Annotated in this window: 65 protein-coding genes and 1 tRNA gene (2 of these 66 cut by a window edge); 25 read left to right on the top strand and 41 right to left on the bottom strand. The window is 66.2% G+C overall.

Going from position 1 to position 53791, the window contains the following annotated elements:
* From AL072_RS09550 to AL072_RS09485, 15 genes are all read right to left on the bottom strand, one after another.
* Positions 1-470 carry the 5' portion of a DNA-methyltransferase gene (locus AL072_RS09550; protein WP_045580526.1) on the bottom strand. The gene continues 322 nt to the left of window position 1, outside the view, so the window shows 470 of its 792 coding nt (coding positions 1-470); the start codon lies at positions 468-470; its stop codon lies beyond the left edge, outside the window.
* A 73-nt stretch (positions 471-543) separates the two neighbouring features.
* A complete protein-coding gene (locus tag AL072_RS09545; protein ID WP_045580527.1) occupies positions 544-1059 on the bottom strand; it encodes a host-nuclease inhibitor Gam family protein in 516 nt (171 codons plus the stop codon).
* Between the two features lies 1 nt (position 1060).
* Positions 1061-2059 carry a tyrosine-type recombinase/integrase gene (locus AL072_RS09540; RefSeq protein WP_052709888.1) on the bottom strand — a complete coding sequence of 333 codons (999 nt, stop codon included), beginning with the start codon at positions 2057-2059 and terminating at the stop codon, positions 1061-1063.
* Positions 2056-2238 (bottom strand): hypothetical protein, encoded by a 183-nt coding sequence (locus tag AL072_RS09535; RefSeq protein ID WP_045580528.1) that lies wholly within the window; start codon positions 2236-2238, stop codon positions 2056-2058. The genes AL072_RS09540 and AL072_RS09535 overlap by 4 nt, the downstream gene beginning before the upstream one ends.
* 12 nt (positions 2239-2250) lie before the next feature.
* Positions 2251-2505, bottom strand: coding sequence for a hypothetical protein (locus AL072_RS09530; protein WP_045580529.1), 255 nt, complete (start codon positions 2503-2505; stop codon positions 2251-2253).
* A gap of 102 nt (positions 2506-2607) precedes the next feature.
* Positions 2608-3375 (bottom strand): hypothetical protein, encoded by a 768-nt coding sequence (locus tag AL072_RS09525; RefSeq protein WP_045580530.1) that lies wholly within the window; start codon positions 3373-3375, stop codon positions 2608-2610.
* Between the two features lie 15 nt (positions 3376-3390).
* Positions 3391-3669, bottom strand: a complete 279-nt coding sequence (locus AL072_RS09520) for a hypothetical protein (RefSeq protein ID WP_045580531.1) — start codon at positions 3667-3669, stop codon at positions 3391-3393.
* A gap of 141 nt (positions 3670-3810) precedes the next feature.
* Positions 3811-4062 carry a helix-turn-helix domain-containing protein gene (locus AL072_RS09515; RefSeq protein WP_045580532.1) on the bottom strand — a complete coding sequence of 84 codons (252 nt, stop codon included), beginning with the start codon at positions 4060-4062 and terminating at the stop codon, positions 3811-3813.
* A 110-nt stretch (positions 4063-4172) separates the two neighbouring features.
* Entirely contained in the window at positions 4173-8951 is a 4779-nt protein-coding gene (locus AL072_RS09510) for a beta strand repeat-containing protein (RefSeq protein WP_158511053.1), read from the bottom strand.
* Positions 8952-9111: 160 nt separating this feature from the next.
* Positions 9112-9822, bottom strand: coding sequence for a DUF3102 domain-containing protein (locus tag AL072_RS09505; RefSeq protein ID WP_052709890.1), 711 nt, complete (start codon positions 9820-9822; stop codon positions 9112-9114).
* 4 nt (positions 9823-9826) lie between these two features.
* The gene (locus AL072_RS09500; RefSeq protein WP_045580533.1) at positions 9827-10447 is read right to left on the bottom strand and encodes a nucleotide-binding protein; all 621 of its coding nucleotides are present in this window, start codon (positions 10445-10447) and stop codon (positions 9827-9829) included.
* Positions 10444-11262, bottom strand: a complete 819-nt coding sequence (locus tag AL072_RS09495) for a Rha family transcriptional regulator (RefSeq protein WP_045580534.1) — start codon at positions 11260-11262, stop codon at positions 10444-10446. Before AL072_RS09495 ends, AL072_RS09500 begins: the two co-directional genes overlap by 4 nt.
* A gap of 389 nt (positions 11263-11651) precedes the next feature.
* Entirely contained in the window at positions 11652-12647 is a 996-nt protein-coding gene (locus tag AL072_RS33330; RefSeq protein WP_082108811.1) for a DUF4062 domain-containing protein, read from the bottom strand.
* Positions 12648-12700: 53 nt separating this feature from the next.
* The gene (locus tag AL072_RS09490) at positions 12701-13204 is read right to left on the bottom strand and encodes a hypothetical protein (protein WP_245636797.1); all 504 of its coding nucleotides are present in this window, start codon (positions 13202-13204) and stop codon (positions 12701-12703) included.
* A 59-nt stretch (positions 13205-13263) separates the two neighbouring features.
* On the bottom strand, positions 13264-14307 hold the full coding sequence (locus AL072_RS09485) for a hypothetical protein (RefSeq protein WP_045580536.1): 1044 nt from the start codon (positions 14305-14307) through the stop codon (positions 13264-13266).
* Between the two features lie 150 nt (positions 14308-14457).
* On the opposite strand from AL072_RS09485, the gene AL072_RS33325 reads away from it, so the two are divergent.
* A complete protein-coding gene (locus AL072_RS33325) occupies positions 14458-14580 on the top strand; it encodes a type II toxin-antitoxin system RelE/ParE family toxin (protein WP_082108956.1) in 123 nt (40 codons plus the stop codon).
* Positions 14581-14604: 24 nt separating this feature from the next.
* A complete protein-coding gene (locus AL072_RS09480) occupies positions 14605-14892 on the top strand; it encodes a HigA family addiction module antitoxin (RefSeq protein WP_045580537.1) in 288 nt (95 codons plus the stop codon).
* A 14-nt stretch (positions 14893-14906) separates the two neighbouring features.
* On the opposite strand, the gene AL072_RS34900 is transcribed toward AL072_RS09480, so the two are convergent.
* Entirely contained in the window at positions 14907-15077 is a 171-nt protein-coding gene (locus AL072_RS34900) for a hypothetical protein (protein ID WP_158511052.1), read from the bottom strand.
* A 147-nt stretch (positions 15078-15224) separates the two neighbouring features.
* On the opposite strand from AL072_RS34900, the gene AL072_RS34235 reads away from it, so the two are divergent.
* Together AL072_RS34235 and AL072_RS34895 are read left to right on the top strand one after the other, a co-directional pair.
* Positions 15225-15788, top strand: coding sequence for a hypothetical protein (locus tag AL072_RS34235; protein WP_144428184.1), 564 nt, complete (start codon positions 15225-15227; stop codon positions 15786-15788).
* A 42-nt stretch (positions 15789-15830) separates the two neighbouring features.
* Positions 15831-16115, top strand: coding sequence for a hypothetical protein (locus tag AL072_RS34895; RefSeq protein WP_152646953.1), 285 nt, complete (start codon positions 15831-15833; stop codon positions 16113-16115).
* A 14-nt stretch (positions 16116-16129) separates the two neighbouring features.
* Here AL072_RS34895 and AL072_RS34890 read toward each other — a convergent pair whose 3' ends face one another.
* The 4 genes from AL072_RS34890 to AL072_RS09465 form a co-directional block, all read right to left on the bottom strand.
* A complete protein-coding gene (locus AL072_RS34890) occupies positions 16130-16297 on the bottom strand; it encodes a hypothetical protein (RefSeq protein ID WP_158511051.1) in 168 nt (55 codons plus the stop codon).
* Positions 16297-16575 (bottom strand): hypothetical protein, encoded by a 279-nt coding sequence (locus AL072_RS09475; protein WP_045580538.1) that lies wholly within the window; start codon positions 16573-16575, stop codon positions 16297-16299. Before AL072_RS09475 ends, AL072_RS34890 begins: the two co-directional genes overlap by 1 nt.
* A 3-nt stretch (positions 16576-16578) precedes the next feature.
* Positions 16579-17628 carry a hypothetical protein gene (locus tag AL072_RS09470; RefSeq protein WP_045580539.1) on the bottom strand — a complete coding sequence of 350 codons (1050 nt, stop codon included), beginning with the start codon at positions 17626-17628 and terminating at the stop codon, positions 16579-16581.
* 662 nt (positions 17629-18290) lie between these two features.
* Entirely contained in the window at positions 18291-18536 is a 246-nt protein-coding gene (locus AL072_RS09465; RefSeq protein WP_045580540.1) for a hypothetical protein, read from the bottom strand.
* 96 nt (positions 18537-18632) lie between these two features.
* On the opposite strand from AL072_RS09465, the gene AL072_RS09460 reads away from it, so the two are divergent.
* Entirely contained in the window at positions 18633-18893 is a 261-nt protein-coding gene (locus AL072_RS09460; protein ID WP_045580541.1) for a BrnA antitoxin family protein, read from the top strand.
* 268 nt (positions 18894-19161) lie between these two features.
* Here the strand turns inward: AL072_RS09460 and AL072_RS09455 are convergent, their stop codons facing one another.
* Positions 19162-19428, bottom strand: a complete 267-nt coding sequence (locus AL072_RS09455; RefSeq protein WP_082108957.1) for a hypothetical protein — start codon at positions 19426-19428, stop codon at positions 19162-19164.
* Positions 19429-19488: 60 nt separating this feature from the next.
* Between AL072_RS09455 and AL072_RS09450 the strand changes: the two genes are divergently transcribed.
* The 5 genes from AL072_RS09450 to AL072_RS36260 all read left to right on the top strand — a co-directional run bounded on the left by AL072_RS09450 (position 19489) and on the right by AL072_RS36260 (position 23099).
* On the top strand, positions 19489-19902 hold the full coding sequence (locus AL072_RS09450; protein WP_245636636.1) for a hypothetical protein: 414 nt from the start codon (positions 19489-19491) through the stop codon (positions 19900-19902).
* 631 nt (positions 19903-20533) lie between these two features.
* The gene (locus tag AL072_RS09445; RefSeq protein WP_045580544.1) at positions 20534-20920 is read left to right on the top strand and encodes a ribbon-helix-helix domain-containing protein; all 387 of its coding nucleotides are present in this window, start codon (positions 20534-20536) and stop codon (positions 20918-20920) included.
* A 171-nt stretch (positions 20921-21091) separates the two neighbouring features.
* Complete coding sequence (locus AL072_RS34885; RefSeq protein WP_158511050.1) at positions 21092-21415, top strand: hypothetical protein; 324 nt, start codon at positions 21092-21094, stop codon at positions 21413-21415.
* Positions 21412-21777, top strand: a complete 366-nt coding sequence (locus tag AL072_RS34880; protein ID WP_045580546.1) for a helix-turn-helix domain-containing protein — start codon at positions 21412-21414, stop codon at positions 21775-21777. The genes AL072_RS34885 and AL072_RS34880 overlap by 4 nt, the downstream gene beginning before the upstream one ends.
* Positions 21774-23099, top strand: coding sequence for a tyrosine-type recombinase/integrase (locus tag AL072_RS36260; protein WP_082108958.1), 1326 nt, complete (start codon positions 21774-21776; stop codon positions 23097-23099). Before AL072_RS34880 ends, AL072_RS36260 begins: the two co-directional genes overlap by 4 nt.
* On the opposite strand, the gene AL072_RS09425 is transcribed toward AL072_RS36260, so the two are convergent.
* From AL072_RS09425 to AL072_RS09390, 8 genes are all read right to left on the bottom strand, one after another.
* Positions 23050-23126: transfer RNA gene (locus AL072_RS09425), tRNA-Pro, on the bottom strand. The two genes, AL072_RS36260 and AL072_RS09425, sit on opposite strands and share 50 nt — an antisense overlap.
* A 93-nt stretch (positions 23127-23219) precedes the next feature.
* Entirely contained in the window at positions 23220-23669 is a 450-nt protein-coding gene (locus AL072_RS09420) for a MerR family transcriptional regulator (RefSeq protein WP_045580548.1), read from the bottom strand.
* 106 nt (positions 23670-23775) lie between these two features.
* Complete coding sequence (locus AL072_RS09415; protein ID WP_045580549.1) at positions 23776-24108, bottom strand: integration host factor subunit alpha; 333 nt, start codon at positions 24106-24108, stop codon at positions 23776-23778.
* Between the two features lie 150 nt (positions 24109-24258).
* Positions 24259-25230 (bottom strand): beta-ketoacyl-ACP synthase III, encoded by a 972-nt coding sequence (locus AL072_RS09410; RefSeq protein ID WP_045580550.1) that lies wholly within the window; start codon positions 25228-25230, stop codon positions 24259-24261.
* Between the two features lie 2 nt (positions 25231-25232).
* Positions 25233-26285: a phosphate acyltransferase PlsX gene (gene plsX / locus AL072_RS09405; protein WP_045580551.1), complete on the bottom strand. Its 1053-nt coding sequence runs from the start codon at positions 26283-26285 to the stop codon at positions 25233-25235.
* 82 nt (positions 26286-26367) lie between these two features.
* Positions 26368-26556 (bottom strand): 50S ribosomal protein L32, encoded by a 189-nt coding sequence (rpmF, locus tag AL072_RS09400; protein WP_012973646.1) that lies wholly within the window; start codon positions 26554-26556, stop codon positions 26368-26370.
* A 177-nt stretch (positions 26557-26733) separates the two neighbouring features.
* Entirely contained in the window at positions 26734-27309 is a 576-nt protein-coding gene (locus AL072_RS09395) for a YceD family protein (protein ID WP_045580552.1), read from the bottom strand.
* Between the two features lie 154 nt (positions 27310-27463).
* Positions 27464-28051, bottom strand: coding sequence for a ubiquinol-cytochrome C chaperone family protein (locus tag AL072_RS09390; protein WP_245636635.1), 588 nt, complete (start codon positions 28049-28051; stop codon positions 27464-27466).
* A 133-nt stretch (positions 28052-28184) separates the two neighbouring features.
* Between AL072_RS09390 and AL072_RS09385 the strand changes: the two genes are divergently transcribed.
* From AL072_RS09385 to AL072_RS09345, 9 genes are all read left to right on the top strand, one after another.
* Positions 28185-28667, top strand: coding sequence for an outer membrane protein assembly factor BamE (locus AL072_RS09385; protein WP_045580553.1), 483 nt, complete (start codon positions 28185-28187; stop codon positions 28665-28667).
* 44 nt (positions 28668-28711) lie between these two features.
* Positions 28712-29815, top strand: a complete 1104-nt coding sequence (ribD, locus tag AL072_RS09380; RefSeq protein WP_045582355.1) for a bifunctional diaminohydroxyphosphoribosylaminopyrimidine deaminase/5-amino-6-(5-phosphoribosylamino)uracil reductase RibD — start codon at positions 28712-28714, stop codon at positions 29813-29815.
* Between the two features lie 91 nt (positions 29816-29906).
* Complete coding sequence (locus AL072_RS09375) at positions 29907-30494, top strand: riboflavin synthase (RefSeq protein ID WP_045580554.1); 588 nt, start codon at positions 29907-29909, stop codon at positions 30492-30494.
* Complete coding sequence (gene ribB, locus AL072_RS09370; RefSeq protein ID WP_045580555.1) at positions 30491-31630, top strand: 3,4-dihydroxy-2-butanone-4-phosphate synthase; 1140 nt, start codon at positions 30491-30493, stop codon at positions 31628-31630. The genes AL072_RS09375 and ribB overlap by 4 nt, the downstream gene beginning before the upstream one ends.
* 30 nt (positions 31631-31660) lie before the next feature.
* Positions 31661-32125, top strand: coding sequence for a 6,7-dimethyl-8-ribityllumazine synthase (locus tag AL072_RS09365; RefSeq protein ID WP_045580556.1), 465 nt, complete (start codon positions 31661-31663; stop codon positions 32123-32125).
* A 36-nt stretch (positions 32126-32161) separates the two neighbouring features.
* Positions 32162-32749: a transcription antitermination factor NusB gene (gene nusB / locus AL072_RS09360; protein ID WP_045580557.1), complete on the top strand. Its 588-nt coding sequence runs from the start codon at positions 32162-32164 to the stop codon at positions 32747-32749.
* A gap of 49 nt (positions 32750-32798) precedes the next feature.
* Positions 32799-33806 (top strand): thiamine-phosphate kinase, encoded by a 1008-nt coding sequence (thiL, locus tag AL072_RS09355; RefSeq protein WP_045580558.1) that lies wholly within the window; start codon positions 32799-32801, stop codon positions 33804-33806.
* Between the two features lie 101 nt (positions 33807-33907).
* Positions 33908-34363: a hypothetical protein gene (locus AL072_RS09350; RefSeq protein ID WP_045580559.1), complete on the top strand. Its 456-nt coding sequence runs from the start codon at positions 33908-33910 to the stop codon at positions 34361-34363.
* A gap of 244 nt (positions 34364-34607) precedes the next feature.
* The gene (locus AL072_RS09345) at positions 34608-36710 is read left to right on the top strand and encodes a sodium-translocating pyrophosphatase (protein WP_045580560.1); all 2103 of its coding nucleotides are present in this window, start codon (positions 34608-34610) and stop codon (positions 36708-36710) included.
* Between the two features lie 168 nt (positions 36711-36878).
* Here AL072_RS09345 and nrdR read toward each other — a convergent pair whose 3' ends face one another.
* The 3 genes from nrdR to rpiB all read right to left on the bottom strand — a co-directional run bounded on the left by nrdR (position 36879) and on the right by rpiB (position 39282).
* Positions 36879-37346, bottom strand: coding sequence for a transcriptional regulator NrdR (nrdR, locus tag AL072_RS09340; protein ID WP_045580561.1), 468 nt, complete (start codon positions 37344-37346; stop codon positions 36879-36881).
* Between the two features lie 34 nt (positions 37347-37380).
* Complete coding sequence (gene glyA / locus AL072_RS09335) at positions 37381-38682, bottom strand: serine hydroxymethyltransferase (RefSeq protein WP_045582356.1); 1302 nt, start codon at positions 38680-38682, stop codon at positions 37381-37383.
* Positions 38683-38844: 162 nt separating this feature from the next.
* Positions 38845-39282: a ribose 5-phosphate isomerase B gene (gene rpiB, locus AL072_RS09330; RefSeq protein WP_045580562.1), complete on the bottom strand. Its 438-nt coding sequence runs from the start codon at positions 39280-39282 to the stop codon at positions 38845-38847.
* A 575-nt stretch (positions 39283-39857) separates the two neighbouring features.
* Between rpiB and AL072_RS09325 the strand changes: the two genes are divergently transcribed.
* Positions 39858-40301, top strand: a complete 444-nt coding sequence (locus AL072_RS09325; RefSeq protein WP_045580563.1) for a Ros/MucR family transcriptional regulator — start codon at positions 39858-39860, stop codon at positions 40299-40301.
* A 164-nt stretch (positions 40302-40465) separates the two neighbouring features.
* Here AL072_RS09325 and AL072_RS09320 read toward each other — a convergent pair whose 3' ends face one another.
* Both AL072_RS09320 and AL072_RS09315 read right to left on the bottom strand, forming a co-directional pair.
* Positions 40466-40906: a hypothetical protein gene (locus AL072_RS09320; protein ID WP_045580564.1), complete on the bottom strand. Its 441-nt coding sequence runs from the start codon at positions 40904-40906 to the stop codon at positions 40466-40468.
* Positions 40907-41299: 393 nt separating this feature from the next.
* Positions 41300-41515 (bottom strand): DUF6898 family protein, encoded by a 216-nt coding sequence (locus tag AL072_RS09315; RefSeq protein WP_045580565.1) that lies wholly within the window; start codon positions 41513-41515, stop codon positions 41300-41302.
* A 135-nt stretch (positions 41516-41650) separates the two neighbouring features.
* Between AL072_RS09315 and AL072_RS09310 the strand changes: the two genes are divergently transcribed.
* From AL072_RS09310 to AL072_RS09290, 5 genes are all read left to right on the top strand, one after another.
* Positions 41651-42163 carry a YciE/YciF ferroxidase family protein gene (locus tag AL072_RS09310; protein WP_045580566.1) on the top strand — a complete coding sequence of 171 codons (513 nt, stop codon included), beginning with the start codon at positions 41651-41653 and terminating at the stop codon, positions 42161-42163.
* Between the two features lie 115 nt (positions 42164-42278).
* Positions 42279-42704 (top strand): hypothetical protein, encoded by a 426-nt coding sequence (locus AL072_RS09305; protein WP_045580567.1) that lies wholly within the window; start codon positions 42279-42281, stop codon positions 42702-42704.
* A 23-nt stretch (positions 42705-42727) separates the two neighbouring features.
* The gene (locus AL072_RS09300; protein ID WP_045580568.1) at positions 42728-43138 is read left to right on the top strand and encodes a hypothetical protein; all 411 of its coding nucleotides are present in this window, start codon (positions 42728-42730) and stop codon (positions 43136-43138) included.
* A 153-nt stretch (positions 43139-43291) separates the two neighbouring features.
* Positions 43292-43753 carry a GNAT family N-acetyltransferase gene (locus tag AL072_RS09295; RefSeq protein ID WP_045580569.1) on the top strand — a complete coding sequence of 154 codons (462 nt, stop codon included), beginning with the start codon at positions 43292-43294 and terminating at the stop codon, positions 43751-43753.
* 322 nt (positions 43754-44075) lie between these two features.
* On the top strand, positions 44076-45761 hold the full coding sequence (locus AL072_RS09290) for a methyl-accepting chemotaxis protein (protein WP_045582357.1): 1686 nt from the start codon (positions 44076-44078) through the stop codon (positions 45759-45761).
* A gap of 63 nt (positions 45762-45824) precedes the next feature.
* On the opposite strand, the gene AL072_RS09285 is transcribed toward AL072_RS09290, so the two are convergent.
* From AL072_RS09285 to AL072_RS09255, 7 genes are all read right to left on the bottom strand, one after another.
* Entirely contained in the window at positions 45825-46646 is an 822-nt protein-coding gene (locus AL072_RS09285; protein WP_045580570.1) for a universal stress protein, read from the bottom strand.
* A 188-nt stretch (positions 46647-46834) separates the two neighbouring features.
* Positions 46835-47947: a hydrogenase formation protein HypD gene (gene hypD, locus AL072_RS09280; protein ID WP_045580571.1), complete on the bottom strand. Its 1113-nt coding sequence runs from the start codon at positions 47945-47947 to the stop codon at positions 46835-46837.
* Positions 47948-48074: 127 nt separating this feature from the next.
* On the bottom strand, positions 48075-49304 hold the full coding sequence (locus AL072_RS09275) for an HD domain-containing phosphohydrolase (RefSeq protein WP_245636634.1): 1230 nt from the start codon (positions 49302-49304) through the stop codon (positions 48075-48077).
* A gap of 129 nt (positions 49305-49433) precedes the next feature.
* A complete protein-coding gene (locus AL072_RS09270; RefSeq protein WP_045580573.1) occupies positions 49434-50660 on the bottom strand; it encodes an SLC13 family permease in 1227 nt (408 codons plus the stop codon).
* Between the two features lie 25 nt (positions 50661-50685).
* Positions 50686-51510, bottom strand: a complete 825-nt coding sequence (locus tag AL072_RS09265) for an MBL fold metallo-hydrolase (protein ID WP_045580574.1) — start codon at positions 51508-51510, stop codon at positions 50686-50688.
* A 159-nt stretch (positions 51511-51669) separates the two neighbouring features.
* Positions 51670-53061, bottom strand: a complete 1392-nt coding sequence (locus tag AL072_RS09260; protein WP_045580575.1) for a methyl-accepting chemotaxis protein — start codon at positions 53059-53061, stop codon at positions 51670-51672.
* A gap of 261 nt (positions 53062-53322) precedes the next feature.
* A protein-coding gene (locus tag AL072_RS09255) for a cation diffusion facilitator family transporter (RefSeq protein WP_045580576.1) crosses the window boundary here: on the bottom strand, positions 53323-53791 show its 3' portion. It continues 443 nt past the right edge of the window; 469 of the gene's 912 nt are visible here — the last part of the coding sequence; its start codon lies off the right edge, out of view — the gene reads right to left on this strand; its stop codon occupies positions 53323-53325.

Here is a 53791-nt window from a genome sequence, read left to right as displayed (position 1 = left end):
CGGAAGTGCGTCCCCATGCCGAAATGGGTCTTGTCCCACACCAGCAGCCCGATGCGCTTGAGGTCGGCGCTTTCCATCGCATCCGCCGCATGGCCGTTGAGGAACAGCGCGGCCTCGCCGCCATCGATGGCGTCGGCCAGATGGTCGCCCATGCGCCAGTCGATGAAGGCCAGCACATGGCCGCCCGGCTTCAGCACCCGCTGCCACTCGATGGCGCAGGCGCGCAGCAGGTGGAGGAAGCCGCGCGTGCTCAGGCTGTCGGAGCCGAACCAGCGGCCGCCGTCGCCCTTGGTCGACCGCGTCATGGTCTTGTTGTAGGCGGTGCGGCCGGCCTCGCGGGTGGCGCCGCTGGAATAGGGAACGTCGGTCAGCACCAGGCTGACCGAGCCGTCGGGCAGCTCCCGCATCCGCTCGATGCAGTCGCCCAGCATCAGCGTCGCGGCGCCGATCGTCACGGAATGGGAAGTCATCGCGAAACCCTTGGAGTTCAGCCGTTTTTCAGGGGGAAGCTTGCGATAATGCGGGTTTTCGCAAGCTCAAGGCTCAGGCCGCCGCGACCGTCAGCGGCTTCACATAGAAGGCATCGTCGCCGCCCTCGATGGTGACGCCGTCGATGGTCGCCGCCACCTTCGGCTCCGCCAGCAGCGCGGCCTGATCGACCTCGTTCTTGGTCCGGATGAAGCGCCGCAGCTTGCGATCCGCCTCCAGCAGCGTCAGCAGCGCGCCGGCATCGGCCACCACCAGCTTGGGCGGCGCCTTCTTCAGCCCCATCGTGCCGGTGGCCAGCGCCACCGACTTCTTGCCCCCGGTCAGCAGGCTGGCCCGGTTGGCCTCGAAATAGCCGCGCAGCAGCTCGGTATCGGCGGAGACCTTCGCCCGCAGCGGCGCGGCGGCCTCCTCATAGGCGAGTTTCGCCTGCGCCACCGCCACCTCCGCCGCCGCCTTCAGCCGGCCGAGCTGCACCTGCGCAACGCCGATCCGCCCGACCACAGCCGCGGCCTGGTCAGCGGTGCGTACCCTGGTCGGTGCCGGCCTGCGGGCCGGGACGGTCTCGTCCATCTCAATCCTCCGTTATCAGCGCCGCCATCTGGCCCGCCAGATCGGCGCGGTTGTCGTCATAGGTCTGCAGCACCCGCACGTCCCGGTGCCGCGAGAAGCGTTGCACCGCCCGGATGTTGCCGTTGCTGGCGTCCAGCGCCGCGGTGATCGCCGAGTGCCGCAGCCCGTGCGGCCGGGTGGCGAGCCCCACCCCGGCGCCCAGCTCGCGCACGATCTGGTAGACCGCCGCCCCGGTGAGCCGCCCCTCGCCGCGCCCGGCGGCATCGAGGCGATGGAACAGCGGCCCCGGCTCCTTGCCGCGCACCAAAATCCACGCATCGAGCGCCGCCCGGGTCGCCGCCGGCAGCGTGACCCGCTCGCGCTGGGTCCGCCCCTTGCCCAGCACCGCGACGGTGCCGCGCCGGCTGTCGTAATGGTCGAGGTCGAGCGACACCGCCTCGCCGCGGCGCAGGGCCACGTCGTGCAGCAGCCGGACGATGGCGGTGTCGCGCAGCCCCTTGGCGTCGGTGCGCCCCTTGGCCTGCGCCACCATCGCCCGCACGCCGTCCCGCCCCGGCCCCCGGGTGTCGCGGTAGGCGACGGCGTCGACATTCTCGATGTCCAGCCCCCAGGTGACGAGCCCCAGCGTGTTGCCCAGCTTCACCACCGACCGCAGCGCCGCCAGCCGGCGGTTGACGGTCGCCGGCTGAAGCTCCCGCCGCAGCATGTCGTTCCGGTAGCCCAGCGCCAGCGCGTTGGCCTGCCCATGCGCCACCGCCAGCAGCATCCGCACCGCCTGTTCGGCGGTGGCGGCAAAGGGGCCGAGCCCGTCCTGCCGCGCCACGAAGGCGCGGAAATCCTCATGGTCGCGCCGGTAGGCCCGCACCGTGTTGGCCGAGCGCCCGGCATAGAAGGCGTCCAGCAGATGTTCCTGGATACGGTCCAGCCGCAGCGCCGGGGCGTGGCGGGCGTCGCTGACGTCCTGTCCGGCCGCATCGCCCGGCAGGACGGGGAGCGTCATCCGTCCAGCGCGTCGCGCAGCTCGGCGACGGTCAGCTCCTCCGGCAGCTCGCGCAGCGTCGCCGCCACCTGCTGGCGGAAGCACTCGACCGCGCCGTCCGACGGCCACGCCGCCGCCGGCCGGTCGCCATGGGAAAGGCCGGCGCCAGCGGCCAGCGCTTCACGGATCAGCTCGTCCATCCGGATATCCTGTCAGGGCTGCCGCGCGACCGCCCGCGCATCGGCGGAGCGGCCGGCGGCATGGTCGCGCAGCCTGTCGAAGAGGGGGGCGCAGTCCTCCACCAGCCCGATCAGCCAGGGCGCCCCGATCCAGCCCTGTTCGGTCCGGATCTCGATCGCCTCGATGTCGGCGCGGAAGGGTCCGGCCCGGTAGAGGATGCGCGCGTCGAACCGACGATCCACCGGGCCGAGCCGAAGCCGCAGCACCCCGTCCCATTCGGTCCGCATCGCCGCCCCCGGACAGCACAAGGCCCGCCGCGGCAGCTGCCGGGCGGGCCTTCGATCACACGCAGTTCGTCCCGCTCACCCTGTCAAGGAATTGACCGTCCGTCAAGGACTATATTCCCATGGCGCGGCCAGTGCGGCAAAGCCGGTGAGCACATGATCGCGCAAGCCCCGGCCGCCGATCCACCCCAGCAGCGCCGCCATGCCGGCATGCCAGCCGGCGTAATCGGTGTTGGCCTCGACGATCTCGGCGTCGCTGTGCGCCGGTTCCAACGGGCACCATTTCACCTGTACCTGCCGGCGCCCGTCGCCGAAGGTCCGGAAATGGAAGCCGCGCTCCTCCTCGACGACCCGCCGTTGCCCGCGGGCGTCGAACAGCGACTGGCCGCCCAGCAGATAGCGCTTGGCCAGTTCCGACCGGGTCGGCACGACCTCCCACCGCTCGGCCAGCACATGCCGGTAGCGGCCGCGCGCCTCGCTCGGCCGCTTCACCGCCACCATCGGCGGCACCAGCGGCAGCCAGTCCGGCCGGGTGCCGGCACGTCCATGGAGTTGGACGAGGCGCCGCTGCCAGGGATCCAGCCAGCCCAGCGCGTTGACGACGGCCTCGGCATCGGGATGGACCTTGACGGCAATGCCGCGCACCGGCCCGCCGCCGTCGACCCGGTCGCCGGTTTCGTTGCGGCGCAGCAGCGCGGCCACGCCGTCGCCGCTCACGCCCTGCGGCTGCCATCCGCGGTCGTTGGCCGCCGCCTCGATGTCGAACAGCCCGGACTGGGCGCGGTCGGCCTGCTGGTCCCGCAGCGCCCAGGTGACGAGGCGTTCCAGGTCGAGCCGCCGGCGGGTGTCGCAGCGAGCGAGGGCGAGGGCCATGTCCGCGCCTCCGTCTCAGGCCGCGGCCTGTTGGGACAGCCCCGGCCCCAGCAGCAGCGCCACCCCGGCCACCAGCGTATCGAGCGCTTCCATCGGGATCAGGCCGGGGTCGATCCGCCCGCAATCCTGCAGGTAGCGCGCCTTGGCGAACAGATCGTCGGCCGACACTACCTCACCGGCCGACAACAACTGTTCCAGCCCACCCCGCAGCCGATCGGCCGGCTCGCACTCCGCGCAGCCGGCCAACTGTTGGTAGGCGAGGAACACCGGCAGCAGCGGCGCGGGCTTGGGCATGGTGGCAACCTCCGGATATACCCCCGGCGCGACGGCGCCAAGCCAGGGAATTAGGATTGTTTGCCCAAAAGGATTACCAATTCCTTGCCCCACACCGCATAGCCGGACTTTTATTCGGTTTGTTCCTCGATTTGTTACCGGTCATTCGACCGCAAGGGCATGCGCAACAATATCCGGTTCCTTCTCGATCACGCGAAGATAGGACTCCACGGCAGCATCCGGTTCCCGGCGGCCCTGTTCCCATTCCTGAAGCGTGCGCAACGGGATCCCGAAGCGTTCGGCGAAGGCCTCCTGCGACAGCCTGGTCGAGCGACGCACCCGCTTCGCCAGAGGCGGACGCCTCATTGCGGCGAGTTGCCCGTTTCCGAACGTTTCATGTTCGGCAACGGGCATCGCCAATAACTTTCTTACGAGAAATCTAAAGAGAATTCGATACTTGCATTATTCGTATTTCTAGGACGAAGGGTTCCCGGATTAATCCGGGAACCCTTCCAAATTTTACATCAGGAGAACATGAAGCTATTCTGGTTAAACTGGTCCACCGACATCCCAAGAACGGTAATCGAGTTTCCGTTCCCAAGATTAATGACGGTAGCACTACCCACACTGCTCATTGCAGACTTAATCTCTGAGAAACTGCTGACACTTGCGCCATTTATGCTTCCTTTCAACACGATGACGTCACCTGCACTTACACTGAAATCGGTAATGACATCGCTTCCGTTCCCTTCGGCAAATTCGAACCAGTCGGCACCGCTGCCACCTTCCAGCATGTCGGCACCTGCACCGCCGATCAGCGTGTCGTTGCCGCCCGCACCCCGAAGCCTGTTGGCTCCGGCATCGCCGATCAGGAGATCACCGTGATCGGACCCCAGAATGCCCTCGATGCCGCTCAGTTGATCTCCCTCCGCATCGCCACCGCTTGCGGTGCCGGCCGACAGGTCGATGGTCACGCCAGCGGAAGAGTCCAGATAGACGGCCATGTCGAAGCCGTCCCCGCCGATCAGGGTGTCGGCACCGCCCCGGCCGCGCAGCCAGTCGTCGCCTCCCCCGCCAACCAGCAGATTGTTGGCCGAGGTGCCGTAAAGATCATCGAAGTTGGCGCTTCCGATGATGCCCTCGACGCCGTTCAGAACGTCGCCCTGCGCATCACCGTTCAGGCTGACCCCGCTCTGAAGATCAATAACCACACCGGCCGACGACGTGCTGTAGTCGACTATGTCGAAGCCATCGCCACCGTCCAGCGTGTCGGCACCTGCACCGCCGATCAGCGTGTCGTTGCCGCCCGCACCCCGAAGCCTGTTGGCTCCGGCATCGCCGATCAGGAGATCACCGTGATCGGACCCCAGAATGCCCTCGATGCCGCTCAGTTGATCTCCCTCCGCATCGCCACCGCTTGCGGTGCCGGCCGACAGGTCGATGGTCACGCCAGCGGAAGAGTCCAGATAGACGGCCATGTCGAAGCCGTCCCCGCCGATCAGGGTATCGGCACCGCCCCGGCCGCGCAGCCAGTCGTCGCCTCCCCCGCCAGCCAGCAGATTGTTGGCCGAGGTGCCGTAAAGATCATCGAAGTTGGCGCTTCCGATGATGCCCTCGACGCCGTTCAGAACGTCGCCCTGCGCATCACCGTTCAGGCTGACCCCGCTCTGAAGATCAATAACCACACCGGCCGACGACGTGCTGTAGTCGACTATGTCGAAGCCATCGCCACCGTCCAGCGTGTCGGCACCTGCACCGCCGATCAGCGTGTCGTTGCCGGCACCACCGGTGAGTTGGTTGGCTCCGGCATCTCCGATCAGCGTGTCGTCGCCGGCGCCACCGATCACATCCTCGATACCGATCAGAACATCCTGACCAATCTCGGTGCCGCCGGTGACGATGCCCGTCAGCATGTTGACGGTGATCGCCTGCGCCGCTGCCGAGTAATCGGCTGTGTCGCGGCCATCGCCGCCGATCAGCATGTCGGCACCTGCACCGCCGATCAGCGTGTCGTTGCCGGCACCACCGGTGAGTTGGTTGGCTCCGGCATCTCCGATCAGGAGATCACCGTGATCGGACCCCAGAATGCCCTCGATGCCGCTCAGTTGGTCTCCCTCCGCATCGCCACCGCTTGCGGTGCCGGCCGACAGGTCGATGGTCACGCCAGCGGAAGAGTCCAGATAGACGGCCATGTCGAAGCCGTCCCCGCCGATCAGGGTGTCGGCACCGCCCCGGCCGCGCAGCCAGTCGTCGCCTCTCCCGCCAACCAGCAGATTGTTGGCCGAGGTGCCATAGAGATCGTCGAAGTTGGCGCTTCCGATGATGCCCTCGACGCCGTTCAGAACGTCGCCCTGCGCATCACCGTTCAGGCTGACCCCGCTCTGAAGATCAATAACCACACCGGCCGACGACGTGCTGTAGTCGACTATGTCGAAGCCATCGCCACCGTCCAGCGTGTCGGCACCTGCACCGCCGATCAGCGTGTCGGCACCGCCCGCACCCCGAAGCCTGTTGGCTCCGGCATCGCCGATCAGGAGATCACCGTGATCGGACCCCAGAATGCCCTCGATGCCGCTCAGTTGATCTCCCTCCGCATCGCCACCGCTTGCGGTGCCGGCCGACAGGTCGATGGTCACGCCAGCGGAAGAGTCCAGATAGACGGCCATGTCGAAGCCGTCCCCGCCGATCAGGGTATCGGCACCGCCCCGGCCGCGCAGCCAGTCGTCGCCTCCCCCGCCAACCAGCAGATTGTTGGCCGAGGTGCCGTAAAGATCGTCGAAGTTGGCGCTTCCGATGATGCCCTCGACGCCGTTCAGAACGTCGCCCTGCGCATCACCGTTCAGGCTGACCCCGGTCTGAAGATCAATAACCACACCGGCCGACGACGTGTTGTAGTCGACTATGTCGAAGCCATCGCCACCGTCCAGCGTGTCGGCACCTGCACCACCGATCAGCGTGTCGTTGCCGGCACCACCGGTGAGTTGGTTGGCTCCGGCATCGCCGATCAACATGTCGTCACCGGCGCCAGCGATCACATCCTCGATGCCGATCAGAACATCCTGTCCAACGTCGTTGCCGCCGGTAGCGGCACCCGTCAGCAGGTTGACGGTCAGTGCCGACGTTGCCGCTGAATAGCTCACGGTATCCTGTCCGGCCCCACCGTCCAGCGTGTCATTGCCGGCGCCGCCGTCAAGCATATCGTTACCGTTTTCGCCCCATAGGAAGTCGTCGCCGGCACCACCATAAAGTACATCATCACCATCTTCGCCAAATAGGAAGTCCTTGCCATCACCCCCGCAGAGCGTATCGTTTCCTTCGTCGCCTAACAGCCTGTCACTTCCATCGTCACCACGCAGTTCATCACCACCATTTCCCCCGATCAGAGTATCATTGCCGGCACCGCCACTGAGCCAGTTGGCAGCATCATCACCAATCAACCTGTCGGCGCCAGTTCCACCGATAACGCTCTCAATTCCAATCAGGCTGTCATGGCCGACATCACCACCGCCGCTTGCCGTTCCCGCCAGCAGATCGACGTACAGCGTCGATGTCGCCGCGGAATAGTCGGCCGTGTCGCTGCCAGCACCACCCACCAGCGTGTCATTGCCGGCACCGCCGACCAGCGTGTCGTTGCCCACGCCGCCCTGGATCAAGTTGTCCGAAGCGTTGCCCACGCCGGTGAAGTCGCCGGTGCCTGTGTAGGTGAGCGTCTCCACATTCGCCGACAGGCTGTAGCTGGAAAGGCTGGTGCGCACTTCGTCGATGCCTTCACCGGCCAGCTCCGTCACCACATCGCCGGCATCGTCCACGACGTAGACATCGTTCCCAAGGCCGCCCACCAGCGTGTCATTGCCGGCACCGCCGACCAGCGTGTCGCTGCCCGCGCCGCCCTGGATCAGGTTGTCCGAAGCGTTGCCCACGCCGGTGAAGTCGCCGGTGCCTGTGTAGGTGAGCGTCTCCACATTCGCCGACAGGCTGTAGCTGGAAAGGCTGGTGCGCACTTCGTCGATGCCTTCACCGACCAGCTCCGTCACCACATCGCCGGCATCGTCCACGACGTAGACATCGTTCCCAAGGCCGCCCACCAGCGTGTCATTGCCGGCACCGCCGACCAGCGTGTCGTTGCCCGCGCCGCCCTGGATCAGGTTGTCCGAAGCGTTGCCCACGCCGGTGAAGTCGCCGGTGCCTGTGTAGGTGAGCGTCTCCACATTCGCCGACAGGCTGTAGCTGGAAAGGCTGGTGCGCACCTCGTCGCGGCCCTCACCGGCCAGCTCCGTCACGACGTCGCCGGCATCGTCCACGACGTAGACATCGTTCCCAAGGCCGCCCACCAGCGTGTCATTGCCGGCACCGCCGACCAGCGTGTCGTTGCCCGCACCGCCCTGGATCAGGTTGTCCAAGGCGTTGCCCACGCCGGTGAAGTCGCCGGTGCCGGTATAGCTGAGCGTCTCCACATTCGCCGACAGGCTGTAGCTGGAAAGGCTGGTCCGCACCTCGTCGCGGCCCTCACCGGCCAGCTCCGTCACCACATCGCCGGCATCGTCCACGACGTAGATGTCGTTCCCAAGGCCACCCACCAGCGTGTCATTGCCCGCGCCGCCCGACAGCGTGTCGTTGCCCGCACCGCCCTGGATCAGGTTGTCCAAGGCGTTGCCCACGCCGGTGAAGTCGCCGGTGCCGGTATAGCTGAGCGTCTCCACATTCGCCGACAGGCTGTAGCTGGAAAGGCTGGTGCGCACCGAGTCTACACCAGCCCCTGAGGCTTCAAGGATGACATCGCCCGCATCCTCCACAATGTAAACGTCGTTCCCGAGACCACCCGACAGCGTGTCGTTGCCCGCACCGCCCGACAGTACGTCATTGCCGGAGCCGCCCGACAGCATGTCGTTACCCTCACCGCCCAACAGCGTGTTGTTGCCTTCACCGCCGATTAGCGTGTCATTGCCCTCACCGCCCGACAGCACGTCGCTGCCCGCGCCGCCGGACAGCATGTCGTTACCGTCACCGCCGAACAGCGTGTTGTTGCCCTCGCCGCCGATTAGCGTGTCATTGCCCCCACCACCCGACAGCATGTCATTCCCGGAACCGCCTTGGATCAGATTGTCCGAAGCGTTGCCGACGCCGGAAAAACTACCCGCCCCGATGTAGATGAGCTTCTCGACATTGTCGGAAAGTGTGTAGCCGGCGACAGTCGTATACACTGAGTCGAGACCGCCCCCCGGCGCCTCAACCACCACATCGTCAGTATTCTCAATGAGGAAAACGTCATCCCCACTGCTTCCCAGAAAAGTGTTCTGAGACATCAAATCCCCCCTGAAGAGAGTCATACGATTATATGCAACGCTCAGATGGTATTTAATAAAGTTATGCAAACTGGTTAACGATGTTGTCAGTTTCCGCTAACTTTCTTCGCGTTTGGCGGCGGGTCTCCATCGAGCTATGCCACGCGAGTGCGAGACGGCGTCAGCAGCCGCTATCCCCCCCCAGCCCCGCGTTATGCAACTCCACCACATGCCGCACCACATCCGCCGCCGCCGGATCCGGCGCCACCATCACCAGCAGGTAGCGGCGCACGCCGTCCAGCTCGACGGTGATGGCGCCTGGATCGTCAGGGTCCGTGCTCCACGGCAGCGACAGGGCCGCCGCGAAGCGTGACTCGCGCGGCGCCGGGGGCGGAGCCGTCCCCTCCCCCACCGGCCGGGCCGGCGCCGGCGTCACCGCCGGCACCTTCAGCGCCTCCACCTCGCCCCTTGTCACCGCCGGGTGGATCGTGCCGGCGTCCAGGGCCTGCTGGCGGGTGTCGTCCGGCAGGGTGGCGATGGCGTAGAGGGTGCTCATCGCTTCCGGCAGACGGTCCAGCGGCACCTGCCCCTCGTCGACGAAGGCGGCGATCTCGCGCAGCTTGCGGGCGGTGGAGGTGCTGAACGGAAGGTCGGTCGCCACCATCGCCTCGTATTCGCCATGGGGCAGAGCCGCCTTGGCCTCGTTCAGGCGGCGGCCAACGGCGATGGTCGCCTCCAGAGCATTCGACCATTCGCGGCGGATGTCTGCGGCGAACTCGGCCCGCGTGGTCAGCGGGCGCGGGGTGGCCAGCATCGACAGGCGGGCGTCGCCCAGGCTGCGGCGGGCGGGCGGCCTGGACTTGAGCTTCGGCCCGGAACCGGATCGGGACATGGGGTCAGCCCTCCATCACGGCGGACAGGTGGAGCCAGAGGTCGCGGAACAGCGGGCCGGTGCGGGTGCCGGAGATCTCCGCGGTGCCCAGCCCGGCGATGAAGCTGCGCGGCACCTCCTGAAGCTGCGGGATCTCCACCGGCGCCACCGCCCCCATGGCGGAGACGATGGCGCGGGCGTCGGCGGTCTCGCGCAGGCGCGGGACGACCTGGCTCAGCAGCAGACGCAGCGGCCGGCGCCGGGCGCGCAGGTAGGGCAGCATGGCCTGCATGCTGACCAGATCCTCCGGGCCGGGGCGGACGGGCACCAGCACCAGATCGGCGCAGTCGAACAGCAGGGCGGTCGCCTGAGGGAAGTTCTCCACCGCGGTCGGGGTGTCGATCACCAGCAGGTCGAGGCCGTGCGGAGTCGGCCGCTCCGTCACCGCGCCCAGCGGGCGCTGTTCGTGGAGGATCGGGGCGGCGTCGGCCGGGCGCAGGCCGTGCCAGTGGGTCAGCGAGCCTTGCGGGTCGGTGTCGAGCGTGCCCACCCGCCGGCCGGCGACGGCGGCCGCGACGGCCAGATTGCGGACGGTGGCGGTCTTCGGACCGCCGCCCTTCCCCTGGACCACCAGGATCGTCCTCATGCCCGGTCCCCCTGCCCGGCCCGGCCCGCCTGGGCGGCGATGGTCTGGCGGATGAGGGTCGCCTCGCGTTCCAGGATTTCGGCGATGGTGTCGAGCGGAGAGTCGATCGCCTCGGTCGCGGCCTTCAGCGCCTTCAGGGCGTCGCTGTGGGCCTTGATGGCGTGCATCAGGCGGAAGCCCTCCTCCCGCAGCTCGGGCGGCAGGGCGCGCAGATGGGCAAGGGCGAGGTCCATGCTCTCCTCGCGCGTCCGGGCGGGCGGCGGGGGCAGAGCGGCGGGCTCCTCCGGCCGGGCGGCGGACAGCGAGGCGATGTCGATCCGCTCGCCCCGGCGCAGACGGTCGAGCGCCCGGTCGGTCAGGGCGGAGCGCGCCCGTTGCTCCTCCTCCTGCCCGATCCGGCGGGCGCGGCGGTCGATGGCGTCGAGGTCGGCGCGGGTGAGGACCGGCGCCAGGGCGGGATGCGCGGCCCCGCCGGTCACAGCGTCGAACAGCTCGACGATCTGGATGGTGACGGTGATGGCGCGTTCGGTCTCGGCCTTGGTGCAGAGATAGACGGACTGCTTCTTCGTCAGCCAGAACTCGGTGGCCGGGCGGCCCCTTCCGGGATTTTGCCGCACGGTGCGGCAAATTCCACCAAGCCGTTCCAGGGTGTCGATATGGCGCTCGATCAGGGGACGAATGTCGCGGGGTTTCTTGAAGCCCAGAGCTTCGGCAAGGCGCAAGTCAACGATGCGCGGCTCGCCATTGGTGGCTGTGTCGATGTCGGACAGAGATAACGCGGGCATGACTTGCCCGTTGTCGCCCATGGTTTCCATGGCGATGCCCTCCTATGCGGCGTTGCCGGCAAGAGGGCCGCTTTCGACGACAGCCCTGGTGCCGGGGGCTCGAAACCTGCATAGGTCAGGCCGGACTATTCCCCTTGCGGGTGTTGTATTATCCGACCCCCGGCGAAGGGGCATGCTACGGACAGAGTCCGGGCATGAAAAGAGCCACATCGCGAAAACGCGCGGGTGGCTTGCCGCCTATGGGGAGGTTTCGAGGCTCCGGGGGGAAGGGTCGCTCCGTTGGGGGTGGGGCGTCAAGCAGCTTGGCGGCACTTAATGATGATTTTAAATCTAACTGTCATCACAAATTCACCAGACTGAATAAGGTATACCCTTGTCATTGACGACAAATCACCCGAAGACTTCCCAAGTCTATTCCGTTATTCACCACTGTTCTTCATGGATTTTTTTTCGCCAAGTATGCTGCGAAGTGAAGTTTTCTCAAGAAATGCGACAAAATCTGCCCCTTTCTTATTCAAGAAGCTTCTTCTATAACGCACCCCCGGTATCTTCTCGTTTTCAGCAAGATCATACAATATTAGCTTCGGGAATATGTTCGTGTAAAGAAACATCTCCGCATCGCCAGCAGTAGTCGAATTATAAACTCCATTTATAAGCTTTTCCTTATTGCTCATTATCAATGTCAATAAATCGGTTTTTATAGGAGAATTTTTCCCCGCAGCTTCAGCAGGAATTTCAATTTCTATAGCGCTGAACACATCCGCCATCTCCAGCAAATTGGGGCTATTATCTGTGTTTACTGGTTGTCTTTCTGCTTTTGACTTTTCCACTAGTGACCTTAGCTTATCATTTTCCTCCCGCAAACGGGCTATTTCTTCGTGAAGACCTCTTGTGTCTTCTAGTTCATTAACAGATACCCATCCTTTGATATTGGCATTGTCTCGCAAGTCGGCAAGTGACTCATGCACACAAAGCCTTATGTCTTTTTCATCATTAAAGAAAGACGATATATTGGAAAGAACCTTTTCCCTAAAAAGCTTCATAGGCGCAGGGTTATCTTTCTCCATCACAGCCGATCCAAACTTTTTTACTTTTTCCTCCAATGCCTCTTCAGATATAACTACTGAGAATAACGGCTTTCCTTGCTGAGACGCATAATCGAATTCTATTTCTGTGTAACCAACGCCAGAAACGGGCTCAATTGAGCCGTACCGGCCCGCCAGTATCAGCATGTAAACATCTGATTCATCTATCCACTTTTTAATTGTATCGAGCTGAGATTTGTCACCCGCATTAAAGAGTTCCATTCCAGCTGGGATATGCCCAGCCTTCAATATCGCGGAAACCGCCGCTTGCCGCTCATTCTTCAAATCATTGAAAGTGCTTGAAACAAAAACTTGTAGCTTTTTCTTCAACTTTCTCTCCGTCATTTAAGAAAATGAACAAACATAAATTTAATTCTATTACTTTATTCCAGAGGATCTCTCCTTATAGTATCCACCTTCCTTAATCCAGAAGCCCTCATCCCTGAGATTTTCGCTTCAGCCAACTTAACTTCTCCTTCGTTTTTTTCGCGAACCCCTGAAGAGTCAATCATCATTTTCTGAAGCTTAACGATATCATAGTCGCGCCAGACTACATAAGCCATCCGGGACACGCTTAATGCCACCATGGCACCGATTGCTGCCGCCACGCCACGGCTGGTCCAGTTGGACCAACAGGCGGCGTCCAACTTGAACGGCGCCAATGACACCAGCGCCGTAACCAAGGCCGCCTTGATGCCAACGATGAACGCATACTCTCTTGTCAGATCGACAATCGCTGACGTCAACTGTGACCGCTCTTGAGGTTCCAGGCTCTTCCAATCGAGGGTTGGCATACCCCGGTTCAACCGAACCAGGATCGCGGCCAACATGATGGAAAGGGCGACGGTCATCGGCTGGAAAGCGTCGAACAGGCGCGACAATGGCACTCCCCAGCCGAACAATGCGGCTGTGACCAATACGCTCCCTATCGTCGCCCTCCTAACCATCAGGCCTCAATCTTTCCATCCTGAACAAAACGAGAATACACGACTTGGAGCTGGTCAGCCACGTTATCGAATTCAAGGATGCTGCTGCCAGAGTGCGGCTGGTTGAAAGGCATGCGCGTACGGAGGATCGCGTCCTCGTCCGATAGCTTTCCGTCCTTGCCCTCAATCTGCACCTTGTCATCCGTCAGGTCCGCTAGGTCTTCCGCTAATTGCCGCAGCTTTTCCCGAGATTCGACCGTCCGCTTACCGCGCACCTTCACCGCTGCCTCAACGGCCAGAAACTCATTTGGCCCCAAACTGTCAACCAGCGCGTTGGTTCGCTCACGTCCGAATATGATCTCCGCGAACTTGCGTGCCGTCTCCGTATAGAACGCGCGGTCTGTCACCGTCCGAGATGTCGAAACGGACTTTCCCGGCTTTTGCTCGTCTCCCGCCATCACTGTGATTGGTGAGGCCGATTTCCCGCTGACCTTCAGGCGGGTAATGTCCCCGATATCACCTGTCACCTGTGTTCGGTCAAATTCAGCCTGGAGGGCAAAGGTAGCATTGGCATGCAATGCCGATGTCCTAATTTTTAGAAGCCAATCCATGTAGCTGTTCAGTATTTGTGCTGTCATTGACTGTGTTTTGATAAAAAACAAATGGTTTCCAATTACGAGCCAATAGCAAAGACCGCGGATGAATTTTGCATTGTTAGGAGCCGCGCGTTCCGCCAAATTGTAGATTTCTGCTGTAGTGATATCAGAAAGCTGGACCTTCGATGCCTGCATTTCCAATAGCGCTTGAAAATCTTGTTTCTGGAACAAACACATCTCACCAAATACAGCGTCGGAAAGGTCAACCACCTTGTTCAGCAACACCTGACGCTCTGCTACGTCTGCCAGATCATGGAAACGATCCTGAATTCGCTGCCACAATGTGACGCCTGAGGTGTCCACATGACCAAGCGCGCTACGGCATAGCCCCTCCAGCGTGCCCCCTTGCAGACCGGAGCTTTCGGGGTCGAAACGGCGATAATGAACCATATGATACACGGTCGGCATCGTGCTTCCCTTAGCCCCTATCAAGCGTTACTTGCCACTCTCCTGCGTTCCACCGCCTTAGCGGATGCGGAAAACAAAAGAGAACAACCTTAAGGAAGATGGAAAGCGGCGAAGAGTCAAGTTTAAGGGCTTGAGCCGTCAAGCGACCGACTGACGGCGCTGAAGGGCGACCGCGCCGGACAGCACAGCATTCGGATCACCGACCAATGGCGCATCGTCTTCATCTGGCGCGATGGTGTCACGCACGAGGTCGAAATCGTCGATTACCACTGACCGGCCGACGCCAAGGAGGGCGCCATGCGGATCAAGACCCACCCCGGCGAGGTTCTGCGCGAAGAGTTCCTCGTCCCGCTCGATCTCTCGGCCCATGCGCTGGCCCTGGCTCTGCGCGTGCCGGCGACCCGCATCGGGGAAATCGTCAACGAACGACGCGGCATCACCGCCGATACCGCCTTGCGGCTGGCGCGCTATTTCGGCACCACGCCGGAATTCTGGCTGAACCTTCAGATGGCGCATGACCTGTCCGCCACCGCCGCCGACCATGGCGAGGAAATCCAGCGCAGCATCGCCCCCCGCGCCGCCTGACCGGGCCGGCGGCGTCACTCCGCATCGCATCGCTGCCGCTCCCGGCGCAGGCCCGGCAGCAGGATCGTCACCTCCGCCCGCCGCCCCAGCAGCCAGCGGGCGGCGCAGCGCCCCAGCTCCCACCCGAAGCCGCCCAGCATGGCGGCGCCGAGCAAGGCGAAGACCAGCCCGCGTACTCCTATCACCACGCGTCTTCAGGCTGTCAGAAACACGGCATCATTGCCTATCCTGGCTGAAAATGCATAATTTTGCGCAACGAGCCATTCAGTTCATGGTGTTACACGTAGCCCAACACACAGCTATTGTTGATAGTAATCGGAGGAGTTGTGCAAATGATGCCAATTATTGCTATGGTCTTGCCTGGAATTTTAGCTGGTATTGCGTTCGGTATATTATTGCAGCGCGGATATTCGGCACGCGTTACAAAAATTTCCCTCCCTTTTATGGAAATGCAAATTAATAATTTTGGTAAATTATCTCCAGTAGAGATGTTTAATGAAGTAAGTATGATGGTCATACCTTCGATCAATCGAAATATTGTAGATGCATTTATGTCTATAGATAAGACGCCAGTTATTTTAATTCATACCGGATGGAGCATAGTTTGCGAAAGCTTTGTTAACAGATTTCGTGCGTATCCGAGCGACGATTCTATCGATGCCATAGTTTCTGAGATTGGCGGACAGAACGCCGATTTTATCAAGATGTATCGCAATATACATTTACAAGCAATTCGACATTCTAAGTCAGTTACTAAAGAATTTGCATCAAACTATCTCCTGCGAGCACCATCTCTGGCCGAACGCATTGGAGGAGTAGGCGGCAGAGATATTAATGATTTTCAACAAGCTTTAATTGCCGGCGCAAATGGGATCATAAAAGGTCAGAATAAGTGAAAATGGAAAAAACTGAACCTCAATAAGAAAACTGAAACTGCTATGCTGAAAATTTCCGCACTGTCGATTGCTTCACATGTGCTGCTTTGCTGCGCCGGCCGATGTCTTCACACTGGCAAATATCTGCTTTCCAACAGGCCCAACGATCTGCATTTCACATTCCTCATAGCCTTAAAGTCACGATCAGGAAATCCTGACGGATTGGTCGATGGTACGCAAACCACCTCAGAATTCTGGCTGAACCTTCAGATGGCGCATGACCTGTCCGCCACCGCCGCCGACCATGGCGAGGAAATCCAGCGCAGCATCGCCCCCCGCGCCGCCTGACCGGGCCGGCGGCGTCACTCCGCATCGGATCGCTGCCGCTCCCGGCGCGGGCCCGGCAGCAGGATCGTCACGTCCGCCCGCCGCCCCAGCAGCCAGCGGGCGGCGCAGCGCCCCAGCTCCCACCCGAAGCCGCCCAGCATGGCGGTGCCGAGCAAGGCGAAGACCAGCCCCAGCGCGCCCATCACCGCTCCCCCTCGGGCTGCCGGCAACGCGGATCGGCGTGGCGCAGCCGGATCAGGTCCGCCGTGGTCAACAGGCGCTCGTCCACCCGGTGCAGCGCGCCGCAGCGATAGACCCTATGGCCGGCGGCGCGCAGGGCCCGGACGGCGCGATAGAGGGCGTCGGCCTCGCGCTGGGGCTGCACCGGCCGGTGGCGCGCGGTGCGGGGCGGATCGCCCAGATCCAGGCGGAACTGCCGGTCGGGCCGGCGGCGGGACAGGGTGCCGGGCCGGGCAGGCATGGCTCAGGCCCTCCCCTCGATGCCGGCGGCGAGATGGGCGCGGACGGCGGCGATGGCCGTGGCCGGGATCTCGCACTCCGGGCTGTCGGGCGGATCGCCCCAGAAGCTGTTCCAGCCCGGCCGGCCGCAGTTGAACCAGCGGTCGAGCTGCTGGGCGAAGTCCCGGACGCGCATCGGGTGCATCTGGGGGCAGCGCTCGGCCAGGATGGCCTCGATGGCCGCCCGCGACGGGCGGTGCGTGTCGAGCGGCTCCGGCGCCGGCGACCGTCCGCAGGCCTTGATCCGCGACTCGGGGGCCGGCGGCATCGGATCGTCGGTCCAGCGCTCTTGGGCCAGCCATGTGGCCGGATTGCAGGGCCGTGGCGCGTCGGGTTGCGCCAGCCGCTCGCGGTAGCGATCCACACCGGATAGCAAATCCTCCCGCGCCGCTCCCCGTTTCCGGGCGGCGAGGTAGGCGCGTTCGGCAGCGGCCCGGCCGACCCGGTGCGGGTAGCGCCCGTACCAGTCGGCGAAGTCCGCCGCCAGCGAGGACCGGGCGGGCGGCGGATGCGCCAGCGGTTCGGTTGGTGGATCGGCCGTTGGATCAACCGGGGGATCGGCTGTCGGCGGGGGGCTTTGGGGGGTGTTTTTTCTTTCTGTAATCTGAATTCTGGAGTCTGCCGCGCGCAGAGGCGGTGACGTCACAGCCGCCGGTTCGCCGGCCGGTTCCTCGACGGCGGTTCGGCGGGCCCGGTGGTCGCGCATCCGCTCCGCGCCGTTGTGGTCGCTCTTGAACTGGCGCTTGTCCCAGGCGCTGAGACGGTCGCCGTCCAGCGTCACGCCCTGCATGGCGGCGCGAATCGAGGCGACGGCGGCGGCGGACAGGTCCAGCGCCGCACCGATCAGGCGGTCGCTCCAGCCGACCAGCGTGCCGCGCGGCACGATTCCGGAGGCGTGGCACAGCATCGCCGCCCACACCGCCAGCACGGCATGCACCGGCTGGCCGCTGTCGGCCGCGACCAGCCGCCATTTCGGATCCATGGCGGTCTCGTTGTACAGGCGAACCCATTTCATGGCGGACCCTCCCCCGGCGGCGCGGTGGCCGGCCGGTGGCAATGCGGCTCCCTGCGGGCACACGACTCCGTGGCTGCAAGGAACAGCGGATTTTAATCCTGATTTCTGATACCCTCCGGACACGCATCGCCGCGTTCCCGCCGTGGGCACGGCAGGGGCTTGGGGCATTGGCGATGATTGCGGTCCTAGCGGGGCGGCCTCGGCGGGGCCGTCCCGTCTCAGGGCGGGGCGCGCGGATACAAGGCAAGGCTCCGGCGTTCACCGCCGCGCGGGCGCGCAACGGTGGGGACAAGACGGGTGCGGCGCGGCCACCGGCAAGGGTGGACGCTGGGCACCGGATGGCGGGGGCTTACGGGGAGAAGCCGGCGCCGGTCAGGGCGGCGCGCGTGGCGATGCCATCGGGCAAAACTCCAGGGTTCACCGGCGCGGGGGCGCGCGGCGTCGGGGGGTGAAGACGCGCATCGCTTCCGACCGTCTGGCGGCCGAAAGCGGCGCGGTCTTCAAAGTCGATGGGGGCGGCTGACTGGCGACCGTAAGACGGTCACGCGGCGGGCCGCGCGCCATGGCGCAGCCGGCGCGATGGCGGACCGGTCGGCGGAAGCGACTGATTTTCAGGATAGATCTGGGATCCGAAGGTGAGCTGGCAGTCGGGCGACGCCCGATCATGCGGATCCCCGGTGCGGAGATGCCGACCGCAGGCCGTGCAAGCGGGTGGTGGCGCGCTGCATCAGCGCCAGCAGTTCGGCCGCGTCGTCGTCGGGCAGATCGGCGAGGGTGTCGCGGTGGCAGAGCGTCCGCACCAGGCGGTCGACGCTGCACCATGTCACCGCGGCGGCGGCCTCGAAGGCTGGCCAGGCGGCCAGGACGGCGCGCTGCGCGTCGGTGAGGGCCGGGTCAGCGGGGGGCATCAGATGGCCCCTTGCCTGTGCCCGATTCGTGCGGGACCATCCTTGCGGAGCATCCACGCGGCGACGTACGGCGCATCAGGAAGGTGAGGACGGCCAATGACCGGCAACAAGCGCAATCCGGTCATCCAGCCCGCCGAATATGACGAGGTGCCCGAACTGACCGACGAGTGGTTCGCCAAGAGCCAACTGCATGAGGCCGGCAAGCCGATGCGCCGCGGTCGGCCACCGGCGGAACGGACGAAGGTGGCAACCACTCTGCGGCTGGACGCCGACGTGGTCGCCCATTTCAAGGCCGATGGTGCCGGCTGGCAAACCCGCATCAACGACGCGCTCCGCCGGATCGCCGGGCTGAGATAAAACGGCCGGAGTCGGATGGCGACTCCGGCCGCTGCCGCTCCGCCGGTACGGACTGGGAGGCCGGCGGAGCGGTGACGGAGGCGCCGGGCGACTCGGCCGACCGGACTCGGGGCGCTCCCGATTGACCGGGCCGGACGGGCGGCGCCTGATTCGGCGACGGGAAAGCGTTGCGCCCGAGCCGGAGCTTGGGGGTTGCGCAGTCGCCCACTGCGAGCGATGCTTCCCGCCGAAACAACCAAGGGTGTGGTGCCTTGCCGGGTCTCCCTGTTCATGTCCGCCGCCTTTTCCCGCGCGGCTTTCCCAGGATCGGCGCGCTGAGGTCGCTGGCGGCCAATGCGATGGGATCGGTCATGAAATCGGGGGGAATCACCGCCTCCATGGCCCGCAGGGTCGTGGCGGTGGGGTTGCCTTCCTGGCGGAGCACGTCACGCACGGTGCTGGGCGGCACGGCTGCGGCTCGGCCGAATGACTGCGCGGTCCACCCCTGATGCCGGGCGAAGGCGCATATCCGATGAATCGAGGCATCGATGTGCATGACGTGTTTCATGCCCATCAAAATCGATCGCTATACCGAGACTGTCAAGAGGATGCTTCGGTGCTGCACGAGATGAATTCATCGGTACGGCGTTCTCGCGCTTTTGCACGGGGTCCGCATAATGCCGGCATGGATACGCCGCCCAAGACCGACATCGCCGCTGCACTCAATCGTGTTCTGCAGACTCACAAAGAGCGTCTGCGGTCCAAGAACCATTGGGCTGGATTGTCGAAGCTGCCAGCCACAACGGTCCTGGACGCATTCAATGGCGCGAACAGCACCATCGACACCTTGAACAAACTTGCGGACGGCGCCGGCATGTCACTGGCCGAGCTGCTGGCCTATGGCGACCCCGATTGGGAAATGCAGGTTAAAACCCGCCGGACCTTCCGCTGCTGGTCTACCGAGGACTTTGACGCCCTGATCCGGGTTCTTGAGCGGCGAATCGAGCCGCGCGACTGCGACGCTTCCTGATCCACCGCTCGATCAGCGGCAGGACCTTGTCCGCACCTTCGCGGCGGCACAGCTGCGTGACCAGCTCGACGGCGCGGTCCTCGCGCGCCTTGCGATGCAATAAGTCTTCGGTCTTTTCGTTCTTCGGTGTGTTCGGCACCGCCAACCCCCCATAGATCATCGCCCTTCCGGGGCCGGCCCCGGCAGGCGGACAGGTGTGCAGCTGGGCACGGGTGCGCGCCCCGGCTCAGCATGGCTCATCGGTGCGGTTGGCAGCCGCATGGGTGGGGAGATGGCGTCTCCCTGCCTCCGCCTTCCCAGGCGGGAAGGCGACAGGCCACGGCATCCTATGGCAGAGCCCCAGCTGCGTTAAAGGAAAAGTTGCGTCGTCCCGCATCCGAACTCCGGAGGTTGCGCGATAACCGCGCGTGACGGCGGCTGGCCTTGCACGAAACGCGCACAGCCAGGGCCGAAGAGTTGGTCGCTTTACCGTGTTTTTTGGGATTGACTCGATAACGGTATACCGCCCATCCTAATACAGGGTATGGCGTGGACGCCAGACCCGTTGAGAGGCGGTTTTCGGGGGAGTCAGCCGATGAAGGTGGCGATCAAGGTTCCGTTACAGCGGCGGAACGGGCCGTAGAATGTGCCGATGGACCGGTCCTTCGGCCGGCTGTCGCGCAGAATGCAGCGCACGCTGCGCCACATGCTGCCGGCGCTGCCGAAAGGCGGCTCGACGCCGCTGGTCGCCTGCAACGTGGTGGTCGACAACCGTTGGACCTCGCACCGGACCTCGATGCGGTTGGACGTGACGTCCTGGCTGCTGCTCGACCACATCGCCGAGACGGAGGGTTACGCGAACCGCGACGTGCTGATCAGCGCGGTGCATGAGCGGTTGCACACCGCGGACCTACCGCTGACGGCGATGGTGCGGCTGTTCCTGCAAACCTACACGGCGCCGGAGGCGGTGCTGGAGTTCCTTGGCCAGTCGCCTCGGGCCCATGGCCGGGGCTTCGTCACCAATCCGCTGACGAACTGACATGGCGTGCGCAGGGCAAAGCACGGCCAGCCTCGTCCGCTGGCATCTGGAAGAAGCCGGGCGGGCCGAGTTGGAGGCGGGGAACACCAACCTCCCCCACCGACGGATGCGCCTGCTGTCCGCGGCCCGCTTTCACCGTGATTGCGCAGACTTGGCACGGGAGGACCTGCCGTGATGCCCAACCTTGAGGCGACCGATTGGCGGGTGTGCCACGCCGCCCGCTTCGACAGCCCCGGCGAGGTCCGCCGGATCCAGTTCCGGCTGGGCGAGCGACTGGTCATCCTCGCCGTGGGCGAGGTGCCGGTGGTGTGCGACATCATCGCCCCCGGCGTCTACACCGTCGACATCCCGGCCCACTACCCGCGCGCCAGCTTCCCGGTGCTGGTGGTCGCGGTGCCGTCGATCGTCGCCTATCTGCTGGCCCATGGCGGCCCGACGAAGGCTCTGCCGGCCGTGCCCCTCGCCGATCCCCACACGGGAGGTGCGAGAAGGTGAGCACGCTCCGCATCGCGGCCGATCCGTCGGCCCTGGAAAGCCTCTACGGGCTGGACCGCTCGGTCCGCGTGGCGACCGCCGCCACGCTTCTGGACGCCGACGAAAGCCATATCCGGCAGTTGCTTCGGGAAGGGGAGTTGGAGGGCCATCGCCTCGGCAAACGCGGCGTGCGCATCTCCGTTGCCTCGATCGAAGCCTACCGGCAACGCGGCGCCATCCGGCCGGCGAAGCGGTCGGCGCAGAAGCCTCCCAAGCCGGCGCCGGCGACCGCCGCCCACCGTGAAGCCCTCGCCGCCTTGCGGGACATGGGAGTCCTGGCGCAGCCTGCGCTGACCAAACCCACAACGCGGCGACGGGGATGACTGTTTACCTGAACAAGGCGCGCGGCCGCTGGATGTATAATTTCGTCCGGAATGGCCAGCGGCATGCCGGCTATTGCGTCGATCCGGCGTCGGGCGAACCGGCGAAGACCAAGACGGACGCCAAGCGCATCGAGGAGGTGTTGAAGGTCGAGGCGGCCAAGGAACAGCCAAGGGCGGTTCCGGCCGGCGCCTTCACGCTCGCGCAGACCTTCGCCGCGCTTGCGACGCGCAAGCGTGGCGGAAAGAACTGGCCCAACGAGACCGTCTATATCCGCGAGATGCTGGCCTGGTTCGGTGCCGACCTGCCCGCATCGGAGATCACCGAACAGCGGATATGGGAGTATGTCGCCTGGTCGCGCGAACAGCCGGTCATGATCTATGTCGGCGGATCGAAGAAGCGGGAACCCGAGTCGGATCCGGCGAAGCTCTACCGGCCATCCGACCGCAAGCGCGCCGACTCGACCATCAACCGCTATCTGATCTGCCTTGGCGAGGCCCTGCGGCTGGTCCATGGGCTGAAGGACACCGGCGGACGCCCGCTCCTTGCCGAGCTGCCGAAGGTGCCTCGGCTGGCGGAACCGGAGCACCTGCCCCGCCCGGTGTCCGACGATGACCTGCAGGCGATCATGCAGCGGGTGCCCCAGCATCTCGCCGACGGCATCCTGCTGGCCCGCCTCATGGGCTTTCGGAAGGGGGAGGTCTTCGCCCTTACGGTCGATCAGGTCGATTTCCAGAACCGGGGGGTGTGGCTGGAGGCCAGCTCGACGAAGGCGAACCGGGCCGAGTTCATCTCGGCCGGAACGGAGGCCATGGAGGTGCTGACCCGGCTGGTCGCCCAGGCGCGCGGTTGGAAGCAGCTGCACCTGCTGACCTACCAGCGCGGCGAGAAGGGCAAGCGCCTGCCGGTGAAGAACCCGAAGCGGGCCTGGCAGACGGCCATGAAGGCGTTGGGGCTGCAATACCGCTTCCACGACACCAAGGCGAGCTACGTGACCGCCGTGGCGCATGTGGCGACCGCCGCCGTCACCCAGCAGCTGGCCCGGCACCGGAGCTATGAGACGACGAAGCGGTATCTCCGGGTGGCCGACCAAGCGGCGCGCAACGCGGTGGAGGCGATCCCGATGAAGGCCATCGCCAATGCGGTGGCGTCGCCAAGTCGCAAACAAGAGTCGCAAACGGATGGAATGGCGGCGACGAAGGCACCGCAGGAACCGGGCAAAGAAAAAGCCTTGGAACCGTTGGGTTCCAAGGCCTTTCCGCTCCCTTCGGAGATGGTCGGAGCGACAGGATTCGAACCTGCGACCCTCAGACCCCCAGTCTGATGCGCTACCAGGCTGCGCTACGCTCCGTCATTTTCACCGCAGTGCTTGCGGCTTGGCTCCTGAAGGGAACGGGACTATAGCGAGACGCTTTCGCGGACGCAACCATTCCCGTAAGGTTTTTTATGTCTTTTTATCACTCTTTTCAGACAGACGTGACAAGACGGAACGCAATGATCTGAGCTCGTCAACCACCAGCGTGATTTCCTGGCGCAGGTCGTCGGACAGGCCCGGCATGTCGTCGCCGTCGAGCGGATCGCCCAAAGCCATTTCCTCGCCGTCTTCGGAGTCCGGCTCGTCGGCATCCTCAGGCAACGGCGGCGGCGGGTCCGATATGCGCCCTTCCTTCAGAAGGCGTTGGACGCCCTTGATCGTATAGCGGTCTTCATACAGCAGCACCTGGATGCGCCGCAGCAACTCCACATCCTCCGGTCGATAATAGCGCCGGCCTCCGCCACGCTTCAGCGGACGGATCTGGGGGAACTTCGTCTCCCAGAAACGCAGGACATGCTGAGGCACATTCAGGTCGGTCGACACCTCGCTGATCGTGCGATAGGCCGTGGCGGATTTCATGGCACGATCAGGCCGCCATCCGGCAGCAGGCAAGCCAAGCCGTGATCGGAGCGGCGATTCGGCACGGCAATGGGCGAGGACATCGTGTCATCAGGCGCGGCCGTTCTCAGGACAGCGCCCGTGCAGGCGTCGGCGCGCCTCCCTCCTGTACCTCGTTGATGCGGTTCTTCAGCACATGGCTGGCGCGGAAGACCAGGACCCGGCGCGGCAGGATCGGCACCTCTTCGCCGGTCTTGGGGTTACGGCCGACCCGCTCCCCCTTCTGGCGGACCTGGAAACTGCCGAAGGACGAGATCTTCACCATCTCCCCCCGTGACAGCGCGTCGGAAATCTCATCCAGGACGGTCTCGACCAGATCGGCCGATTCGTTGCGTGAAAGACCGACTTCCTGGTAGACGGCCTCGCTCAATTGGGCGCGCGTGACGGTGTTCTGGGACATGGCTCGACCTCCCCCGCAACCATTGCGAAGACGGTAATCCGGGGGAAGAAGGTCCGTCAATTCAAAAGCTTGGCAGCCGCAAACCGCTTGGTCGAAGCCAGGGCGGCAGTGCAGTGCAGCAGAACGACGGGGCAGTACCGGGAATGGAGCCTACCAGCGGATCAGCGCCGAACCCCAGGTCAGGCCGCCGCCGATGGCCTCCATCAGGATCAGATCGCCGCGCTTGACCCGGCCGTCGGCCACCGCCTCGCCCAGGGCCAGCGGAATCGATGCCGCCGACGTGTTGCCATGGCGGTCGACCGTCAACACCACCTTCTCCGGCGGCAGCTTCATCTTGCGGGCCAGCCCGTCGATGATCCGCCGATTGGCCTGGTGCGGCACCATCCAGTCGATATCGGAGGCCTCCAGGCCGTTGGCGGTCAATGCCTCCTCCACCACCGCCGACAGCTTGGACACGGCGTGGCGGAAGATCTCCTGTCCGTGCATGCGGACATGGCCGATGGTTCCGGTTGACGACGCACCGCCGTCGACATAGAGCAGATCGTACTGGCTGCCGTCGGAATGCAGGTGGGTCGACAGCACGCCGCGGTCGCTCGAGTCGCCCTTGCCTTCATAGGCGTCCAGCACAATGGCGCCGGCACCGTCGCCGAACAGAACGCAGGTGGTGCGGTCGTTCCAGTCGAGGAGGCGGGAGAAGGTCTCCGCCCCAATCACCAGGGCGCGGCGGGCCTGGCGGTTACGCAGGAAATTGTCGGCGACGGACAGCGCATAGACGAAACCGGCGCAGACCGCCTGGATGTCCATGGCGAAGCCGGTCGTGCCCAAGGCGGCCTGGACCTTGGTCGCGGTGGCAGGAAAGGTGTTGTCGGGAGTCGTCGTGGCCAGGATGATGCAGTCGATGCTGGCTGCCGGCACCCCGGCATGCTCCAGAGCACGCATCGCCGCGGCGATCGCGAGGTCGGAGGTCTTCTCCCCCTCCGCCGCGATATGGCGGGACTTGATGCCGGTGCGCTGGACGATCCACTCGTCTGTCGTGTCGACCCGCTGTTCCAGATCGCGATTGGTGACGACGTTGCCCGGCAGGAAGATGCCGCAACCCAGGACTCGGGAACGCATGACCATGTTCAGCCCGCCGCCGCCTTCGTGTCGGGAAGAGAGGCCGCGTCGGCTATGCGCCCCATCTCTTCCTTGATGCGTTCGTTGAATCCGTGCGTCGCCAGATTGATGGCGACGGCAACGGCGTTGGCGAAGCCGACCGCGTCGGTGCCGCCATGGCTCTTCACGCAGACGCCGCGCAGCCCCAGGAACATCGCGCCGTTGTAACGCCGCGGATCGATCCGTTCACGGAAGCGCTTGAAGGCGCCGCGTGCCAGCAGATAGCCGATCCGCGCCAGGAACGACGTCGCGAAGGTCCGGCGCAGGAATTCGGAGAACAGCTTGGCCGTCCCCTCCGCCGTCTTCAGCGCCACGTTGCCGGTGAAGCCGTCGGTGACGATGACGTCCACCGTGCCGAGCCCGATGTCGGTGCCCTCGACGAAGCCATGGAAACGGCCGGGCAACGGCATGTCGCGCAGGCTGGCCGCCGCGGCACGCACCACCTCGTTGCCCTTCATGTCCTCCGACCCGATGTTCAGCACACCGATCGACGGCTCCGGCAGGCCCAGGATGGCACGCGCGAAGACGGCCCCCATCACGGCGAACTGGACGAGATTCTCGGGCTGGCATTCGGCATTGGCGCCGAGGTCCAGCATCACGCTCTCGCCCCGCTGCGTCGGGAAGAAGGAGGCCATCGCCGGCCGGTCTATTCCCGGCAGCGTCTTCAACACGAATTTCGCCATCGCCATCAGGGCGCCGGTGTTGCCCGCCGATACCACGCACGCCGCCTCGCCGGCCGCAACCGCGTCGATGGCGAGGCGCATGCTGGACTGGCGGCCGGCACGCAGCGCCACCGCCGGCTTGGCGTCACCGGCCACGAAGTCGGCGGTATGGCGGATTTCCGCCACCGCCTTCAACGCAGGCCGCTGGTTCAGCAGCGGTTCGACCCGCTGCCGGTCGCCATACAGCAGAAAACGCACGTCGGGATGGCGCTCCCGCGCGATGTCCGCCCCGGCCACGACCATGTCGGGGCCGAGATCGCCACCCATGGCATCCAGGGCGATGGTCAGGCGCTGGCTCACCGCGAACAGGCTCCCCGGCTACGCCCCCGGCGGGGGCGACAAGCACCCCCGGACATCGGGGCCTCAAACAACGCGATCGGGATCAAGCGGCCGCGGTGCCGCTCTGAACCACTTCGCGCTGGTCGTAATGGCCGCAAGACCCGCAGACGTGGTGCGGACGCTTCAGCTCGCCGCAGTTCGGGCACTCGTTGTAGGCCGAGGTCGGCAGAGCGTGGTGCGAACGCCGCATGTTGCGCCGCGACTTGGAGGTCTTCTTCTTCGGAACAGCCATGACCGTAAACTCTCTTCATTGGAAAGGGCGGCCCGAACAGGGGCCGCCCAGCGCGAGCGGCATTCAATAAGGCAAATGCCCCCAAAGGGCAAGCCCGAACAACCCCCTTTTCACACAGGAAAGCCCACTCATTGGAGGGGGTGAAGTCCTTGGTGAGATCCGCGGGCACCGCGGTGGTCAGCTCCGCGATTTCAACTGCTGCAGCACGGCGAAAGGGTTCGGCTTCTCCGGCTCCTCCACTGCAGCCGCCTCTTCCGGGCCGTCGTCATACCCTTCGAACTCGACATCGGGGGCCTGGGGATAGGGATCGAGGCCCAGCGACAGATGCTGCGTCGCCAGCTCGCCGATGTCGATTCGGTTGTTCTCCATCGGCTCGGGACTCTCCTCGTCCGACAAGGACGGGTCGATGTCGATCTCCAGGCCCGGATCCTCGATCAGCGACTCCGGCGCGAACAGCGCCTCGAAGGATTCGCTGACATGGGCCGGCACCGGTTCCAGCGAGACGACGCAGGTCTGGACCACGTCGGCCTCCAGCGTGCCGGAAACGCGGATCATCTGGCCGCCGCGCACCGCGCGCAGCCGCACCGTCGCGGTCAGGCTGCCGACCTCTTCCAACTCCAGCCGCTCGGCGAGCGCGCGCCGCTCCGCCTCCGTCGCCTCGATGGTCTCGGTCACGTTGGCGCGCCGAACGGCGTCGGCGGTGACGATGCGCGAGAATTCAGGGGCCGGCAGGGCGCGGTTCTCAGGGCTCATGGCGAAAGACTTTCTGATCGGACAACAGCGGCGGGCGACCGGGCGCCCCATTCCTTCTGTCACATGCAGCCGCGGACGGCGAAAGGCAAGCCCCCAGACGCCGCGCGGACACAGCATCCACGGCGAGCATCCCCATAGATATAGAGTGTAGCCATCATGCCGGCACCGGAGCGAAGCGAGCCTCGCCCCGCAGCAGCGTCTCCAACGCGAGCGCATCGAGCGCCGCAGCCGACGCCCGGACATAGGCGGCCATGGCGGCGAGCGCACCGTCCGGCACCGGGTCGACCGTGCCGTACAGGTTGTTGTCGAGCGCGACCTCCAGCCTGCGGTCGCCGGTTTCGGCCAGCGCCTCGTCATAGGCGCGGATGCGGCCGGCCATGCCGCGGGCCATGGTCTTGACCCGGCGGGCGATGCCGCTGTCGCCGGCCCCCATTTCCATCAGCGACTTCTCGAAATCGTCGACCATGGTCTCGTAGAGGCGCCGGGACAGCGCGGCCGCCTCGCCCCCCTGCCCCTTCAGCCGGCGCATGACCAGGAACAGATGCAGGGCCATCATCTCGAACCGGCCGTCCAGCGTATCGGGCACGCCGAGCACACGGTAGAAGCCGGGTTCGCGGGCTTGGCCGACCAAGGCGGTGAACAGTCCGGCGACCGCCGCGGCGATGCCGGCGGACCCACCGCCACCGATACCGCCACCAATCCCCAGGCGGCCCATCAGCCGGCCGATGATGCTGTCCGACACGAACGGATCCCCTCTCCCGACTCGGAGTCTCGTTGACAGGGCGAAGCGCCCGGTGCGATTGTCCGGAATTGCGTGGACGGCCGTCCGCTGCCGGCGCCGTCCGCCCCGCCGGCTCCATCATAGCCCGAGCACCATGACCAGATCGAACTTTTCCGCTCTCCGCACCGCCCTGCTGGGCAGCGCCCTGCTCGCCGCCACCGCGGCGGCCGGCTGCTCGCCCACCGTCGCCACCCGCGGCAACCTGACGGACCCGGAGCTGGTGGCTGAACTGCAACCCGGCCAGAGCCGCCGCGACGACGTCGCCGCGGTGCTGGGCACGCCGACCTCGGTGGGCACCTTCGATCCGAACGTCTGGTACTATATCGGGCAGAAGACCGAGAAGACCGCCTTCTTCGAGCCGGAGGTGACCGAGCGCCGAGTCGTCATCGCCCATTTCGACGATGCCGGCGTCCTGCGCCAGATCAAGACGCTGGATAAGTCGAACGGCCAGGACATCGACCTCGTCGAGCGCACGACGCCCACCTCGGGCCGCGAGATGGGCTTCCTCGAGCAGATGATGGGCAACGTCGGCCGCTTCTCCGCCAAGGACGCCAAGGGCAAGGGTCCGGGCAGCTGATCGGACCGGCTTGGGTGAGCACCACCGAAACCGACCTGCGCCATATGCTGGCCGCCCTGTCACTCGCCGCGCGCGGGCTCGGGCGGACCTGGCCCAATCCGGCGGTCGGGTGCGTGCTGGTGCGCGACGGTTCCGTGATCGGCCGCGGCTGGACCCAGCCGGGTGGCCGCCCCCATGCGGAGACGGAGGCGCTGGCCCATGCCCGCGCCCTCTCCGGCGGGGCGGCGGGTGCGACCGCCTATGTCACGCTGGAACCCTGCAACCATTATGGCAAGACGCCGCCCTGCGCCCTGGCCCTGGTCGAGGCGAAGGTGGCGCGCGTGGTCGTCGCCTGCGGGGATCCCGACCCGCGGGTCGCCGGCGGCGGGCTGACCCGGCTGCGCGACGCCGGCATCACCGTCACCACCGGCCTGTGCGAGGCGGAGGCGCTGGCCCTCAACGAGGGCTTCTTCAACCGCATCACGCTGGGCCGCCCGCTGGTCACCTGCAAGGTCGCCAGCACGCTGGACGGCCGCATCGCCACCCGCAGCGGCGAGTCGCAATGGATCACCGGCCCGACCGCGCGGGCCTGGGGCCATCGGCTGCGCGCCAGCCATGACGCCATCCTGGTCGGGATCGGCACCGCGCTGGCCGACGATCCCGAGCTGACCTGCCGCCTGCCCGGCCTGGGCGACCGCAGCCCGGTGCGGGTGGTGGTCGACAGCGGCCTGCGCCTGCCCCCGGCCGCGAAGCTCGCCGCCGGTGCCCGCCGCATTCCGACCTGGGTCGTCACCGGCCCCGCCCCCGATGCCGCGCGGGCCGAAGCGCTCGAAGCCCTCGGCGTCGAGGTGATCCCGGTCGCCGCCGGCCCGGACGGCCGGGTCGATCCTGCCGCCGCCCTCGCCGCGCTGGCGTCCCGCGGCCTGACCCGCGTTCTGGTCGAAGGCGGCGCCGCGTTGGCCGGCACGCTGTTCGGCGCCGGGCTGGTCGACCGGCTGGAATGGTTCCGCGCGGCGTCGCTGATCGGCGGCGACGGGCTGCCGGCGGTCGCCGGCTTCCACGTCGAGGCGCTGACCGCCATGGTCCGGTTCGAGCGCACCGCCGTCCGCGCCGCCGGGGCCGACCTTGCCGAAAGCTACCGCCGGGTTGCCCCTGCGGAAACGGCCTGACCCGATCAGTCCGGCCGGCGCAACAGACCGTTGCGTCCGACGCGGCATCGCGCGCGCTTCCCCTGGCCGCGAAACCTGCTAAATTCGCCGCATGTTCACCGGAATCATCACCGATGTCGGGCGCGTCCGGGCCGTAGAGCGGCAGGGCGACACCCGGTTCACCATCGAGACCGCCTTCGACACGGAGACGATCGCGATCGGGGCGTCCATCGCCCATAACGGCGTCTGCCTGACGGTCATCGAAAAGGGACCAGGGGCCTACGTCATCCAGGCGTCGGGGGAAACCCTGTCGAAGACGACGCTCGGCGGCTGGGAGGCCGGCACGCGGATCAACCTGGAACGCGCGCTGAAGGTCGGCGACGAGCTGGGCGGCCACATCGTGTCCGGCCACGTCGACGGTGTCGGCCGGCTGCTGTCGATCCGCCCCGACGGCGAGTCGCTGCGCCTGACCTTCGAGGCGCCGGACAACCTCGCCAGATACATCGCCTCCAAGGGCTCCGTCGCCATCGACGGCGTGTCGCTGACCGTCAACGAGGTCGACGGCAACCGCTTCGGCGTCAACATCATCCCCCACACCCAGACCGCCACCACTTTCGGCGGGCTGAAGGAGGGCGATGCGGTCAATCTCGAAATCGATATGCTGGCGCGCTACGTCGCCCGGCTCGCGGGGCAGGAATGACGTCCGAGTTTCACAACTACCTGTCGACCGCCGAAGAGATCATCGAAGAGGCGCGTCAGGGCAGGATGTTCATCCTGGTCGACGACGAGGACCGGGAGAACGAGGGCGATCTGGTGATCCCCGCCTCCTGCGCCACGCCGGAAGCGGTGAACTTCATGGCCAAGCACGGGCGCGGCCTGATCTGTCTCACCATGGACCGGCCGAACATCGAGCGGCTGCGCCTGCCGCTGATGGCACAGCAGAATGCCTCGCGCCACCAGACAGCCTTCACCGTCTCCATCGAGGCGCGCGAGGGCGTCACCACCGGCATCTCCGCCGCCGACCGCGCCCACACCATCGCGGTCGCCATCAACCCGGCGTCGGGCCCGCAGGACCTCGCCACCCCCGGCCACATCTTCCCGCTGCTGGCCCGCGAGGGCGGCGTGCTGGTGCGCGCCGGCCATACCGAGGCCTCGGTCGACATCGCCCGGCTGTCCGGCCATTCCTCGTCGGCGGTGATCTGCGAGATCATGAACGACGACGGCACCATGGCCCGCCTGCCGGATCTGGTGCAGTTCGCCCAGTTCCACGGGCTGAAGGTGGGCACCATCGCCGACCTGATCGCCTATCGCCGCCGCACCGAGACCATCGTCGAGCAGGTGCTGGCCGGCAATCTCGACAGCAGCTACGGCGGTCGTTTCCAGAGCTATGTCTACATCAACAAGATCCAGTACGCCGAACACATCGCGCTGGTCCGCGGCGACATCTCCGGCGACGAGCCGGTGCTGGTGCGCATGCATGCCCAGTCGGTGCTGGACGACGTGCTGGGCGACCGCAACTCCGGCCGCGGCAACGACCTCCATGCCTCGATGGAACTGATCGCCAAGGAAGGCCGCGGCGTCGTCGTGCTGCTGCGCGAGCCGAACCCGAACGGCCTGTCCACCGTCCTGAAGGCCCGGCTGGAAGGCCAGGCCAGCAGCGCGCCGGAACTGCGCGATTATGGCATCGGCGCGCAGATCCTGCTGGATCTGGGCGTGCGCAAGATGGTCCTGCTGTCCAACCGCAAGAAGCCGATCATCGGGCTGGAGGGCTACGGCCTGACCGTGGTCGGCCATCGTGCGATCACGCCGGGCGCCGCCGATCCCGGTGACGACTGAGGACAAGACCGAGGACAAGACCGCCGCCGGATGACCGACACGCCCCACATCATGGTCGTGGACGCCCGCGTCCATGAGGACATCGCCGAGGAACTGGTGCGTGGCGCCGTCGCGGAGCTTGACCGCGCCGGCGCCACGCACATCCGCTATGGCGTGCCCGGCTGCCTGGAGCTTCCGGCGGCGATCATGTACGCCATTCGCTCGATGGATTTCTTCACCGCCCGCAAGCGCTTCGACGGCTATGTCGCGCTGGGCTGCGTGATCAGGGGCGAGACGACACGGTACGACACGATCTGTGCCGAAAGCGCCCGCGGCTTGCAGGATCTGGCGCTGCGCTACAGCCTGGCGGTCGGAAACGGCATCCTGAACGTAGAGAATCGCGAGCAGGCCTGGGCGCGGGCCACAGTCGGATCGGTCAATATGGGTGGGCGCGCCGCGCGGGCCTGTCTTGACATGATTGACCTGAAGCGCAAATTCCGCCTCTATCCGCGCTGATCCCGGCATCTCCCCTTTTTTAGCGACTGCATGACCATGAGCAACGACGACGCGGGCAGCCCCGTGACACCCGAACGCGCCCCCGGCGAGTCCAAGGCCGGGAAAAGCAAGTCCCGCAAGAACAAGACCGGCGGCGGCTCCGCCAAGGCCCGCCGCAAGGCTGCCCGTCTGGCCGCGGCCCAGGCGCTCTACCAGATCGACCTCGCCCAGGCGCCGGTCGAGAACGTCGTCGGCGAGTTCGTCGCCCACCGGCTGGGCGAGGAGATCGACGGCGCCAAGTTCGTCTCCGGCGATCCGCAGCTGTTCGCCGACATCGTCCGCGGCGCCATCCACCGCCGGGCGGAAGTGGACGGGGTTCTGGGCGCCGCGCTCGACCCGCGCTTCCCGATCGAGCGGCTGGAGCTGCTGCTGCGTGCCATCCTGCGGGCCGGCGCCTATGAGATCGCGGTCCATCTCGATACCCACCCGCGCATCCTGATCAGCGAGTATGTCGACGTCGCCCGCGCCTTCTTCTCCGGCCGCGAGCCGGCGATGGTGAACGGCGTCCTCGACCATGTCGCCCGCGCGCTGCGTGCCGACGACCTCGCCAAGCCCGACCCCGACCGCAACCCGGCCGACGAGTGAGCCGGGAGCCCTCTCCCCACCCGGGAGAGGAGCAACAGGCGTCCCCACCATGAGCACGCCCAAGACCATGGCCAACACCAGCGGCGAGTTCGGCCGCATCACCCGCTTCTTCAAGCCGCTCGCCGCCGGTTTCGCCGGGGCCCGCGGCCTGCGGGACGATGCCGCCGTGTTCGGCGTGCCGGAGGGGCGGGAACTGGTGGTCACCACCGACGCCATGGTCGCAGGCGTCCATTTCTTCCCCGACGACGCGCCCGGCGACATCGCCGCCAAGCTGATGCGCAGCAACCTGTCCGACCTCGCCGCCATGGGGGCGGAGCCGCTGGCCTACACGCTGGTGACCGCCCTGCCTCGCGGGCTGCCGGACTCCTGGCTGGAGGCGTTCGCCGCCGGCCTGGGCGCGGATCAGCAACAGTTCGGGATCGCGCTGGCCGGGGGCGATTCGGTCTCGACCACGGGTCCGGTCACCCTGTCGGTGACCGCCTTCGGGCTGGTGCCGGCAGGCCGGGCCCTGCCGCGCTGGGGCGGGCGACCGGGCGACCGGGTCTTCGTCACCGGAACCATCGGCGACGCCGCGCTGGGGCTCGAGATCGCCTATGGCCGGCTCGACCTGCCGGACGAGGAAGCCAGCGGCCATCTGTTGCGCCGCCTGCGCCGGCCGGACCCGCGCACCGGCATCGGCCCCCGCCTGATCGGGCTGGCCGGCGGCGCACTCGACGTGTCGGACGGGCTGGTCGCCGATCTGGGCCATCTGTGCGAGGAGTCGGGCTGCGCCGCCCTCCTGCAGGCCGAGGCGGTGCCGCTGTCGGACGCCGCCCGCGGGGCCATTGACGGCGATCCGGCCCGGCTGGCGCTGGCGATCACCGGTGGCGACGATTACGAACTGCTGTTCAGCGCGCCCGAATCGGCGCGGGACGCCCTCGCCGCCCTGTCGGCCGCTGGCGGCGTCGCCATCACCGAGATCGGCTCGCTCCTCCCTGGGGAGGCCGGCACCGTCACCGTCCTCGACGGCACGGGCGCCGCCCTGCCGCTGACCCGTCGCGGCTGGGACCATTTCTGACCCCGCTTGCGCCTTTGCCACTGGCCCCTATGACGCCTTAAGACAATGGAAAGCATCCGCGTCGCAGGGTGCGGCTTGGTGTTTTGCGAAGGTGTGCTGCGGTGGTCAAGGCCCTGATCGTGCTCGTGCTGGGCATCGTGCTGCTGGGCGGCGCCAGCGTCGGCGGCTGGTTCGCCTATCAGAAATACTATGTCGACCGGCAGGACGAACCGAAGAAGGTCGAACCGCCGCCCAAGCCGCCCACCGCATTCGTCCGGCTGCCGCCGCTGGTGGTGCCGATGATCGGCCCGTCCCGAGTCGAGCAATTCGTGACCGTCGTGGTGGCGGTCGAGGTGGTTCTGGAAAAGCAACCGATGGTCCAGGCCAACCAGCCGCGCCTGACCGACGCCTTTCTGACCGCGCTCTATGGCGGCATCGCCGACCAGTCGATCCTGAAAGGGGCATTGGTCAATATTCCTGCCGTAAAGGCCAAATTGGTGGAAGCCGCCGGCAAAATCGTTGGCAAGGACGCAGTGCAGGACGTTCTTGTCCAGGCGGTTACACAGCGCAATCTCTGAACGCTTCTCCACCCACACGCATTCGGCACCCATTGTGCAGTGCAGAAGCGCGGTGGTACCGACAAAGGTCAGTACCTCCCCTGGCCATTTCGCCGCGCTGCCATTGACGGTGCGGCGGTTGCAAAGCGCTGCCGCGGGGGGCATGCTTTTTCCGACAATACTTGCGCCCGACTACTCCCTCTCTTCGCAGACATCGGGAGACAGCCTTTCCGGGGCGCGACCTTAAAATCAAACGGGGGATGCGATGGCTTTAGCGTTCATCGTCATCATCGCCGCCGGCCTGCTTGCGCTGGCCTACGGTTTTCGCACCGGAAAAGAAGTCATGGCCGCATCGCCGGGATCCGAACGGATGCAGGCCATCGCCGCCGCGGTGCAGGAGGGGGCGCGTGCCTATCTGAACCGCCAATACACCACAATCGCCATCGCCGGATCCGTGCTGCTGGTCATCCTGTGGGCGACTCTCGGCTTTCCGGTCGCGCTGGGCTTCCTGATCGGCGCCGTGCTGTCGGGCAGCGCCGGCTATATCGGCATGAACGTTTCGGTCCGCGCCAACGTCCGTACCGCGGAGGCCGCGACCCGTGGGCTGGCGCCGGCGCTGGACATCGCCTTCAAGTCGGGCGCCATCACCGGCATGCTGGTGGTCGGGCTGGGGCTGCTTGGAGTCGGCGGCTATTTCGGCGTCCTGACCCTGATCTACCGCGTCAACGACCCGGTGGAGGTGCGCACCGTGCTGGAGGCGCTGGTCGCGCTCAGCTTCGGTGCCTCGCTGATCTCCATCTTCGCCCGGCTGGGCGGCGGCATCTTCACCAAGGGGGCCGACGTCGGTGCCGACCTCGTCGGCAAGGTCGAGGCCGGCATTCCGGAGGACGACCCGCGCAACCCGGCGGTCATCGCCGACAATGTCGGCGACAATGTCGGCGACTGTGCCGGCATGGCCGCCGACTTGTTCGAAACCTACGCCGTCACCATCGTCGCCACCATGCTGTTGGCGGCGATTTTCTTTTCCGGCGGGGTTTTGCGGCTGATGCTGGTCTATCCGCTGCTGATCGGCGCGGTCTGCATCCTGGCGTCGGTCGCCGGCACCTTCGCGGTGAAGCTGGGCGCCGACAACGCCATCATGAAGGCGCTCTACAAGGGGCTGGCGGTGGCAGCCGGCCTGTCGCTGGTGCTGATCCTGATCGTCACCGCGATCCTGTTCGGCTTCACCCGCGCCATCGTCATGGCCGACGGCACGGCGATCAACGGCTTCAACCTGATCGTCTCCGCCCTGGTCGGGCTGGGCGTCACCGGCCTGCTGGTCTGGATCACCGAATACTACACCTCGACCGCCTTCCGGCCGGTGCGCAGCGTCGCCAAGGCGTCGGAGACCGGACACGGCACCAACGTCATCCAGGGGCTGGCGGTGTCGATGGAATCGACCGCCCTGCCGGTGATCGTGATCTGTGCCGGCATCCTGATCGCCCATGGCCAGGCCGGCGTCTTCGGCATCGGCATCGCCGCGACGACGATGCTGGCGCTGGCCGGCATGGTGGTCGCGCTCGACGCCTATGGGCCGGTCACCGACAATGCCGGCGGCATCGCCGAGATGGCGGACATGCCCGCCAACATCCGCGTCACCACCGATGCGCTGGACGCCGTCGGCAACACCACCAAGGCGGTGACCAAGGGCTATGCCATCGGGTCGGCCGGGCTGGCGGCGCTGGTGCTGTTCGCGGCCTATGTCCAGGATCTCGGCCATTACTTCCCGAACGTTCCTGTCGAGTTCCGGCTGAACGACCCCTATGTCGTGGTCGGGCTGCTGGTGGGCGGGCTGCTGCCCTACCTGTTCGGCGCCATGGGCATGACCGCGGTCGGCCGTGCCGCCGGATCGGTGGTGGTCGAGGTGCGGCGCCAGTTCCGCGAGATCCCCGGCATCATGGAGGGAACCGCCAAGCCGGACTACGGCCGTGCCGTCGACATGCTGACCCGGGCCGCGATCAAGGAGATGATCATACCGTCCCTGCTGCCGGTGCTGGCCCCGGTGGTGCTGTACATGGTCATCGCCGCCATCGGCGGACAGGCCGCCGGCTTCGCCGCGCTCGGCGCCATGCTGCTCGGCACCATCGTCACCGGCATCTTCGTCGCCATCTCGATGACGTCAGGCGGCGGCGCCTGGGACAATGCCAAGAAATACATCGAGGAGGGCAACCACGGCGGCAAGGGGTCCGACGCCCACAAGGCGGCAGTGACCGGCGACACCGTCGGCGACCCCTACAAGGACACCGCCGGCCCGGCGGTGAACCCGATGATCAAGATCACCAACATCGTGGCGATCCTGCTGCTGGCGATCCTGGCGCAGTACGGGTGAAGTGTTGGGGAGGGGGGGATAGCGACTTCAGCGGCTGCCCCCTCCCCAACCCTCTCCCGCTGCGCGGGAGAGGGTTGGGGCGCTTGTTCGGAAGGGTGGCGGCAGTCCCCTCTCCCGCGGGAGAGGGGGAGGGTTAGGGAGGGGGCAAACACCCGCACCCAAAGGAACTCACACCCCCGGCGAGGCCTCCGGAGCCAGCTGCTCCACGAACTCGTTGAAGTCCGAGGCTTCGCGGAAGTCCTTGTACACCGAGGCGTAGCGGATATACGCGACCTGATCCAGGGTCTGCAGAGCCTCCATGATCTTCTCGCCGATCTGCTTCGACGGAATCTCGCTCTCGCCGGAGGATTCGAGCTGGCGGACCAGGCTGTTCACCACCCGGTCGATGCGGTCGCCATCGATCGGGCGCTTGCGCAGCGCGATCCGCATCGACCGCAACAGCTTCTCGCGGTCGAAGGGTTCGCGCTGGCCGTTGCTCTTCACCACCGTCAGCTCGCGCAGTTGAACGCGTTCGAAGGTGGTGAAGCGGGCGCTGCAACTCGGGCAGAAGCGCCGCCGGCGGATCGCCGAGTTGTCCTCCGTCGGGCGCGAGTCCTTGACCTGGGTGTCCTCGTTTCCGCAGAACGGGCAGCGCATCTCGTGGTTTCCCCGTGGATTACAGCGTGGGCGATTACAGTGTCGGGTAGATCGGGAACTGACGGCACAGGCCGCGGACACGTTCGCGCATCGCGGCCTCGACGGCCGTGTTGTCGCCGGAGTTGCTGGCGGCCAGCCCGTCCAGCGTCTCCACGATCATCTCGCCGACCTGTTTGAACTCGGCGACGCCAAAACCGCGGGTGGTCGCTGCCGGGCTGCCCAGACGGACGCCCGAGGTGATCATCGGCTTCTGCGGATCGAACGGCACGCCGTTCTTGTTGCAGGTCATGCCGGCATGCTCCAGGCTGGCTTCCGCCGCCTTGCCGGTCAGGTTCTTCGGCCGCAGGTCGACCAGCACGATGTGGCTGTCGGTGCCGCCCGACACGATGTCGAGCCCGCCGTCGATCAGCGTCTTCGCCAGCACCTGGGCGTTGTCGACCACCGCCTGGGCGTAGGTCTTGAACTCCGGACGCAGCGCCTCGGCGAAGGCGACGGCCTTGGCGGCGATGACATGCATCAGCGGGCCGCCCTGCAGGCCGGGGAACACCGCCGAGTTGATCTTCTTGGCGATGTCTTCCCGGTTGGTCAGCACCATGCCGCCGCGCGGGCCGCGCAGCGTCTTGTGGGTGGTGGTGGTTGCGACGTCGGCATAGGGGAAGGGGTTCGGGTAGACGCCGCCGGCGATCAGGCCGGCATAGTGGGCGATGTCCACCATGAAATAGGCGCCGACCTCGTCCGCGATGGCGCGGAAGCGCTCATAGTCGAGCACGCGCGGATAGGCGGAGCCGCCAGCGATGATCAGCTTCGGCTTGTGTTCGCGCGCCAGCGCCTCGACCTGATCGAAGTCGATCAGATGGTCGTCCTTGCGCACGCCGTACTGGACCGCCTTGAACCACTTGCCCGACATGTTGGGCGCGGCACCATGGGTCAGGTGGCCGCCGGCGGCCAGCGACATGCCGAGCACGCAGTCGCCCGGCTGCAGCAGGGCCAGCATCACCGCCTGGTTGGCCTGGGAGCCGGAGTTGGGCTGCACGTTGGCGAAGTCGCAGCCGAACAGCTTGCAGGCGCGCTCGATCGCCAGCGTCTCGGCGACGTCGACGAACTCGCAGCCGCCATAGTAACGCTTGCCCGGATAGCCTTCGGCATACTTGTTGGTGAGGACGGAGCCCTGCGCCTCCAGCACCGCCTGCGAGACGATGTTCTCGGACGCGATCAGTTCGATCTGCTCCTGCTGGCGCACCAGCTCGTCGCGCACCGCGCGGGCCAGTTCGGGATCGGTCTCGGCGAGCGAGGCGGCGAAGAAGCGGCCGATCTCGGCGGCGTTGGTGGTGGTCATGGCGGGAGGTTCCTCATCGAAGGCATGAAGCGGTCCGGGAAGCATCGGACAGGTCGCTCCAAACGGGTCGTACCGGGATCTTTCGCGCCCCGGTTGCGGGCCTTGCGGCCGAGTTCGTCAGGTTTGCGGACGGGCGTCGGCCCATCCCGGCATGAATGGGCGTCAGCCCATCTTGGCGATACGGCGGCTGTGGCGTTCGCCACCTTCGAAGCCGGCCTTCAGGAAGACCTCGACGCAGTCCTTGGCGATCTCCGGACCGACGATGCGAGCGCCCAGCGCGATCACGTTGGCGTCGTTGTGCTCACGCGACAGGCGCGCGGTCGTGACGTCGTGGACAAGCGCGGCGCGGATGCCGGGATGGCGGTTGGCGGCGATGCTGATGCCGATGCCGCTGCCGCAGATCAGCACGCCGCGCTGCGCCCGGCCGTCGGTGACGGCGACGGCCAGCGCCGCGGCGAAGTCCGGGTAATCCACCGAGGCCGGACCGTCGGTACCGAGATCGAGGACGGTGTAGCCGGCACCTTCAAGTTGCCCGGCGATCTGAGCCTTCAGCTCATAGCCGGCGTGGTCGGAGGCGAGCGCTACGGTGCGGACGGTCATGACGGCGGAAACTCCGGTGCGTGCGGTACGGATACGGTAACGGATGCTGCGGCGAAAGACGCCCGAACCCTACCAGATGTCGATGCGAACCGCCACTGCCACACCATGACATGGATGCATGGCAATGTTGGGAATGACGGGGCCGGGAACAGGGGTGCCCCCCCGGGCCGATTGCGCTCATCCCCTCCCGGCGCCCAGATGCCGCAGCCCCCGCCCTTGCTTCCATCACCGCCACTGCCCCCGACGCCACGAAAGTTTAGACACGGATTTCACCTCTTCGTTGTCGAGCCGGTCAAACAAGGGAGATAGCCGATTCGTTATAGGGCGAGGCAGTTGGCCAATTGCCGCACCGGGATCGGCGGAAAATCCAAAGCCGGCGCTTACTAGACTGCCCTTAAAGGCGCGGCACAGCCACAACCGGCGGACGGTTTTCAGCGAAGGCTGATTTATGCCGTATTCCTTTGTTCTGATCGACAAGAGCAACTAATTTGCCGATTGCCGAATTTATATTGACACCCAAATCACGGTATGCAACTTGGTTCCTACGGACAAATGAAAAACCAGGACACAGTGCAATGAGCGACCAGCTTCGCGCCGATGTACCGGACAATGCGCTGCTGCGGATGACCGCCGACATCGTATCGGCGTATGTCAGCAAGAACGTATTGCCTGCTCAGCAAATCCCCGACGTGATCAATACGGTCTATTCGTCGCTGACGGGCCTGAATGGTCAGCCGCGTGAAATCGCGGCGGAGCCGCTGAAGCCTGCAGTTCCGATTCGAAAGTCGGTCACGCCGGAATACATCGTCTGCCTGGAAGACGGTAAGAAGCTGAAGATGCTGAAACGGCACCTCCGCTCGACCTACAACATGTCGCCGGACGAATATCGGGTCCGCTGGGGACTTCCGCCCGATTATCCGATGGTCGCACCGAATTATGCCGCTCAGCGTTCGGAATTCGCCAAGCGCATCGGCCTGGGCCGCAGTTCCGGCCGCCAGACCCGCCGCAAGGCCGGCTGACTCCGCATCGTCCGTATGCAACGCGGGCCGGTTCCCCTGGGAACGCGGCCCGCTCGCGTGTCCGGCCCAGCCGACCGAGCCGGACTGGATGCCAGTAACTTGCATCGGACCGATTGAAGGCGGAATCGCTTCTACGAAGCCTCCCGCCCCTTTGACCGGCTGCCTCAGTTGGCGCAGCCCTTGCGGCCGGAAAGGCGGCAGTTGAAGCGGTCGACATTGCGGCCCAACTCCCGCCCGGTCGCCATATTCTCGTCATTCAGGCAGGTCAGGTAGGCCATCGACTTGTCGACATAGTCCTTCACCTCGCCCTGGCAGGACGACATCCTGTCGGCGCTGAGAAAGGTGGACGGATCGTCCATGCACAACGGCACGCCCGGCTTCAGGCACCCCGCAACCGTTGCGGCCGGCTGGGTTTCGACGGCGTTCGCCGGGGCAGTCTGCTTGTCGCCCGGCCGCCCGCCACCGGCATGGGCCGGCGCCGCATGGTTCTGCGACGTCTGATTGGCGGCGGAGGCCGGCCGGAAGGCCACCTGGGATGCCAGCAGGGTTGCGGCCAGCGCCACCGACATCACCGACACCCGCAGGAAAGCCGTCACACGAACCATCGCCTCGATCCTCCGCTGTTTCGTTCTTCCGGCCGAACGGCGCCGGACAAGCGCCCTTCATAAGCGCCGTCCGTTCAGCGAAGGGCGGTTCTACAAGCGTTACACCCCCTGCGCCAGTGTCAACGGGCAGGCATAGGTCTACTGTCCGGGGCGAGCGGTTCGCTCTACGACCGGCGGTTCGGCCACTGGGCAGTAACACCCGGCCTCCACCGTCGGCGTGGGCATGCCGGCGCTCACCATCAGCAAAAGCCAGACTTCGATCCGCGCCGCCGGGCTCCGCCCGACGGCGCGTTTTCTTAGATCGGATCGCATAAAGTCGGCATCGATTTGAAGCGTGAATCCGATCGCCAAACAAAGCTGTACCGGACGCAGTCAACGCCCGCCGCCCGCTCCCTATCTGCCCGGCGCCGGCTTGCCCGGTCCGGGCTTGCTCTGCACGAAGCGCAGCTTGTTGATTGCAGTGCGCTTCAACAACTCCAGGCTGCCGGTCGCGGGACCGGCCACCGTCACCTCCACGCCGGTCTTGGCGTCGATGGCAACCACCTTCAGGTAGCTGCCCACCCGCAGGAACTCGAACAGGACCTCGCCATCCCCGCCTGCCGCCGTCATATGCCCCTCCTTTGCCCGAAGGCCAATTCCGTTCGAGACCGCAACACCCGGCCATCGTTCCTGTTGTCCACGCTGCCAAGTCGGCGCGCCGGAGCCCCGCTCCGCAAATATCCACAGCGATGAAGGACCACACCCATGGCCGCCAAGACGATGCAGGATCTGCTGATCGAGGATCTTCGCGACATCTACCACGCCGAGAAGCAGATCGCGAAGGCCCTGCCCAAAATGGCGAAGGCAGCCAAATCCGACCAGCTGCGCCAGGCGTTCGAAGCCCATCTGGAACAGACCAATGGTCAGATCGAGCGGCTGCAGCAGATTTTCGAGGAGCTGGACACCCGGGCCCGCGGCAAGCATTGCGACGCGATGGAAGGGCTGATCAGCGAGGCCCAGGAAATCCTGGAGATGGGGCTGGCACCCGAGGTGCAGGATGCCGCCCTGATCGCCGCCGCCCAGAAGGTGGAGCATTACGAGATCGCCAGCTACGGCACGCTGCACGCCTACGCCACCGCCTGCGGCCTCGACAGGGTCGCCCAACTGCTGGACGAGACGCTGCAGGAGGAAAAGGATACCGATACGCTGCTGAACAAGCTCGCCATCGGCGACGTCAACAAGAAGGCGCTGGCTGCCGGCGGCAAGAAGGCCGCCTGACCTGCGGCAAACCCTGACTTGACGCCCCTGGGCCGCCTGACGTCCCAGGGCGCGGTTGCAACCGCCGCATCGGACCGGTAGTCTCCATCCTTCCGGTCCTTTGCGGTGTCTTGCCATGCGCGGCTTTCTGCCTGCCCCGATTCTCGCCCTGCTCCTGATGCTTTCGGCGGCGGCACTCCATCCCGCCACCGCATCGGAAGGGGCGCCGGGCGCCCTGCCGCCGTCGGTGCGCATCAAACCGCTGATGGTGCCGGTGGTGAATGGCGGCCGGATCGAGAAATACACCCAGGTCGAAGTGAACCTGGAGATCGGCGACGCCCTGCGGCTGGGCGAGGTGCAACTCAGCATTCCCCGCCTGCACGACGCCATCCTGACTGCCATCTACACCGGCATCGACGAGGGGTGGATCGTCCGCGGCAACATCGCCAACGTCCCGGCGCTGCGCCGCCGCATCGGCGAATCGGTGATCGCCATGTTCGGTAAGGATGTCGTCACCCGCATCCTGATCACGCCGATCGCGCGCCAGTCGTCGCTGCAATAGGCCTGGATCAAGGATCGGACGCCATGGCACTCGTCTATGTCGCGCGCAGCGCCGCCCTGACCAAATGGGCATCCGACGTCGGGCAGGGCAAGCACATCTTCAAGCTGGCCGTCGCCGGGGACGAGGCGGAGGCCAAGGCCGCGATCGCCGCCGGCTGGGGCGGCGAGACCGATTGGAAACTGGTCCAGTCCAAGGAGGTCGAGGGGCTGGACGAGGAGACCGCGGTCGCCCGGCTCACCCGGCGGGAGAAGGTGATCGATCCAACCTATTACCCCCGTCTGAAGGGGGCCGCCGGCGTGTTCCGCATCACGCTGACCAATGTGCAGAACGCGTTGCTGGTCGCCAAGGCGATGACGGCCGACGAGCCGCTGACCGACGTCAAGGCCAAGCCGAAGGACATCGCCGACTACATGATCCGCAACGCAATCGCCTGACAGCAGCCCGATAGGGCGGCGTCCTGTCCGCTCCGTGTCGAAACGGAGCCGCGGCGTTGTCGGCGTCGGCCTCGGGCATCCCGCTCCATCCCCGCCGGGCGCCCTGCCCTTCTGATCCTACCCTGCCGCAGAACCTCCACCCAACGGTGCCGCATGCCCGTCCTGCCGATCCGCCGCCGTCCGTTCGATGCGCTGACCCTTCGCGAACTCTACCAGTTGCTGGCCTTGCGCAGCCGCGTGTTCGTGGTGGAGCAATCCTCCCCCTATCCGGACATCGACGGCCGCGATCCCGGAGCGCTGCACCTGATCGCCACGGACGGGACCGGAGCCGTCGTCGGCTGCGCCCGCTGCCTCGCCCCGGACGGCGACGCTCCCGATGCCCCGGTGTCCTTCGGCCGGCTGGCGGTCGATCCGTCGCAGCGCGCCACCGGGCTGGGACGGGCGCTGGTCGCCGACTCCCTGGCCGTGCTGGCCGACGCCTGGCCCGGCCGCGACGTCGTCATCGGCGCACAACTGTACCTGGAGCGCTTCTACGGCGGCTTCGGCTTCCTGCGGGATAGCGAGATCTATGACGACTTCGGAATTCCTCATATCGACATGCGGCTGCGCCGCTGATTTCTGGAAAATCTCTCAAGCATCCAAGCTGAAACGACATGCCGTCGCTTGCATAGCGTCATTCTGCAAGCGGTAAGTCCGCTTACGATTGGCCTGATCCGCGGCTTCCATTGGGGCGACCCCCGCGGATTGTTCTATTCCTTATGTCACAGGCAGTGGATTTCGACATAAGCGGAATTTTCGATGATCGAAATCGATTTCGCCACCGTATCTGAAGTGGTGTCCGATCGGGTCAGTCCCTGACCTTTTCGACCGCTACCTCCGAGCGGGGCGATAGTCCGCGCGAACGTCAAGTCCATCCGGTCACATGAGGCGCATCAAGATGTCCTGGTTCACCAACCTTCGAATCGGCGGGAAGCTGCTGACGGCCTTTGCCGCGCTGATCGTCATCACCGGTGCGATCAGTGTCGGCAATTATGCCACCTTGTCCTCGATCCAAAGCTCCATCGGCTGGACGCTGCACACATATCGCGTGCTCCAGACCACCGACGCGGCGATGGCCGCGATGATCGACCAGGAAACCGGGTTGCGCGGCTATCTGGTCAGCGGCGACGAGGCCTTCCTCGAACCCTATCGCCGGGGCGGTCAGGCGTTCGACCGGGCTCTGGCCGAGGTAAAGGCGCTGACCGCCGACAATCCGCAGCAGCAGGCGCGGTTGGAGCAGTTGCGCGGGCATGCCGTAACTTGGCGCCAGACCGTCGCTGAAAAGGAAATCGCCCTGATGGCGAAGGCGGAAACGCGCGAGGAAGCCCGCATGATGGAAGCAAAGGCGCACGGCAAGTCCTCGATGGACGGTATCCGGACGCTGGTCGTGCAGATAGAGGAGACCGAACGCGCGTTGCTGTCGCTGCGCAACGCGGAACAGAAGACCGCCTTTTCCACCGGCTACACCACCGCCGTCGTCGGCACCCTGCTGTCCCTCCTGGTCGCCGCCACCGCCGGCCTGCTGCTGCGCGGAGCCATCGCGGCGCCGATCCTCGCCATGACCACCGCGATGGGCCGGCTGGCCGGCGGCGACAGGTCGATCGAGGTTCCCGGCGTCGGCCGCAGGGACGAGATCGGCGCCATGGCCGACGCCGTCGACGTCTTCAAGCGCAATGCCATCGAGGCCGATCGCCTGACCGCCATCCAGCGCGCCGAGGAGCAGGCGAAGACACGCCGCGCCGCCCGCCTGGAAGAGTTGATGCGTGCCTTCGAAGGCAACGTCACCACCGTGGTACAGAGCCTGTCGGGCGCGGCGATGCAGATGCAGCAGTCGGCCGGCACGCTGAACGCCACCGCGGACGAGACCAACCGCCAGAGCACCACCGTGGCGTCGGCCGCCGAACAGGCGTCCGCCAACGTCCAGACCGTCGCCGCCGCCGCGGAGGAACTCTCCAGTTCGATCGCCGAGATCGGCCGTCAGGTCAACCAGTCGACACGCGTCGCCGAACAGGCGGTCAGCGGGGCGAACCGGGCCAGCGACGTCGTCTCAAGCCTTGCCGATGGGGCGCAGAAGATCGGCGAAGTGGTCGAGCTCATCAACGACATCGCCGCCCAGACCAACCTGCTGGCCCTGAACGCCACCATCGAGGCCGCCCGAGCCGGCGAAGCAGGCAAGGGATTCGCCGTCGTCGCCAGCGAGGTGAAGAGCCTCGCCAACCAGACCGCCAAGGCGACCGAGGGCATCACCGGCCAGATCGCCGCCATCCAGGGAGCCACCCGCGAGGCCGTTGCCGCCATCGGCGAGATCGGCCGCATCATCACCGAAATCAGCCAGATCTCAGCGACCATCGCGTCCGCGGTCGAACAGCAGAGCGCGGCGACCCAGGAAATCAGCCGCAACGTCCAGGAGGCGGCGCAGGGCACCCAGCAGGTGACCGGCACCATCGTCGGCGTCACCCGTGCCGCCGGCGACACCGGCCGTGCCGCCGGAGAGGTCCGCTCCGTGGCCGATCATTTGAGCACCGAATCCGCCCGCCTGCGCCGGGAGGTCGAGAGCTTCCTCGACGGTGTGAAGGCCGCGTGACGGTTGCTTTTTCGGGGGGACATCGCGGCGATGCCCCCCTCGCATGCCCGCAGGCGTGCGCTGTCAGTGCGACAGCAGCAACGGCACCGGGCAGGTCCGCAGGACGTGCCTCGTCCCGCTGCCACGGTGCAGGAACGGGAAGCCGTAATGGCCGTGGGCGCCCATCACCAGCACATCGGCACCGGTGTCCATGGTGCGGGCCAGCAGGGCGTCCATCGCGCCGATGTCGGTGACGGTGAAGTGGGTCTGCTCAGCCGTCACGCCGTGGAAGGCGAGATGGTCGAGCAACCCGACGCGTGGCGCCTCCGTCGTCGCGCCGGACGCCTGGGTCAGAACCGTGACCACCGTCACCTCGTCGGCCTTCTCCAGGATCGGCATGGCGTCCGACAGCGCACGGGCGGCCTCGCGCTCGGCGTTCCAGGCCACGGCGACCCGCTTGCCGATCACCGGGAAGCGGCCGGCATAGGGAATGACCAACACCGGACGGCCCGAGTTCAGCACCACCTGCTCGTTCAACTCCTCCGGCGCCGCGTGCGACCCGGCCTCGCGGTCATACTGGCCCAGCACCGTCAGGTCGGCGAAGCGCGACCAGATGATCACTTCGCGGATGACGTGGTTGTATTCGCCGTGGGTCAGGCCGTGCCAATGGCCTTGCAGCCCGGCGGCGGCCAGCTTCTCCTTGAACAGCTCCTCGCTGTGGGCGGCGGCTTCGACCAGATGCTCGCTGGACCGGCGGGCGATCACGCTGGTGGCGTTGCGGTCACCCTGGGCGAACAGGCCGCGCAGGAAGGCACCATGGCGCTGCGCCAGCGCGATGGCGGCGTCCAGCCGCGCCTCGACATGCGGGCTGCTGTCGAGATGCACGAGGATGTGCTTGTAGGTCATGCGGGCTCTCCCGGTGTGTGGGGCGATGTCTTGTGACGTCGGCCATTCTCCGCCAGCCGGATGACCGGACCCGCGGATTGTTTCATCTGCATCATGTTTAAGCACACGGCATCCGTCCAGCCTGCCGTCCGTGCAGCCTGCGGTGAAAGGTCGCAAGGACAGGCCCATGCGCACCGGCGCCGCTCCGGTCAGGCGTCGCGGAAACGCCCGTAGGTGTAATGCGCGGCGCAGGCACCCTCCGCCGACACCATGCAGGATCCCATGGGGTTTTCCGGCGTGCAGACGGTGGCGAACAGCTTGCAGTCGACCGGCCGCTTCACCCCGCGCAGGATGGTGCCGCAGTCGCAGCCCTTGTGGTCGGGCACGCTGGCGCCGGCGATGGGGAAGCGCCGTTCGGCGTCGAAGGCGGCATAGGCCTCTCGCAGCATCAGGCCGCTGTGGGGAATGCTGCCCAGCCCGCGCCATTCGAAGGACGGCCGCGTCTCGAAGATCTCCGCCACCATTGCCTGGGCCTTGCGGTTGCCGTCGGCGGTGACGGCGCGGGTGAACTGGTTCTCCACCTCCGCCCGCCCCTCGTTGATCTGGCGGACCAGCATCAGGATGGATTGCAGCACGTCCAGCGGCTCGAATCCGGAGATCACCACCGGCTTGCCATGCTCGGCCGCCGCAGGTGCATAGGCCTCCGAGCCGATGACGACGGAGACATGGGCCGGCCCGACGAATCCGTCCAGCGACAGCCCCTCCTCCGCCCCGGACAGGATGCCCTGGATGGCCGACGGGGTCAGGACATGGTTGCAGAAGACGGTGAAGTTGCCCAACCCCTGCGCCGCAGCGGCACGCACCGCCAGCGCGGTGGGCGGGGTCGTCGTCTCGAAGCCGATGGCGAGGAACACCACCTGCCGGTCCGGATTTTCCGCGGCGATGCGCACCGCCGCGTCGGCCGACACCACCATGCGGACGTCGGCGCCCTGCGCCTTGGCCTTCAGCAGGCTGAGCCGGCCCGACCCCGGCACCCGCATCACGTCGCCATAGGTGCACAGCGTCACCTCCGGCCGGCGGGCCAGCGCGATGGCGTCGTCGATCCGCCCCACCGGCAGCACGCAGACCGGGCAGCCCGGCCCGTGGATCATCCGGACATTGTCCGGCAGCAGGTCGGGGATGCCGTAGCGCGAGATGGCATGGGTATGGCCACCGCAGAATTCCATCAGATGGTAGGAGCGGTCCGGCCGCACCTCGCGCGCGATGGCCGCGGCGACGTTGCGGGCAAGGACCGGATCGCGGAACTCGTCGACGTACTTCATGGGCGCTCCCTCTGGCCCGTCATTTCACCCGCAAGCCGGACCGTTCGCGTTGATACGGATCAAGACGAAAGCCGAAGCGCCGTCGCGCCCCTCCCCCCGCGGAGCGGGGGCATTGGAGCGCCCGCCCCTACGCCTCCACCGGCTCGGCGTCCTTCAGCCGCTCCCAGATCGCATCAAATTCCGTGTGGCGGGCGGCGAACAGGCCGATCAGGCGAGGGTCGAAATGCGCCCTGGGATCCAGGCGGTCGTCGCCGTTCAGCAGGATGTCGACCGTCTTCTCGTGGCTGAAGGACGGCTTGTAGGGCCGGGCGCTGCGCAGGGCGTCGTAGCAGTCGGCGATGGCGACGATGCGGGCGGCGAGCGGGATTTCCTCGCCCTTGAGCCCGCGGGGATAGCCGGTGCCGGCCCATTGCTCGTGGTGGCACAGCGCGACCTCGGCCGCCATCTTCAGCCGGTCGGATGCGATCAGGATATCATGGCCATAGACCGGGTGGCGCCGCATCTCCGCCATTTCGCGCTCGTCCAGCCGGCCCTTCTTGTGCAGCACAGCCTGATCGACGCTCATCTTGCCGACATCGTGCAGGGCGGCCGAAAAGCGGATCTCCTTGCAGAAGGCGCGGTTGCAGCCAGCCCAGGTCGCCAGCGCGTAGGAATATTCGTTGACCCGCAGGATGTGGTTGCCGGTGTCCTCGTCATGCACCTCGGCGGCCCGGGCCAGCAGGTTGACCGACACCATGAAGGCACGTTCCGTCTCGGCCTGCAGTTCGGCGACCCGGCGGCGCTCGCGGGTCAGGGCACGGTTGCGTTCGGTCAGCCGTTCCATCGTCGCGGCGCGCTCCAGGGCGCGGCCGACGATGTGGTTGACCGGGGCGATCATTTGCTCATGCTCGGCCAGGAAGGTCAGCGGCCCGCTCTCCCCGCCCGACGGGTGCCTGTTGATCAGCTGGACGACGCCGATGGGTTGGTCGCGGAAGCCCTTCAGCGCGAACGCCATGATCGAGCGGGTGCGGAATCCGGTGCGCAGGTCGAAGGCCGGATTGAAGCGGTATGGCAGGTCGTCCGGGATGACATAGGCATCGTCGAGCAGCAGGGTCTCGCCCGTCGTCGCGACATAGCCGACGATGGAGGTCTGGTCCACCGGCAGCGTGAAGACGGTGGAGCGGGCACGAACCACGTCGTTCTGCACGCTGACGGCTTCCAGTTGCCGGCCCCGCCCCCGTCCATGCAGCATGAAGATGGTGCCGGCCTCCGCCCCTGTCACCTCGCGGCATTTGCGCAGCACGCGGGCGCTCAGCGCGCGAAGCGACTGGTTCGGCTCGCTTTCGATGAATTCCAGAAACTGGCCGACCAAACCCACAGCGCACTCCCCCACCCCGATGCGCCAGAAGATTACTCCATATGCCGCAGTCCGATGAAGGGGCAAGCGACGGCCGAGATCACGCAAAGATCACAAGTCACAGCCATTGTTAATCACGGCCCTTGCGACTCACAGGGCCATCCAGCCGCCGGCCCACAGCCAGACCGCCGCCACCGCCATGGACAACAGCGCCATCGGCACGCCGCAGCGGGCATGCTCGACGAAGCCCAGCCGCACCCCGGCCGCCGCCGCACGCTCCGCCACGATGATGTTGGCGAGGCTGCCCGGCAGCAGCAGGTTGCCGGCCAGCGTCGACAGCAATGCCAGCCCGTACAGCGCTCCCTCCGGCGGCGACGGCCAGGCGGCCAGCAGCAGGATTACCGCCGGGACGTTGCCGATGCTGTTGCTGCCGGCCAGCGCCAGCGGCAGCATCACCGCCAGCCGGTCGGGCAGCCAGCCCGCGGCCTGCAGGTCGCCGACGAAGGCGGCCGGGATGCCGGTCAGCCCAAGCGCATGGTTGATGGCGAACAGGGCGGCGAACAGCACCAGCAGATGCCAGTCGACCATGCCCAGCATGTCGCGGCTGGCCATCCGGCGGCTGATCATCATCACCCCGGCAACCAGCAGCACCGAATGTTCCTGCGGGATGTCGCGGGTGAACAGCAGCAGAAGCGCCAGCGTCGCCGCCACCGCCTTGCCCAGTTGCCAGCGGTCCAGCGTCACCGGCGCCACCTCCCCCATCCCGTCGGGCATGCCGAACCGGCCGCGCCAGACCAGCAGGACGGTGACGTAGACGATGACCATGGCCGCCAGCGCCGGAACGCCGCACACGGCCAGGAAGCGCCAGAAATCGAGATGCCCGACCTGCCCGATCAGGATGTTCTGCGGATTGCCGATCACCGTCGCCGCCGATCCGGCATTGGCCGCCCCCGCCAGCGCGATCAGGTAGGGCCGTGGGTCGAGCCGTCGGGCCTGCAGCCCCAGGCACAGCATCGGCGTCATGGCGAAAACGACCACGTCGTTCGCCAGCACCGCCGACAATCCGCCGGCGACCGCGACGATCGCCGCCAGCAGCCGGGCCGGCGACCGCGCCGCCCGGGCAACGCGCAGGGCGCACCAGTCGTAGAACCCGCTGCCGGCATATTGCGCCGACAGGATCATCAGCCCCAGCAGGATGAAGATCGTCGGGAAATCGACCGCAGCCACCACCTGGCCGGTGTCGAGCGCGCCGGCCGCCAGCAGCAGGATCGCCGCGACCAGCGCGATGCCGGTGCGGTCGATGCGCAGGCCGGGGAAGCGCCCCAAGGCCATGCCCAGATAGGTCGCGGTGAACAGAAAGAGGATGGTGGCGGTCATGGATACCGGATCGCGGGGGGAAGGCTCAGTCGAGCGAGATCGTCGTACCCTCGCGCGCGGCGAAGCAATTCGGAAACTCGGCCTTGGCCGCGGCCTCGATCCGTTCCATGGTCGCGTCGTCGTGGTCGGGATCGTGGTGGAACAGGCCCAGTTTCTTCACATGGGCGGCGCGGGCGATGCGCACCGCCTCCATCCAGGTCGAATGGCCCCAGCCGACGCGCTGCGTCCACTCCTCGTCGGTGTAGGTCGAGTCGTAGAGCAGCAGATCGACGCCGTCGACCAGATTCAGGATGTTGCGGTCGGGCTGGTCCGGCACATGTTCGGTATCGGTGACATAGGCGACCGCCCGGCCCTGATATTCGATCCGGTAGCCGGTGGCGCCGTCCGGATGATTCAGCGCCGCGGTGTGGATCCGCACCCCGCCTTCCAGCTTGAAGCTGTGGCCGGGCGGCACCTCCAGGAAGCCGATGTCGCCGCCCATGGTGCGCAGCGGCACCGGGAACAGCGGTCGTTCCATCTGGCGCGCCATCACCGTTTCGATGTCCGGACCGCCGGTCAGGTGGCCGGAGATCACCCGCAGGCTGAAGCCCTTGGTGTAGGCCGGCGCGAAGAAGGGAAAGCCGCTGATATGGTCCAGATGGGTATGGCTCAGCAGCAGCGTCGCGCTGGTCACCCCCTCGGCCAGCAGCTTGCGTCCCAGCATCCGCAGGCCGGTCCCGGCATCGATGATGATCCGCTGCCGTCCGGCCTGCACCTCGACGCAGGATGTGTTGCCGCCGAAGCCCAGATGCGAGGCCATCGGACAGGGAATCGTGCCGCGCACGCCCCAGAAGGTGACCGTGAACCCCATTCCCCCGCCTCCAGGGCGCAAGTCTGCGCCACATCAACCCCTTTGGGTGGCGAGTTTACCGCGATTCATCGCGATGTAAGCAGGATTTCCCAGGCCGGGCCATCTGTGGCCCGATCCGGGAAAACCTGCTTACACGGATGTCGCACCGGCGGCGGGCTCTCACACCTTGTAGGCCAGCCGCAGCCCACCCCAATGGCGGCCGCGGACGGTCACCGGGGCCGAGACGTCCTTCATCAGGGCGAACTTGCCGCCGCCCATGTCGCGCCGGTAGGTCTGCAGCAGGAAGGGCTTGGTATTGCGCCCGGCGGCGAGCCCGACGCGGTCGTTGAAGATGCGGCGGTGGCGGCAGTTGGCGGCATTCCACACCGGGTCGCGGCCCTGGGGCTGGCTGAACTGGCGATTGTGGGTGGGCAGATAGCCGTTGTCGTCCACCGTCACGCAGAACACGATCCGGCCGTTGGCGGACAGCACCGGTTCCTGGATGCCGGGCAGCACGCGGTCGCACAGCTGGGTGAAGCGGGCGGTCACCTGCTGCGGGTCCGATCCGGGAACCGGCTGGTAGGCCCGGTCGAACAGGTCGGCCTCGCTGATGTCGCCACGGGCCAGTGCCTCGTCGAAGGCGGCGGACACCTTGGCGGCGGCGTCCTTCACCGCGGCGATGAAGGGGGTGTCGACCGTCTCGATGTTCAGTTCGGCGGTGACGCCGATCAGCCGCTCGCTCATGCCGACCAGGCTGTTCACCCGGTCGCGCGCCTGGGCCAGATTGTCGCTGGAGAGCTTCACCCCGGCCGCCAGGTCGGTGATCTCGCGTTCCAGCTCGCCGCAATTGGTGCCGATTTCGGCCGACGCCGCGTCGATCTTGTCGGTCTCGCCGGTCAGTTCGCGCATGGCGCGGCCGACCGTCTCGATCACCGTACCGATGGCCGTGGTGCCCTCGTTGACGGCGCGGGCCTTGACCGCGCTGGCCGCGCTCTCGACCATCAGCCGCTGGGCCTGCTCGTTCAGGTATTTCAGCGTCGCGTCGATCTCGGTCGTCGCCTCGCTGGTCTTGGTCGACAGCGACTTCACCTCGTTGGCGACGACGGCGAAGCCGCGCCCGGCCTCGCCCGCCCGGGCCGCCTCGATGGTGGCGTTCAACGCCAGCAGGTTGGTCTGCTTGGCGATGGTGAAGATCTCCCGGGCGACCTTGCCGACCCGGTCGAGCGCATCGCGCAGGCCGGCGATCTGTCCTTCGATGCCGGTCACCGACGACACCAGCGCATGGATGTCGGACAGCGAGCGCTGAACCCGGTCATGCGAGCTGTCGACCTCCTGCCGGGCCTGTTCGGTCACCGACCGGGCGACCGACGACGCTTCGGAGATGCGCTGCGTGCTGCGCGACATCTTGGCGCCGGTGTCACGAAGCTGTGCGAAGACCTCTGACTGGTGGGTGACGCGTGCGTTCACATCCTCGATGTGGCCGGCGATGTCCGCGATCTCGATGCCGAGATTGCCCGCCTCCGTCGCGATGTCCGCGATCAGATGCGGCCGAAGCCCGAAGCTTCCATCCATTATGCCCACCGTTCTTGCTGTTTTGTAGCTAGGCGCTTTCTCCCAAGCACTATTATTGCGTTTTTTAGATAGTTTCGCAACGGATCGGCAGGCCGAGTCGAACCCGGCTCCCCTGTCCATTGGTAGGATACCTTTAGGAGAGGGTACGCCATGCGATTGTGCGGCAAGGCCCTTTCAGCCCGATATACGCGATATACGGGTTTACCCGCAGTCCGGCGGAACTCCGAGCGACAGGTGCGCACCCACCTCTTCCCTCGCCCTTCACCCCGCGATGCGGTTGTCGAGACGCTCGTCGGCGAGCCCGGCCGGCTCCTGGTGGACCAGCACCTCGGCATTGACGAAGGCGTCGCGCAGCCGCCGCTCCACCCGGTCGGCGATGTCGTGGGCGGCGGTCAGGGTCAGCGCGCCGTCCAGCTCCAGATGAAGCTCGATGAAGCGGCCGGTGCCGGCATTGCGGGTCCGCAGGTCGTGCAGGCCGCGCACCCCCGGCTCGGCCCGCGCCAGCTCCACGATGCGGGCGCGCTCCTCCTCCGCCAGTTCCCGGTCCATCAGCACGTCCAGCGCGTCGCGTGCCACGCCGCGGGCGCCGTTCAGCAGGAACAGCGCGATGCCGATGCCGAACAGGGGATCGACGATGGCGAGCCCGGTGGCCCCGGTCAGCAGGATGGCGGCAATGACGGCGCCGTTCATCAGCAGATCGCCGGAATAATGCAGCCGGTCGGCTCCGATG

Origin of the sequence: Azospirillum thiophilum, from assembly GCF_001305595.1 — a bacterium.
Taxonomy (GTDB): Bacteria; Pseudomonadota; Alphaproteobacteria; order Azospirillales; family Azospirillaceae; genus Azospirillum; species Azospirillum thiophilum.
The sequence above is the reverse complement of the archived record's forward strand: the minus strand, read 5'-3'. Positions and strand labels throughout refer to the sequence as shown.

Bases quoted from the DNA above. Each gene is read 5' to 3' on its own strand.
- AL072_RS09270 (WP_045580573.1), bottom strand. From the start codon at position 50,660: ATGACCGCCACCATCCTCTTTCTGTTCACCGCGACCTATCTGGGCATG.
- AL072_RS09345 (WP_045580560.1), top strand. From the start codon at position 34,608: ATGGCTTTAGCGTTCATCGTCATCATCGCCGCCGGCCTGCTTGCGCTG.
- AL072_RS09460 (WP_045580541.1), top strand. From the start codon at position 18,633: ATGACCGGCAACAAGCGCAATCCGGTCATCCAGCCCGCCGAATATGAC.
- AL072_RS09465 (WP_045580540.1), bottom strand. From the start codon at position 18,536: ATGCCCCCCGCTGACCCGGCCCTCACCGACGCGCAGCGCGCCGTCCTG.
- AL072_RS09500 (WP_045580533.1), bottom strand. From the start codon at position 10,447: ATGAGGACGATCCTGGTGGTCCAGGGGAAGGGCGGCGGTCCGAAGACC.
- AL072_RS09520 (WP_045580531.1), bottom strand. From the start codon at position 3,669: ATGCCCAAGCCCGCGCCGCTGCTGCCGGTGTTCCTCGCCTACCAACAG.
- rpmF (WP_012973646.1), bottom strand. From the start codon at position 26,556: ATGGCTGTTCCGAAGAAGAAGACCTCCAAGTCGCGGCGCAACATGCGG.
- hypD (WP_045580571.1), bottom strand. From the start codon at position 47,947: ATGAAGTACGTCGACGAGTTCCGCGATCCGGTCCTTGCCCGCAACGTC.
- AL072_RS09285 (WP_045580570.1), bottom strand. From the start codon at position 46,646: ATGACCTACAAGCACATCCTCGTGCATCTCGACAGCAGCCCGCATGTC.
- AL072_RS09320 (WP_045580564.1), bottom strand. From the start codon at position 40,906: ATGGTTCGTGTGACGGCTTTCCTGCGGGTGTCGGTGATGTCGGTGGCG.
- thiL (WP_045580558.1), top strand. From the start codon at position 32,799: ATGAGCACGCCCAAGACCATGGCCAACACCAGCGGCGAGTTCGGCCGC.
- AL072_RS09525 (WP_045580530.1), bottom strand. From the start codon at position 3,375: ATGGCCCTCGCCCTCGCTCGCTGCGACACCCGCCGGCGGCTCGACCTG.
- AL072_RS09470 (WP_045580539.1), bottom strand. From the start codon at position 17,628: ATGAAATGGGTTCGCCTGTACAACGAGACCGCCATGGATCCGAAATGG.
- AL072_RS34235 (WP_144428184.1), top strand. From the start codon at position 15,225: ATGATGCCAATTATTGCTATGGTCTTGCCTGGAATTTTAGCTGGTATT.
- AL072_RS09535 (WP_045580528.1), bottom strand. From the start codon at position 2,238: ATGGACGAGCTGATCCGTGAAGCGCTGGCCGCTGGCGCCGGCCTTTCC.
- AL072_RS09545 (WP_045580527.1), bottom strand. From the start codon at position 1,059: ATGGACGAGACCGTCCCGGCCCGCAGGCCGGCACCGACCAGGGTACGC.
- AL072_RS09455 (WP_082108957.1), bottom strand. From the start codon at position 19,428: ATGCACATCGATGCCTCGATTCATCGGATATGCGCCTTCGCCCGGCAT.
- AL072_RS09295 (WP_045580569.1), top strand. From the start codon at position 43,292: ATGCCCGTCCTGCCGATCCGCCGCCGTCCGTTCGATGCGCTGACCCTT.
- AL072_RS09540 (WP_052709888.1), bottom strand. From the start codon at position 2,059: ATGACGCTCCCCGTCCTGCCGGGCGATGCGGCCGGACAGGACGTCAGC.
- AL072_RS09420 (WP_045580548.1), bottom strand. From the start codon at position 23,669: ATGAAATCCGCCACGGCCTATCGCACGATCAGCGAGGTGTCGACCGAC.
- AL072_RS09265 (WP_045580574.1), bottom strand. From the start codon at position 51,510: ATGGGGTTCACGGTCACCTTCTGGGGCGTGCGCGGCACGATTCCCTGT.
- glyA (WP_045582356.1), bottom strand. From the start codon at position 38,682: ATGACCACCACCAACGCCGCCGAGATCGGCCGCTTCTTCGCCGCCTCG.
- AL072_RS09315 (WP_045580565.1), bottom strand. From the start codon at position 41,515: ATGACGGCGGCAGGCGGGGATGGCGAGGTCCTGTTCGAGTTCCTGCGG.
- AL072_RS09305 (WP_045580567.1), top strand. From the start codon at position 42,279: ATGCGCGGCTTTCTGCCTGCCCCGATTCTCGCCCTGCTCCTGATGCTT.
- ribB (WP_045580555.1), top strand. From the start codon at position 30,491: ATGACGTCCGAGTTTCACAACTACCTGTCGACCGCCGAAGAGATCATC.
- AL072_RS09325 (WP_045580563.1), top strand. From the start codon at position 39,858: ATGAGCGACCAGCTTCGCGCCGATGTACCGGACAATGCGCTGCTGCGG.
- AL072_RS09530 (WP_045580529.1), bottom strand. From the start codon at position 2,505: ATGCGGACCGAATGGGACGGGGTGCTGCGGCTTCGGCTCGGCCCGGTG.
- AL072_RS36260 (WP_082108958.1), top strand. From the start codon at position 21,774: ATGACTGTTTACCTGAACAAGGCGCGCGGCCGCTGGATGTATAATTTC.
- AL072_RS34895 (WP_152646953.1), top strand. From the start codon at position 15,831: ATGCTGAAAATTTCCGCACTGTCGATTGCTTCACATGTGCTGCTTTGC.
- AL072_RS09485 (WP_045580536.1), bottom strand. From the start codon at position 14,307: ATGCCGACCGTGTATCATATGGTTCATTATCGCCGTTTCGACCCCGAA.
- AL072_RS09410 (WP_045580550.1), bottom strand. From the start codon at position 25,230: ATGGTCATGCGTTCCCGAGTCCTGGGTTGCGGCATCTTCCTGCCGGGC.
- AL072_RS09415 (WP_045580549.1), bottom strand. From the start codon at position 24,108: ATGTCCCAGAACACCGTCACGCGCGCCCAATTGAGCGAGGCCGTCTAC.
- AL072_RS09495 (WP_045580534.1), bottom strand. From the start codon at position 11,262: ATGGAAACCATGGGCGACAACGGGCAAGTCATGCCCGCGTTATCTCTG.
- AL072_RS09445 (WP_045580544.1), top strand. From the start codon at position 20,534: ATGGACCGGTCCTTCGGCCGGCTGTCGCGCAGAATGCAGCGCACGCTG.
- rpiB (WP_045580562.1), bottom strand. From the start codon at position 39,282: ATGACCGTCCGCACCGTAGCGCTCGCCTCCGACCACGCCGGCTATGAG.
- nrdR (WP_045580561.1), bottom strand. From the start codon at position 37,346: ATGCGCTGCCCGTTCTGCGGAAACGAGGACACCCAGGTCAAGGACTCG.
- AL072_RS34890 (WP_158511051.1), bottom strand. From the start codon at position 16,297: ATGGGCGCGCTGGGGCTGGTCTTCGCCTTGCTCGGCACCGCCATGCTG.
- AL072_RS09505 (WP_052709890.1), bottom strand. From the start codon at position 9,822: ATGTCCCGATCCGGTTCCGGGCCGAAGCTCAAGTCCAGGCCGCCCGCC.
- ribD (WP_045582355.1), top strand. From the start codon at position 28,712: ATGCTGGCCGCCCTGTCACTCGCCGCGCGCGGGCTCGGGCGGACCTGG.
- AL072_RS09480 (WP_045580537.1), top strand. From the start codon at position 14,605: ATGCGGATCAAGACCCACCCCGGCGAGGTTCTGCGCGAAGAGTTCCTC.
- AL072_RS09385 (WP_045580553.1), top strand. From the start codon at position 28,185: ATGACCAGATCGAACTTTTCCGCTCTCCGCACCGCCCTGCTGGGCAGC.
- nusB (WP_045580557.1), top strand. From the start codon at position 32,162: ATGAGCAACGACGACGCGGGCAGCCCCGTGACACCCGAACGCGCCCCC.
- AL072_RS09290 (WP_045582357.1), top strand. From the start codon at position 44,076: ATGTCCTGGTTCACCAACCTTCGAATCGGCGGGAAGCTGCTGACGGCC.
- AL072_RS09310 (WP_045580566.1), top strand. From the start codon at position 41,651: ATGGCCGCCAAGACGATGCAGGATCTGCTGATCGAGGATCTTCGCGAC.
- AL072_RS09515 (WP_045580532.1), bottom strand. From the start codon at position 4,062: ATGCCCGTTGCCGAACATGAAACGTTCGGAAACGGGCAACTCGCCGCA.
- AL072_RS09260 (WP_045580575.1), bottom strand. From the start codon at position 53,061: ATGGATGGAAGCTTCGGGCTTCGGCCGCATCTGATCGCGGACATCGCG.
- AL072_RS09300 (WP_045580568.1), top strand. From the start codon at position 42,728: ATGGCACTCGTCTATGTCGCGCGCAGCGCCGCCCTGACCAAATGGGCA.
- AL072_RS09375 (WP_045580554.1), top strand. From the start codon at position 29,907: ATGTTCACCGGAATCATCACCGATGTCGGGCGCGTCCGGGCCGTAGAG.
- AL072_RS09365 (WP_045580556.1), top strand. From the start codon at position 31,661: ATGACCGACACGCCCCACATCATGGTCGTGGACGCCCGCGTCCATGAG.
- AL072_RS09475 (WP_045580538.1), bottom strand. From the start codon at position 16,575: ATGCCTGCCCGGCCCGGCACCCTGTCCCGCCGCCGGCCCGACCGGCAG.
- AL072_RS09510 (WP_158511053.1), bottom strand. From the start codon at position 8,951: ATGTCTCAGAACACTTTTCTGGGAAGCAGTGGGGATGACGTTTTCCTC.
- AL072_RS09395 (WP_045580552.1), bottom strand. From the start codon at position 27,309: ATGAGCCCTGAGAACCGCGCCCTGCCGGCCCCTGAATTCTCGCGCATC.